This is a genomic window from Ureibacillus galli, from assembly GCF_014836845.1.
Lineage (GTDB): Bacteria > Bacillota > Bacilli > Bacillales_A > Planococcaceae > Ureibacillus > Ureibacillus galli.
The window spans coordinates 288,358-341,053 of record NZ_JACSQA010000001.1 but is presented as its reverse complement, the minus strand read 5'-3'; the positions used below and the strand labels follow the sequence as shown (position 1 = coordinate 341,053).

General features: G+C 34.3%; 54 protein-coding genes, 2 pseudogenes and 1 other annotated feature (1 of these 57 cut by a window edge). Of the genes and pseudogenes, 45 read left to right on the top strand and 11 right to left on the bottom strand.

Annotation, left to right across the window (positions count from 1 at the left end; translation table 11 throughout):
- The first annotated feature begins 622 nt into the window (after positions 1 to 622).
- The 14 genes and pseudogenes from H9636_RS01735 (at position 623) to H9636_RS01670 (ending at position 18,295) form a co-directional block, all read left to right on the top strand.
- Positions 623 to 2,812, top strand: a complete 2,190-nt coding sequence (locus H9636_RS01735; RefSeq protein WP_191705912.1) for a bifunctional glycosyltransferase/CDP-glycerol:glycerophosphate glycerophosphotransferase — start codon at positions 623 to 625, stop codon at positions 2,810 to 2,812.
- A gap of 288 nt (positions 2,813 to 3,100) precedes the next feature.
- Positions 3,101 to 4,276: a CDP-glycerol glycerophosphotransferase family protein gene (locus H9636_RS01730; protein ID WP_191705911.1), complete on the top strand. Its 1,176-nt coding sequence runs from the start codon at positions 3,101 to 3,103 to the stop codon at positions 4,274 to 4,276.
- An 11-nt stretch (positions 4,277 to 4,287) separates the two neighbouring features.
- Positions 4,288 to 5,472 (top strand): annotated as a pseudogene (locus H9636_RS01725) (CDP-glycerol glycerophosphotransferase family protein); the annotation flags it as partial.
- Positions 5,473 to 5,604: 132 nt separating this feature from the next.
- On the top strand, positions 5,605 to 5,961 hold the full coding sequence (locus H9636_RS01720; protein WP_191705909.1) for a hypothetical protein: 357 nt from the start codon (positions 5,605 to 5,607) through the stop codon (positions 5,959 to 5,961).
- A gap of 177 nt (positions 5,962 to 6,138) precedes the next feature.
- Positions 6,139 to 7,686 (top strand): tRNA (N6-isopentenyl adenosine(37)-C2)-methylthiotransferase MiaB, encoded by a 1,548-nt coding sequence (gene miaB, locus H9636_RS01715; protein WP_191705908.1) that lies wholly within the window; start codon positions 6,139 to 6,141, stop codon positions 7,684 to 7,686.
- Complete coding sequence (locus H9636_RS01710; RefSeq protein ID WP_122970476.1) at positions 7,686 to 8,123, top strand: RicAFT regulatory complex protein RicA family protein; 438 nt, start codon at positions 7,686 to 7,688, stop codon at positions 8,121 to 8,123. The genes miaB and H9636_RS01710 overlap by 1 nt, the downstream gene beginning before the upstream one ends.
- A gap of 392 nt (positions 8,124 to 8,515) precedes the next feature.
- Entirely contained in the window at positions 8,516 to 9,112 is a 597-nt protein-coding gene (cotE, locus tag H9636_RS01705; RefSeq protein ID WP_191705907.1) for an outer spore coat protein CotE, read from the top strand.
- A gap of 257 nt (positions 9,113 to 9,369) precedes the next feature.
- Positions 9,370 to 11,979 carry a DNA mismatch repair protein MutS gene (gene mutS / locus H9636_RS01700; protein WP_191705906.1) on the top strand — a complete coding sequence of 870 codons (2,610 nt, stop codon included), beginning with the start codon at positions 9,370 to 9,372 and terminating at the stop codon, positions 11,977 to 11,979.
- A gap of 62 nt (positions 11,980 to 12,041) precedes the next feature.
- Complete coding sequence (gene mutL / locus H9636_RS01695) at positions 12,042 to 13,919, top strand: DNA mismatch repair endonuclease MutL (protein ID WP_191705905.1); 1,878 nt, start codon at positions 12,042 to 12,044, stop codon at positions 13,917 to 13,919.
- Positions 13,920 to 14,052: 133 nt separating this feature from the next.
- Positions 14,053 to 15,690: a glycerol-3-phosphate dehydrogenase/oxidase gene (locus H9636_RS01690; protein WP_225230013.1), complete on the top strand. Its 1,638-nt coding sequence runs from the start codon at positions 14,053 to 14,055 to the stop codon at positions 15,688 to 15,690.
- Positions 15,691 to 15,702: 12 nt separating this feature from the next.
- Positions 15,703 to 16,617: an alpha/beta fold hydrolase gene (locus H9636_RS01685; RefSeq protein WP_225230012.1), complete on the top strand. Its 915-nt coding sequence runs from the start codon at positions 15,703 to 15,705 to the stop codon at positions 16,615 to 16,617.
- On the top strand, positions 16,614 to 17,543 hold the full coding sequence (gene miaA, locus H9636_RS01680) for a tRNA (adenosine(37)-N6)-dimethylallyltransferase MiaA (RefSeq protein ID WP_191705904.1): 930 nt from the start codon (positions 16,614 to 16,616) through the stop codon (positions 17,541 to 17,543). Before H9636_RS01685 ends, miaA begins: the two co-directional genes overlap by 4 nt.
- A 65-nt stretch (positions 17,544 to 17,608) precedes the next feature.
- The gene (gene hfq, locus H9636_RS01675) at positions 17,609 to 17,845 is read left to right on the top strand and encodes an RNA chaperone Hfq (RefSeq protein WP_122970482.1); all 237 of its coding nucleotides are present in this window, start codon (positions 17,609 to 17,611) and stop codon (positions 17,843 to 17,845) included.
- A gap of 147 nt (positions 17,846 to 17,992) precedes the next feature.
- Positions 17,993 to 18,295 (top strand): rhodanese-like domain-containing protein, encoded by a 303-nt coding sequence (locus H9636_RS01670; RefSeq protein ID WP_191705903.1) that lies wholly within the window; start codon positions 17,993 to 17,995, stop codon positions 18,293 to 18,295.
- 88 nt (positions 18,296 to 18,383) lie between these two features.
- Here the strand turns inward: H9636_RS01670 and H9636_RS01665 are convergent, their stop codons facing one another.
- Positions 18,384 to 19,034 carry a trimeric intracellular cation channel family protein gene (locus H9636_RS01665; RefSeq protein ID WP_191705902.1) on the bottom strand — a complete coding sequence of 217 codons (651 nt, stop codon included), beginning with the start codon at positions 19,032 to 19,034 and terminating at the stop codon, positions 18,384 to 18,386.
- A 235-nt stretch (positions 19,035 to 19,269) separates the two neighbouring features.
- Here H9636_RS01665 and H9636_RS01660 point away from each other — a divergent pair, with 235 nt between their 5' ends.
- The 5 genes from H9636_RS01660 to glnA all read left to right on the top strand — a co-directional run bounded on the left by H9636_RS01660 (position 19,270) and on the right by glnA (position 23,768).
- A complete protein-coding gene (locus tag H9636_RS01660; RefSeq protein ID WP_191705901.1) occupies positions 19,270 to 19,473 on the top strand; it encodes a zinc ribbon domain-containing protein in 204 nt (67 codons plus the stop codon).
- Positions 19,474 to 19,617: 144 nt separating this feature from the next.
- Positions 19,618 to 20,865: a methionine gamma-lyase family protein gene (locus H9636_RS01655; RefSeq protein ID WP_191705900.1), complete on the top strand. Its 1,248-nt coding sequence runs from the start codon at positions 19,618 to 19,620 to the stop codon at positions 20,863 to 20,865.
- Positions 20,866 to 21,003: 138 nt separating this feature from the next.
- A complete protein-coding gene (locus H9636_RS01650; RefSeq protein WP_191705899.1) occupies positions 21,004 to 21,621 on the top strand; it encodes a Bax inhibitor-1 family protein in 618 nt (205 codons plus the stop codon).
- Between the two features lie 350 nt (positions 21,622 to 21,971).
- Positions 21,972 to 22,373 (top strand): MerR family transcriptional regulator, encoded by a 402-nt coding sequence (locus tag H9636_RS01645; protein WP_191705898.1) that lies wholly within the window; start codon positions 21,972 to 21,974, stop codon positions 22,371 to 22,373.
- 60 nt (positions 22,374 to 22,433) lie between these two features.
- The gene (gene glnA, locus H9636_RS01640) at positions 22,434 to 23,768 is read left to right on the top strand and encodes a type I glutamate--ammonia ligase (protein ID WP_191705897.1); all 1,335 of its coding nucleotides are present in this window, start codon (positions 22,434 to 22,436) and stop codon (positions 23,766 to 23,768) included.
- Between the two features lie 119 nt (positions 23,769 to 23,887).
- On the opposite strand, the gene H9636_RS01635 is transcribed toward glnA, so the two are convergent.
- A complete protein-coding gene (locus tag H9636_RS01635; protein ID WP_191705896.1) occupies positions 23,888 to 24,214 on the bottom strand; it encodes a hypothetical protein in 327 nt (108 codons plus the stop codon).
- A 91-nt stretch (positions 24,215 to 24,305) separates the two neighbouring features.
- On the opposite strand from H9636_RS01635, the gene H9636_RS01630 reads away from it, so the two are divergent.
- A complete protein-coding gene (locus H9636_RS01630) occupies positions 24,306 to 25,058 on the top strand; it encodes a prepilin peptidase (protein ID WP_191705895.1) in 753 nt (250 codons plus the stop codon).
- 191 nt (positions 25,059 to 25,249) lie between these two features.
- On the opposite strand, the gene H9636_RS01625 is transcribed toward H9636_RS01630, so the two are convergent.
- Both H9636_RS01625 and H9636_RS18960 read right to left on the bottom strand, forming a co-directional pair.
- Positions 25,250 to 25,705: a hypothetical protein gene (locus tag H9636_RS01625; protein ID WP_191705894.1), complete on the bottom strand. Its 456-nt coding sequence runs from the start codon at positions 25,703 to 25,705 to the stop codon at positions 25,250 to 25,252.
- A gap of 32 nt (positions 25,706 to 25,737) precedes the next feature.
- Positions 25,738 to 26,088: a hypothetical protein gene (locus H9636_RS18960; protein ID WP_225230011.1), complete on the bottom strand. Its 351-nt coding sequence runs from the start codon at positions 26,086 to 26,088 to the stop codon at positions 25,738 to 25,740.
- Positions 26,089 to 26,185: 97 nt separating this feature from the next.
- Here H9636_RS18960 and H9636_RS01615 point away from each other — a divergent pair, with 97 nt between their 5' ends.
- From H9636_RS01615 to H9636_RS01600, 4 genes and pseudogenes are all read left to right on the top strand, one after another.
- Positions 26,186 to 26,767, top strand: coding sequence for a TetR/AcrR family transcriptional regulator (locus H9636_RS01615; protein ID WP_191705893.1), 582 nt, complete (start codon positions 26,186 to 26,188; stop codon positions 26,765 to 26,767).
- Positions 26,768 to 26,914: 147 nt separating this feature from the next.
- Positions 26,915 to 28,339 carry an MFS transporter gene (locus H9636_RS01610; protein WP_191705892.1) on the top strand — a complete coding sequence of 475 codons (1,425 nt, stop codon included), beginning with the start codon at positions 26,915 to 26,917 and terminating at the stop codon, positions 28,337 to 28,339.
- A gap of 301 nt (positions 28,340 to 28,640) precedes the next feature.
- Positions 28,641 to 29,113: pseudogene (locus H9636_RS01605) on the top strand (NUDIX domain-containing protein).
- 157 nt (positions 29,114 to 29,270) lie between these two features.
- Positions 29,271 to 29,978: a gamma-glutamyl-gamma-aminobutyrate hydrolase family protein gene (locus H9636_RS01600; RefSeq protein ID WP_191705891.1), complete on the top strand. Its 708-nt coding sequence runs from the start codon at positions 29,271 to 29,273 to the stop codon at positions 29,976 to 29,978.
- An 80-nt stretch (positions 29,979 to 30,058) separates the two neighbouring features.
- Here H9636_RS01600 and lexA read toward each other — a convergent pair whose 3' ends face one another.
- A complete protein-coding gene (gene lexA, locus H9636_RS01595) occupies positions 30,059 to 30,679 on the bottom strand; it encodes a transcriptional repressor LexA (RefSeq protein WP_191705890.1) in 621 nt (206 codons plus the stop codon).
- 169 nt (positions 30,680 to 30,848) lie between these two features.
- Here lexA and yneA point away from each other — a divergent pair, with 169 nt between their 5' ends.
- From yneA to H9636_RS01580, 3 genes are all read left to right on the top strand, one after another.
- Positions 30,849 to 31,187 (top strand): cell division suppressor protein YneA, encoded by a 339-nt coding sequence (gene yneA / locus H9636_RS01590; RefSeq protein ID WP_191705889.1) that lies wholly within the window; start codon positions 30,849 to 30,851, stop codon positions 31,185 to 31,187.
- Positions 31,184 to 31,843 carry a YneB family resolvase-like protein gene (locus H9636_RS01585; protein ID WP_191705888.1) on the top strand — a complete coding sequence of 220 codons (660 nt, stop codon included), beginning with the start codon at positions 31,184 to 31,186 and terminating at the stop codon, positions 31,841 to 31,843. Before yneA ends, H9636_RS01585 begins: the two co-directional genes overlap by 4 nt.
- 173 nt (positions 31,844 to 32,016) lie before the next feature.
- Positions 32,017 to 32,889, top strand: coding sequence for a M23 family metallopeptidase (locus H9636_RS01580; protein ID WP_191705887.1), 873 nt, complete (start codon positions 32,017 to 32,019; stop codon positions 32,887 to 32,889).
- A gap of 88 nt (positions 32,890 to 32,977) precedes the next feature.
- On the opposite strand, the gene H9636_RS01575 is transcribed toward H9636_RS01580, so the two are convergent.
- Positions 32,978 to 33,631 carry a GntR family transcriptional regulator gene (locus tag H9636_RS01575; protein WP_191705886.1) on the bottom strand — a complete coding sequence of 218 codons (654 nt, stop codon included), beginning with the start codon at positions 33,629 to 33,631 and terminating at the stop codon, positions 32,978 to 32,980.
- 183 nt (positions 33,632 to 33,814) lie between these two features.
- Here H9636_RS01575 and H9636_RS01570 point away from each other — a divergent pair, with 183 nt between their 5' ends.
- From H9636_RS01570 to H9636_RS01530, 9 genes are all read left to right on the top strand, one after another.
- On the top strand, positions 33,815 to 34,243 hold the full coding sequence (locus tag H9636_RS01570; protein ID WP_318240980.1) for a CoA transferase: 429 nt from the start codon (positions 33,815 to 33,817) through the stop codon (positions 34,241 to 34,243).
- Positions 34,206 to 34,547 carry an HpcH/HpaI aldolase/citrate lyase family protein gene (locus H9636_RS01565; RefSeq protein ID WP_225230010.1) on the top strand — a complete coding sequence of 114 codons (342 nt, stop codon included), beginning with the start codon at positions 34,206 to 34,208 and terminating at the stop codon, positions 34,545 to 34,547. The genes H9636_RS01570 and H9636_RS01565 overlap by 38 nt, the downstream gene beginning before the upstream one ends.
- A 199-nt stretch (positions 34,548 to 34,746) precedes the next feature.
- Positions 34,747 to 35,490 (top strand): sulfite exporter TauE/SafE family protein, encoded by a 744-nt coding sequence (locus H9636_RS01560; protein WP_191705884.1) that lies wholly within the window; start codon positions 34,747 to 34,749, stop codon positions 35,488 to 35,490.
- A 417-nt stretch (positions 35,491 to 35,907) separates the two neighbouring features.
- Positions 35,908 to 36,138, top strand: coding sequence for a DUF896 domain-containing protein (locus tag H9636_RS01555; RefSeq protein WP_191705883.1), 231 nt, complete (start codon positions 35,908 to 35,910; stop codon positions 36,136 to 36,138).
- 135 nt (positions 36,139 to 36,273) lie between these two features.
- A complete protein-coding gene (tkt, locus tag H9636_RS01550) occupies positions 36,274 to 38,268 on the top strand; it encodes a transketolase (RefSeq protein ID WP_191705882.1) in 1,995 nt (664 codons plus the stop codon).
- 123 nt (positions 38,269 to 38,391) lie between these two features.
- Positions 38,392 to 39,096, top strand: coding sequence for a CoA transferase subunit A (locus H9636_RS01545; protein ID WP_191705881.1), 705 nt, complete (start codon positions 38,392 to 38,394; stop codon positions 39,094 to 39,096).
- Positions 39,096 to 39,752: a 3-oxoacid CoA-transferase subunit B gene (locus H9636_RS01540; RefSeq protein WP_191705880.1), complete on the top strand. Its 657-nt coding sequence runs from the start codon at positions 39,096 to 39,098 to the stop codon at positions 39,750 to 39,752. Before H9636_RS01545 ends, H9636_RS01540 begins: the two co-directional genes overlap by 1 nt.
- Positions 39,753 to 39,831: 79 nt before the next feature.
- Positions 39,832 to 40,074, top strand: a complete 243-nt coding sequence (locus tag H9636_RS01535; RefSeq protein ID WP_191705879.1) for a helix-turn-helix domain-containing protein — start codon at positions 39,832 to 39,834, stop codon at positions 40,072 to 40,074.
- A gap of 491 nt (positions 40,075 to 40,565) precedes the next feature.
- Positions 40,566 to 41,555, top strand: a complete 990-nt coding sequence (locus H9636_RS01530; protein WP_191705878.1) for an HD domain-containing protein — start codon at positions 40,566 to 40,568, stop codon at positions 41,553 to 41,555.
- A gap of 194 nt (positions 41,556 to 41,749) precedes the next feature.
- Here the strand turns inward: H9636_RS01530 and H9636_RS01525 are convergent, their stop codons facing one another.
- From H9636_RS01525 to H9636_RS01505, 5 genes are all read right to left on the bottom strand, one after another.
- Positions 41,750 to 42,382 (bottom strand): response regulator transcription factor, encoded by a 633-nt coding sequence (locus H9636_RS01525; protein ID WP_191705877.1) that lies wholly within the window; start codon positions 42,380 to 42,382, stop codon positions 41,750 to 41,752.
- A 30-nt stretch (positions 42,383 to 42,412) separates the two neighbouring features.
- Positions 42,413 to 43,492, bottom strand: coding sequence for a sensor histidine kinase (locus H9636_RS01520; RefSeq protein WP_191705876.1), 1,080 nt, complete (start codon positions 43,490 to 43,492; stop codon positions 42,413 to 42,415).
- A complete protein-coding gene (gene liaF / locus H9636_RS01515; protein WP_191705875.1) occupies positions 43,489 to 44,166 on the bottom strand; it encodes a cell wall-active antibiotics response protein LiaF in 678 nt (225 codons plus the stop codon). Before liaF ends, H9636_RS01520 begins: the two co-directional genes overlap by 4 nt.
- Positions 44,167 to 44,283: 117 nt before the next feature.
- Positions 44,284 to 44,940 carry a PspA/IM30 family protein gene (locus H9636_RS01510; RefSeq protein WP_191705874.1) on the bottom strand — a complete coding sequence of 219 codons (657 nt, stop codon included), beginning with the start codon at positions 44,938 to 44,940 and terminating at the stop codon, positions 44,284 to 44,286.
- 14 nt (positions 44,941 to 44,954) lie between these two features.
- The gene (locus H9636_RS01505; RefSeq protein ID WP_191705873.1) at positions 44,955 to 45,308 is read right to left on the bottom strand and encodes a lmo0954 family membrane protein; all 354 of its coding nucleotides are present in this window, start codon (positions 45,306 to 45,308) and stop codon (positions 44,955 to 44,957) included.
- A gap of 230 nt (positions 45,309 to 45,538) precedes the next feature.
- Between H9636_RS01505 and sirA the strand changes: the two genes are divergently transcribed.
- The 9 genes from sirA to H9636_RS01460 form a co-directional block, all read left to right on the top strand.
- Positions 45,539 to 45,967 carry a sporulation inhibitor of replication protein SirA gene (gene sirA / locus H9636_RS01500; protein ID WP_191705872.1) on the top strand — a complete coding sequence of 143 codons (429 nt, stop codon included), beginning with the start codon at positions 45,539 to 45,541 and terminating at the stop codon, positions 45,965 to 45,967.
- A 217-nt stretch (positions 45,968 to 46,184) separates the two neighbouring features.
- Complete coding sequence (locus H9636_RS01495; RefSeq protein WP_122973135.1) at positions 46,185 to 46,406, top strand: YneF family protein; 222 nt, start codon at positions 46,185 to 46,187, stop codon at positions 46,404 to 46,406.
- Between the two features lie 309 nt (positions 46,407 to 46,715).
- Complete coding sequence (locus H9636_RS01490) at positions 46,716 to 47,699, top strand: permease (protein WP_191705871.1); 984 nt, start codon at positions 46,716 to 46,718, stop codon at positions 47,697 to 47,699.
- 10 nt (positions 47,700 to 47,709) lie between these two features.
- Entirely contained in the window at positions 47,710 to 48,621 is a 912-nt protein-coding gene (locus tag H9636_RS01485) for a TIGR03943 family putative permease subunit (protein WP_191705870.1), read from the top strand.
- 91 nt (positions 48,622 to 48,712) lie between these two features.
- Positions 48,713 to 48,929: a binding site (T-box leader), on the top strand.
- Positions 48,930 to 48,970: 41 nt separating this feature from the next.
- The gene (gene argS / locus H9636_RS01480) at positions 48,971 to 50,644 is read left to right on the top strand and encodes an arginine--tRNA ligase (RefSeq protein ID WP_191705869.1); all 1,674 of its coding nucleotides are present in this window, start codon (positions 48,971 to 48,973) and stop codon (positions 50,642 to 50,644) included.
- Between the two features lie 259 nt (positions 50,645 to 50,903).
- Positions 50,904 to 51,209, top strand: coding sequence for a hypothetical protein (locus H9636_RS01475; protein ID WP_191705868.1), 306 nt, complete (start codon positions 50,904 to 50,906; stop codon positions 51,207 to 51,209).
- Between the two features lie 430 nt (positions 51,210 to 51,639).
- Positions 51,640 to 51,960: a PadR family transcriptional regulator gene (locus tag H9636_RS01470; protein WP_191705867.1), complete on the top strand. Its 321-nt coding sequence runs from the start codon at positions 51,640 to 51,642 to the stop codon at positions 51,958 to 51,960.
- Positions 51,961 to 52,031: 71 nt separating this feature from the next.
- Positions 52,032 to 52,373 carry a DUF1048 domain-containing protein gene (locus tag H9636_RS01465; protein ID WP_191705866.1) on the top strand — a complete coding sequence of 114 codons (342 nt, stop codon included), beginning with the start codon at positions 52,032 to 52,034 and terminating at the stop codon, positions 52,371 to 52,373.
- Between the two features lie 162 nt (positions 52,374 to 52,535).
- Positions 52,536 to 52,696, top strand: the 5' end (the start) of a protein-coding gene (locus H9636_RS01460) for an ABC transporter ATP-binding protein (RefSeq protein WP_191705865.1). Its footprint extends 601 nt past the window's final position; the window shows 161 of its 762 coding nt (coding positions 1-161); the start codon lies at positions 52,536 to 52,538; its stop codon lies beyond the right edge, outside the window.

Sequence of the window (52,696 nt, the reverse complement as noted above, 5' to 3'; positions counted from 1 at the left end):
GATACTTTCAACTAGATGATGGATATGGAAAGCAATATCATTATTTTGTAATTTTACTTCTAAATCTAAAGGCAAAATGAGTTGATTCATGTTATAATCTTTAAACATAAGGATCCTTCTTTCGATATGGTTTTGTGTGGTAACTTAATTTTATCAGAAGAGGTCCTTATTTTATTGTAAAAAATTCAAAGCCGGTGAAATTTTACTTTTCGTAAAATTTCACCGGCTTTTTTTATTTAGAGGAGGGTTTTTGTCCCAGCCTCTTTTTATATTGAAGTATTTATTGAAACTTTTAGTTAAAATATATTTCTTTAAATAGAATACAAATAAAACAAATTAAGTCGTATATATTATTAAAAATGTTAAATAATATTAAAAAAAGTGGTCGTATAACTGTAATAAAATCGAAATATACAAAAAAACGGATTGCTTAATTTAAAAACTTATTATATCTCAAAGAAAAATATGACATTATGATAATATAATATTCAGCTTATATCTTTAATCGGGATAGCAAATAATTCTATGCTTATGTTAATATATACTATGTGTCTAAATTTATAATAAGAAAATAAAGTTAGTATAAATGATTTTAGAAATATATTTGAGTGAGGGAAAATTAATGAATTATGATTTGTCAGTAATAATACCAACATATAACGTTGAAAGATACATTTTAAAAACATTATCCTCAATCTCTACACAAACTTTTAAAGGGAACATAGAGATAATAGTTATTGATGATTGTTCTACTGATGGAACTGTTGAGATAGTTAAAGATTTTATAAAACAAAACCCTCAATTAGAGATAAATTTTATTCAACAAGAAAAAAATATGAGACAAGGTACTGCACGTAACTTAGGAGTTAGTGTCGCAAAGGGTAAATATGTATTTTTCCTTGATGGAGATGATTTTTTAGATCCTACCTCTTTTGAAAAGTTATTTAAAAAGGCAGAGGAGTTTGGTTGCGATTTTGTTATTTGTGACTGGACTTACTATTATGAGGAAAAGGGATTAGTTTACGTAAATAACGATGAATTTATGTTTAAAGATTTGTTAATAGGAAAAGAAACAGAATTACTTTATAATGCAGAAACATATTTTACTGTTAATAAACTTTACAATAAAGAATTCCTTTTAAAAAATAACATTAAATTTGGTGAAGGATATATATATGAAGATTTTGAATTCTATATAGAAGTGGCCCAATATGCTAATAAAGTTGGAGTAGTTCAAAATCCTTTATACCGAGTACGAGTTAATGAATATTCAACTACAAAAACAAATACTAACAGTACGCTACATGTCGATTCTTTACTAATAGCTGTAGAAAATACATTGAAAAAGTTTAACCCAAGGTCCGAAATGGCATATTACAATGTATATAAATATTTAATTAAAAAAACACTAACGTATTTGGATCGCAGAGCACCAAAAAAATATCGTAAAAGTACACTAAGAAAAGTTTTAGAACTGTTGAATGATAAGAAGAAGGACTATGAAGTTCCTAAAAATGTAGTACCACTATATCATTTTTTATTTAGAAGAAAATATATCCAAAATACAAAAGTTAACTTAATATTATTTGTTTGGTTTTTATATAAGAAAGGTAAACTTAATGCAATTCTAAATATTGCTAAAAAAATTAAATGGAAAGTTTTTAACTCTAAAATCGGGAAAAAAGTAATAAATAAAAGAAGACAGTCAAAAATAAATTCTTTCTATCAACAACCGATGAAAAATAAATCTATTTTATTTTTAGGATTTGATTATAGATATGCAGGTAATTCAAAGTACTTCTTTGACTATTTAAAAGAGCGAAAAGATTTAAATATATATTTTGTCACTACTGATGAAAATGTGCCTAAAAAATACCGAATTACTCCAAGAAGTATGAATTTTTACGAAAAATTAGCAACATCTAATATTGTTATTGCAGAAAGCTGGGTTCCATTAGCATTTAATAAAAGAGAAGGATCTACCTGGATACAGCTATGGCATGGGACACCATTTAAAAAGCTATTTTTTGATAGTCATGAATTTTATATTTCAAACTTTAATAAAAATCATAAAAGGAATAAACAAAGGGATATTAGTAAATGGGATTATCTTCTAGCGGATTCTACTAGTGGAGCAGAAAAGTTAGAGTTAGCTTTTGACTTTGACCGCGATTCTATAATGAATTATGGTTATCCTCGAGTCCAATGGCTAAAAGATAATGTTAACAACACAGAACTTAAGAATAGTATAAGAAAAACTTTAAATATCCCTGAAAATAAAAAAGTTCTATTATATGTCCCTACATGGAGAGATTACAATTACAAATCCAAAAATCTTGATTTATCGTACCTACTAAAAGTTGAGGATTTAGAGCAAAAGCTAGGCGATGAATATGTAATTATATATAAAGAACATAGTATGGGTTCTAAGAGCTATAAACATAATAAAAACATCATTATTCCAGATGATGAATTAGAGACACAAAGTTTAATATTAATTTCTGATGTGATTATAAGTGATTATTCTTCTATCATTTTTGATGGATTAGCTATTGATATTCCTTTTTATTTGTATATTACCGATTTCGAAAAATATGCAGATGCCAGAGGAGTATATGAAGATATGCACGAAAAACTTTCCGACTTCTATGTAAATAATGAAGATGAATTAAGCTTTAAATTACAAAACATAGAAAAACAATATCCTTTTGGAAGATATGAGGAAATAAAAGGAATATACTCCATGAATAAAAACGAAAAGAATGCTTATATTTTACTAGAAAATAAGATAAATGAGATTTTAGAAAAGTAACTATGAAGTAAACCTTATAATCTAAGTTCTTTAGGAATATTCTTCGTCCAAGAAGAGTATTCCCTTATTTTTGCATCCTATTTTAAAAGAATATTATTAAAACGAAATTTCTTTGAAATACTTAAAAACATATTAAACAAAAACTGAAAAAAATAAGAAATTATGCTATAGTTTTATTTAAATTCTACTTTGCCATAGGGTAGAAAGGAGAAAATGACTTTTAATTAAAGTTATCTTTTAGAGCTCATGAGTTCTACAAATGAAAATACTGAAGAGTCAAAATGAAAAATGATTAGAGAATTATTTATTTCAATTTATTTGTTTTTTTATAAGTGTTGTTTTGCTATTTTTAAATTATTTCCTCTAAAAAATAAAGTAGTTGTAGTAGCAAGTTTTTTAGATAATAATCAATACCTTTATGCTGAAATGAAGAAAAGACAATTTCCAGGTGAAATTGTTTTTCTATGTAAAAAAAGTTGTGCTTCTAGTATAAAAAAAGTGGTTTCTGAACCAATTTATCAAATTGAAAGTGGTATTATATGGGCGGAATTAATGGCTGCATACCATATGATGACTGCCAAAACTATTATTGTTGATAATTACTATGGTTTTTTAGCTGCTGCTAATTTCCGAGATGAGGTAGAGTGTATTCAAATATGGCATGCTGCTGGTGCCATTAAAAATTTTGGTTTACTCGATCAAACAGTGGAAAAACGAAGTGATAGGGAAAAGAAACGTTTATTATCTGTCTATGGAAATTTTCATAAGGTAGTGGTTAATTCTAGAACTTTTGCACAAATTTTTGAAAAAGCTTTTCACATTAAGGGTCACCAATTTTTACCTTTTGGTTATCCAAGAACTGATTTTTTCTTCGATATGGAATCCAAAGAAAGCTTGAGATTATTTTTCTATGAAAAGTATCCTCAATTTAAAGGAAAAAAAATTATTCTATATGCCCCAACGTATCGGGCAAAAGAGGAAAACAATCGTTTAATGTTAGATATTCCACTACTTTCAGAGAGATTAAAAGATAAATATATTTTTATTATTAAAATGCATCCTTCCATTTCTATGCAATTAGAATTGGAAGAGGCCGAATTTATTACTGATTTCTCTAAAGAAGCTTCCATTAATGAATTGTTAGTAGTTTCTGATTTTTTAATAACAGATTATTCTTCAATTCCATTCGAATATGTATTAATGAATAAGCCCATGATTTTTTATCCATATGATCTAAGCGAATACGAAAAAAATCCTGGATTATGGGAACGTTATGAAAATATTGTTCCCGGCCCAATCGCAAAAAATACAGAGGAAGTTATGAATTATATTGAATCTTTTCCATACGAATCGGTTGATTATGAAGCTTTCAATGTAAAGTGGAATGAGTATTCGAATGGTTTATCATCTCAAAAACTAGTGCAGTATATTATAAATAGGCATTTGACAGAGAATAATAATTAAGAAGGTTTTCTATGAAAAAATTTAGAACGATGTTAAAAAAGTTATTTGTAATAATATATAAATTAATATTTCAGCTTGTAGGACTATTTCCAGCGGATAAAAGATTAATTATGTTTGAAAGCTTTTTAGGCAAACAATTTAGTGATAATCCTAGAGCACTTTACGAGTATATAAAAGAAAATCATCCTCAATTCAAACTATATTGGAGTGTTGACTCTAAATTAATACAAAATTTTAAAGAGAAAGATATTCAAGTTGTTCCACGGTTTTCAATAAAATGGTTATTTTTAATGGCAACAGCGAAATATTGGATATCAAATAGCCGTATGCCGATTTGGATACCTAAACCCAATCACACAACTTATATACAAACATGGCATGGAACTCCATTAAAAAAACTAGCAATGGATATACAAGAAGTTTATATGCAAGGAACCGACACTGAGCACTATAAAAATGAATTTTTGAAAGAAGCTGCTAATTGGGATTATTTAGTCTCACCAAATGCTTATTCAACAGAAATTTTTCGCAGAGCATTTGCTTATAAAAATGCGATTTTAGAAACTGGGTACCCTAGAAATGATTATTTATACGAAGCAAATAATGAAGAAAGTATTTCTAATTTCAAAAAAAATCACGATTTACCGTTAGATAAAAAAATTATATTATATGCTCCTACATGGAGAGATGATCAATACGATGAAATTGGAAAATATAAATTCGATCTCGAATTAGATTTAGCTCGCTTTAAAGAAACGTTAGGTGAGGAGTACATTATTGTACTTCGTCTTCATTATTTAGTTGCATCGAAATTAGAACTATCAGGTTTTGAAGGATTCGTTTATGATTTTTCACAACATGAAGATATTCGAGAGCTTTATATGATTTCGGATTTATTAATTACCGACTATTCTTCGGTTTTCTTTGATTTTGCGAACTTGAAACGTCCGATGATTTTCTTTGTTTATGATATAGAAGATTATCGTGATCGTTTGCGCGGCTTCTATTTTGATTTTGAGGAGAAAGCGCCAGGTCCATTAGTAAAAACGACTGAAGAAGTGATTTCTGAAATTCAAAAATTCGAAGCCAATGGATTTGCGGTACCACCGAACTTTGATGAATTTTATAATCGATTTTGTGCATGGGAAGATGGGAATGCTTCCAAACGGGTTGTAGATGAAGTAATGAAACCTTAAATATTAAAAAAGATGACGAGACTGATGGCTAGTAATCAGTCTCTTTTTTGTGCTTTCATTATGTATAGAACATGAAATTGAGTTATTATTACTATTATGAAGGTTATCGAATAAGGAAAGAGGGTCTTTCCATTGCATGATATTATAGATTTTATTTCTATTAAACAGAAGAAGGATAACGAGAAATTACATAGGATGTTCCGCAAGGCCAACTCCTTGCAAAATGCTGAGGATATTGACAAATTAGTTCATGACAAAACGCTAGTTTTACAAGACCATAAACTGTTTTTAGCGTTTCTAAAATATTTAGAGGGAAAAGAAATGGACCCTGAGACTGTTTTTAAAGACGTTTTACAATTACCGAAACATCAATTTGAAGAACGTTATCGGATGAATTGGCAGTCTGTTGTTCAATTGTGTTTTACTTTCCTTGCAATCTTAAAGGAAAATGATCTCGAGCAATACAATGCTTTTATTCAAGGGGGCTAAAATCAGTATGACGTTATTGATTTTATCCTAAAGAAGTATTCCTTTTTGATGATTTCTTCATCAAAATATTTCTAAACTTTTAATACCCCATATTGTTCTTTCTAGTTATAATTCGTTATAATATTAAAATGGGATTCGAATGTACGAAACCAATCTTGAAAGGAGTTTCTAGATTCAATGAATGAGGAACAACGACTAGCTAGTCAGCAAGTTAATCAACCAAAACCTACAAATGCTAAGCCCGAAAAGGATTATAGTAAATATTTTGAACGTGTCATTACGGCACCTTCATTAAAAGATGCGAAAAAACGTGGGAAGGAAGAAGTAAAATACCATAAGGATTTCGCAATCGATGAAGAGTTCTTAAAAATGGGCGAAGGTCGTAAATTTTTTATTCGTACTTACGGATGCCAAATGAACGAGCACGATTCAGAAGTTATGGCTGGAATCTTCATGCAGCTAGGGTACGATCCTACTGACAAAATTGAAGAAGCAGATGTCGTGTTATTAAACACTTGTGCTATCCGTGAAAATGCTGAAAATAAAGTGTTTGGAGAACTAGGGTTCTTAGTAAAATATAAACGACAAAATCCAGAAATGTTAATCGGCGTATGTGGTTGTATGTCACAAGAAGAGTCGGTTGTAAATAAAATTTTAACAACTTATCAACATGTCGATATGGTATTCGGAACACATAATATTCACCGTTTACCTCACATTTTAAAAGAAGCGTACATGTCGAAGGAAATGGTCATTGAAGTTTGGTCAAAAGAAGGGGACGTAATTGAAAACCTTCCGAAACAACGTAATGGTGCCATTAAAGCTTGGGTGAATATTATGTACGGTTGTGATAAGTTCTGTACATACTGTATCGTTCCTTACACACGCGGGAAAGAGCGTAGTCGTCGTCCCGAAGAAATTATCCAAGAAGTACGGGAGTTAGCTGCCCAAGGCTATCAAGAAATTATGCTGCTAGGTCAAAATGTGAATGCTTATGGTAAAGACTTTACAGATTTAGATTACGGTCTTGGAGATTTAATGGACGAGTTACGTAAAATTGATATTCCACGTATCCGTTTCACAACGAGTCATCCACGTGACTTCGATGATCATTTAATCGAAGTATTAGCGAAAAAAGGCAATTTAGTAGAACATATTCATTTACCGGTTCAATCGGGTTCCAATGAAATTTTAAAAATTATGGCTCGTAAATATACTCGTGAACATTTCTTACAATTGGTTCGTAAAATTAAAGCGGCCATTCCAGATGTTGCTCTAACAACGGACATAATTGTCGGTTATCCAAATGAAACAGAAGAACAATTCCAAGAAACAATCGATTTATATCGTGAAGTTGGATTTGAAACAGCCTTTACGTATATTTACTCACCACGGGAAGGTACACCAGCTGCAAAAATGAACGATAACGTTCCACAAGAAGTGAAAAAGGAACGTTTACAACGGTTAAATGCAGTCGTTGCAGAATTTTCCGCGGCAGCCTTGAAAAAATACGAAGGTCAAATGGTCGAAGTGTTAGTTGAAGGAAGCAGTAAAAAACGAGATGACGTGTTAGCGGGTTACACAAGAAGAAATAAATTAGTAAACTTCGCAGGTCCAAAAGAATTAGTTGGCCATATTGTGAAAGTCAAAATAATCGAGGCGAAATCTTACTCCCTACGTGGTGAGTTTGTAGAAGTAGTTAATCGACATGAGGTGGAAGTATAATGACAACAAAGCTTTACACAAAAGATGAAATCGTAGAAAAAGCAAAAGAAATTGCTCATATGATTGCCAACACAGAAGAAGTGGAATTTTTCAAAAAAGCTGAGGAGCAAATTAACGAAAATCAACATGTTCGTGAAAAAATTGCCAGCTTAAAAACGTTACAAAAACAAGCGGTTAATTTCCAACACTTAGGGAAAGAAAAAGCGTTAAAATTAATCGAAGAGAAAATTGCAAAAATCGAAGAAGAAATCGATGAGCTTCCAATTGTTCAACAATTTAAGCAATCTCAAATGGATGTAAACGGCTTATTACAATTAGTATCAAATGCGATTGCTAACAACGTCACAAATGAAATTATCGAATCAACAGGTGGCGATCTATTACGTGGCGAAACAGGTTCAAAAGTTCGTAATAGTACGCCTGGTAGCTGTTCATAATTCTATTAAAAACCGTCTCATTCTGAGACGGTTTTTCTTTTATACAGTTTCATTTTCGCATTAAAACACCTCTTTACATCCTCCATTAAAACTTTTCTAGGCAACCCAAATTTTTAGGAACACTATTTGCCCATCTTTAATACTATAAGTTGTCAGTAGCAAATGATTCGAATTTCAAAGTACAATAACACTTACGTTTTCTCCCTTAAACAAGATATCCCACAATCTTTCGAAAAAATTAAAGGTCATGTTTTTTTCGACATCAAAGGGTAGTCAAATGTGACAAGAAAACGTTATTTAAAAAATAATCGTAAAACGAATCCGTGACATTTCACCAATTAGGCAGAAGCCGCATACTATAGTTCGACAAGATGTAAAGGAGGAAAAATGCGTTGAAACGTTTGCGTCAAATTGTGACAAAAGCGGTTGTCGCTAAAGGTAAAAAACGAGTTGAAAGTAGTGAAGTGTTACGTCCTTCACATACTCCAACGAGCATTTTAGGTTGCTGGGTTATTAACCATCACTATAATGCAAAGAAAGTTGGGAAATATGTTGAGGTTTCAGGTAAGTTCGATGTAAACGTGTGGTACGCGTACAATAATCATTCTAAAACAGCTGTACACACTGAGACAGTTCAATACAAAGATCGCATCAAACTTCATTACCGCGATGAAGAAGTAATCGATTCTAACGACTGTCATGTACGGGTATTACAACAACCTAACTGTATTGAAGCAGTGATTACACCAAATGGTGATTGCTTCAATGTAGTCATCGAACGTGAATTCCTAGTAGAAGTGATTGGAGAAACGAAAGTTGTTGTCTCTGTTCATACTACTGAAGTAGAAGAAGATTGGACATATGAAGACGAAAGCTCTTCTTCAAGCTCAAGCTCAAGTTCTAGCTCAAGCTCAAGTAGTTCATCTTCATCCTCTTCCTCTTCCAGCAGCGGCTACAAAATTAGTGACGACTCGTCATCATTTCATTAATAAAGTAAGAGCGCCATCTACTAGAAAATAGTAGAACCCACCGGCGCTCTTCTTTATATTTCAAATAAACCGTAATGTTTCAAATATAAAGTTTCCTTTAATTAGAATAGGGAAACATCAATTATTATAGATTTTTGTTATACTAGAAGGGAAAATAAAATTATTGAGTAAACTGAAATATGGAAATACCCCGTTTCTAGAAAAAACGGTGTTTGTCCAATCATATAGAGTAATTCGTAGTATAGAGAGGTAACAAAATGACGACATACACGCCAATGATTCAACAATATTTATTAATTAAATCAGAATATGAAGATGCTTTTCTATTTTATAGACTAGGTGACTTTTATGAAATGTTTTTTGATGATGCCGTTAAAGCATCACAAATTTTAGAAATTACGTTAACGAGTAGAGATGCGGGGACGAAAGAACGGATTCCGATGTGTGGTGTACCCCATCACTCGGCAAAAGGGTATATTGAAACACTAGTATCAAAAGGTTATAAAGTAGCGATTTGTGAGCAAACTGAGGATCCAAAGCAGGCGAAGGGTGTAGTGAAGCGTGAAGTTGTTCAACTGATTACGCCGGGTACGTTAATGGAAGGGAAAACAATTGACGGGAAATCCAATCACTTCATAGCAAGTGCGGAACAGTTGGGGGAAAACCAATTTGCCTTTGCATACTTAGATATTTCCACCGGGGAAGCAGCCACATCGATTATTGAAGGTGGTTCAAAAGCGTTACTTCAACAGTTAATGGCCTTACATATTCGTGAACTTGTTGTGACAGAGCAATTACAAATTTTATTAGCTGAACAGGCGAGTAACTTAGGAATTGTTCTATCACTAGAAAAACAAGAAATGCCGGAGGAAAAATCGGGAAAATATATTCAAAACTTACCGAACGATTTACACGGTGTAGCCAAATATTTACTGCAATATGTAGAACGTACTCAAATGCGTTCTCTATCACATATTCAGCCATTTACATATACCGAAACAAAACAGCATTTACGAATTGATACAAACTCTCAACGGAATTTAGAGCTTCTTCAATCAATCCGTGGAGGCGATGAAAAGGGAACGCTACTTTGGTTATTAGATGAAACGGTCACTGCAATGGGTGGACGTAAATTAAAACAATGGCTCCATCAACCTTTAGCTAACCGAAACGCTATTGAACAACGACTAGCTATTGTAACGGATTTCTTAGATGAATTTTTTATTCGCAATGAACTTCGCGAACTATTGAAAAAAGTCTATGATTTAGAACGTTTAGCAGGACGGGTTGCCTTTGGAAATGTAGGAGGTCGTGATTTAGCCCAACTCCGGGAATCGTTGCGTCAAGTGCCGTTCATTAAGGAACAACTTCTTCAGTCTGGGAAAGAGACGTTGAGTAGGTTAGGTGAAAAGCTTGATGAATGCACCGATGTGGAACAGCTTTTATCAAAAGCGATTACTGATCACCCGCCGATTACAATAAAAGAAGGAGATGTCATACGGGAAGGCTATGATGCTAAGCTCGATGAACTGCGTTTTGCTGCTCGAAACGGAAAAGATTGGATTGCCCAATTAGAGCAAAAAGAACGGGAATTAACAGGTATTAAAAACTTGAAAATCGGCTACAATCGAGTATTTGGATATTATATCGAAATTACAAAATCGAATATTGCCAATGCAGATTTATCTCGTTATGAAAGAAAACAGACGTTAGCTAATGCTGAACGCTATATTACGGAGGAACTAAAGGAAAAAGAAGCAATCATTTTAAATGCAGAAGAGCAAAGTTTAGCATTAGAATATGATTTATTCGTAGCGTTACGTGAACAGTTAAAAGCCTTTATTCCACGTGTACAAGCCCTAGCTTCTAACATTAGTGAATTAGATGTTTATATTAGTTTTGCAGTTGTTTCCGAAAAGTATCGATTTGTAAAACCTGCTTTCCATGAAGGACGTGCTTTAAAAATTGTTGGTGGTCGTCACCCTGTCGTAGAAAAAATGTTAAATAAACAAATGTATGTACCGAACGATTGCATTTTAACTGACGATAAAAATATGATGTTAATTACTGGACCGAATATGTCCGGTAAAAGTACCTTTATGCGCCAAGTGGCCCTAATCGTCGTATTAGCCCAAATGGGTTGTTACGTCCCAGCAGATGAAGCTTACTTGCCAATTACGGATCAAATTTTCACACGCATCGGTGCAGCCGATGATTTAGTTGCAGGTCAATCAACGTTTATGGTGGAGATGCTAGAATCACAACATGCGATCACGAATGCAACAGCGAACAGTTTATTGTTATTTGATGAAATTGGCCGTGGAACATCTACCTATGATGGAATGGCGTTAGCCCAATCGATGATGGAATATATTCACGATAAAATTGGTGCCAATACATTATTTTCTACCCATTATCATGAATTGACAGCTCTTGAGCAGCAATTGCAACGACTTCAAAATGTCCATGTTAGTGCGACAGAAAAAGATGGGAAAGTAGTCTTTTTACATAAAGTGCGACAAGGGGCAGCGGATAAAAGTTATGGGGTTCACGTAGCCCAACTTGCTGAAATGCCTGAAGATATTATTGATAGAGCAAGAGTGTTACTGGAACAGTTTGAATCGAAGGACTCAGCGTCAGAAGTAGTGTCCCCACTAGAGCGAGTACGTGCAGATGATGGACTTCAGTTATCATTATTTGAAGAAGAGAAGGGGAACACAGGCAATAACGAAGAAGGTAGCGCCTTAACGGAAGCAGAACAAGAAGTTCTAGCCCGTCTTGAGAAAATGAATATTATGGGAACATCACCCATCCAAGCAATGAATGTTCTTTATGAATTACAACAAACTTTATTAAATAAAAAATAAAAAAATGTAATCAATTCACACTTTTGCCCATTAAAAATCAAACAAAAAGGAGGTTTTTCAACATGGGAAAAATTCAAATTATGGATGAATGGTTATCGAATAAAATAGCAGCAGGCGAAGTAGTAGAACGGCCGTCGTCTGTTGTAAAGGAATTAGTCGAGAATGCCATTGATGCAGGAAGTACATCAATTGAAGTTTTTCTCGAAGAAGCAGGATTAACCTCCATTCAAGTTACGGATAATGGGAGTGGAATGGATGAGGAGGATGCATTAAAATCCTTCTCACGCCATGCGACTTCGAAAATTTCAAAGGAACAAGATTTATTTCGTATTCGTACGTTAGGCTTTCGTGGAGAAGCATTGGCATCGATTGCCTCCGTGTCGAAGGTAACTTTGAAAACGTCCGATGGAGAAAACAACGGGTTAGAAGTTCAACTAGAAGGTGGACATGTCGTTTCAAAAAAACCAACCGCTTTCCGTAGAGGGACAGATATAACAATCGCCCAACTATTTTATAATACCCCTGCTCGATTAAAGTACTTAAAAACAATTCAAACAGAGCTAGGTCATTCCATTGATTTCATGAACCGATTAGCCCTCGCTTATCCGGAAATTGCCTTTAAACTTGTACATAACGGTGGAACGCTCCTTCAAACAAATGGTAGAGGAAATGTTCAACAAGTCATCGCGGCAATTTATGGTGTTCAAAATGCGAAAAAAATGATTCCCTTTAGCGCGGAATCAAAAGACTATAAAGTACATGGGTATGCCAGTTTACCAGAAATCACACGGGCAAATAAAAACTATATGTCCATCTTTGTGAACGGCAGATGGGTTAAGCATTATTTAATACAAAAAACAATTGTTGATGCCTACCATACGTATTTACCGATTGAACGTTATCCCCTAGTTGTCCTATACATTGAAGGGGATCCGTATTTAACGGACGTCAATGTTCATCCGGCGAAATTACAAATCCGCTTAAGTAAAGAGCAGGAATTATTACCACTTATTCAAGAAGCGATTAATAATGCGATTCGTTCAGCTATTCATGTACCGGTTGCGGAAAAGAAAGAAAAACCAAACCGTGTTCCAACTGAACAAATGAATTTTTGGAAACCTGCCCAAGCTCCTACTTTTGACGAGGCTAAAATCAATGCGATTGTGAACAAGCTGAATGGGGAACAATCTGTAGTAAAGGAAACTGCGGAACCTCTCCAGAACGAAGCAGTTCAAGAAGAGGAAGTGTTGTTTGAGACACCAACAGAGCCAGTGGAACAATGGGATGTACCAACGATTCAACAAGATGAACAACATTCTGCCCAGAGCGTTGAGGAAGTTGTAGAGAAGAGGGAACCATTCCCAGAGCTAGAAATCGTCGGACAAATACATGGTACTTATATCGTTGCCCAAATGGAAGACGGTTTTTATTTAATTGATCAGCATGCTGCGCAAGAACGAATCAAATATGAATATTTCCGTGAAAAAGTAGGGGAAGTGAATCCGAACGAACGTCAATCCTTACTACTTCCTTTAACTTTCCATTATTCAGCAGATGAAGCGATCATTTTAAAAGAAAATTTACATGCTTTACAAGAAGTTGGTGTCTTTTTAGAAGATTTTGGTCAATCTTCCTTTGTCGTACGGGAGCATCCAACTTGGTTCCCTAAGGGCTTTGAACAGGAAATTATTGAAGAGTTAATCGAACAAGTATTAAAAACGCGAAAAGCCGATGTGAAAAAACTTCGTGAAGAAGCAGCTATTATGATGAGCTGTAAAAAGTCGATTAAAGCAAATTACTATTTGACGAAAGAGCAAATGGTCGTATTACTAAATGATTTACGGAAAGCCGATAACCCTTTCACATGCCCCCACGGCCGGCCGGTTATGATCCATTTTTCTACCTATGAGGTGGAGAAAATGTTTAAACGGGTGATGTAGAAACGGATTATTAAAAGTAATGAATAGGCGTTATTTTACAATGGTTACTATTTCGTTATAATCGAATAAAATACTATTTTATAAATAAAAAATATGTTTCATCAACAAATCTTTTTGTAAAGGGGAATTCATCATGTTTTCATTTAAAGAGCGTTCGAACATATTAAACACATTAAATCGTTATTCTTTTGATGTACTAGTTATTGGAGGTGGTATTACAGGAGCAGGTATTGCTTTAGACGCTGCTTCCCGTGGGCTCTCAGTTGCCCTTGTTGAAATGCAAGATTTTGCAGCAGGTACATCTAGTCGTTCTACAAAGCTTGTCCATGGAGGATTAAGATATTTAAAACAATTAGAAGTGGGACTTGTCGCAGAAGTGGGACGTGAGCGGGAAATCGTTTATGAAAATGGTGTCCATGTTACACGACCTGAATGGATGTTGCTTCCACTATATAAAGAAGGAACGTTAGGGAAAATGACGACGAGAGCTGCCCTTACCCTTTACGATCGGTTAGCCCAAGTACGTAAAGAAGAACGCCGTAAAATGCTGTCATCAAAAGAAGCCCTTGCAAAAGTACCTTTATTGAAAACGGAAGGATTACTCGGTGCAGGCTATTATGTTGAATATAAAACAGATGACGCCCGCCTAACGTTAGAAGTATTGAAAAAAGCGGTAGAATATCAATGTGTATGCTTGAATTACGCTCGAGTGACCGACTTTGAATATAAAAAGAAAAAAATCGTTGGTGCAAATGTTCGCGATGAAATAACGGGCGAGCGAATTACAATCCATGCTCATCAAATTGTGAACGCGACAGGTCCGTGGGTGGACGAAGTAAGAAAAATGGATAAAATCCATAATAAGAAAAATATTCGTCATACAAAAGGCGTTCATATTGTAATCGATCAATCAAAACTACCTTTACAACAAGCCGTTTATTTTGATACGGAAGATGGCCGTATGGTATTTGCCATTCCTCGAGATGGTAAAACATACGTAGGGACAACGGATACATTTTTCGAAGAAGATCTTGTACAGCCAGTGGCAACGAAAGAAGATATTGAGTATTTATTAAAATCTATCCATTATATATTCCCAAAAGTAACAATTGACACGAGTGATATTGAATCCACGTGGGCAGGAGTACGTCCATTAATATCACAAGAAGGAAAGGATCCATCTGAAATTTCTCGAAAAGATGAAATTTGGGTTGCTCCAAGTGGCCTTCTAACAGTTGCAGGAGGAAAATTAACAGGCTATCGACAAATGGCCGAAACGATTGTCGATAAAATTGTAAAAATTCATAAGTTTAAACATGCAACCCAATGTGTTACGAAGGAAATGTCAATATCAGGAGCAAAAGGCTTAAATTCGTTTAATTTTAAAGATTATGTTGCCAATAAATCAAGAGCAGGAATTGATTTAGGTATCCCTTATGATGAGGCGAAAAAGTTAGTTGAAAGATACGGTACAAATGTCGATGAAGTTTTCCAATATGCGAAATCAGTTAACACAAGCGAAATAACAATTCCCTTATCCTTATATGCAGAACTGCTTTATTCTATATACTATGAAATGGCGATGACTCCAAGTGATTTCTTTATTCGAAGAACAGGCTATATGTTCTTTAATATTGGATTAGTTGAGCAATATCGTGAACAAATTATCGAAATTATGAGCAACATTATAGGATATTCGGACAGTGAAAAAACCTTCTATAAAATGCAGTTAGAACAATATATTGAAGATGCGAAAAATCCAATGAAATAAGGTGGAATTCGATTGGAAAAGCTAACAGAAGTTCTACAAATGGAAGATGGACATAAAATATTTGTCCGTATTTTTGAACCGAAGGATAAACCGAAAGGACATTTTCATATTTTGCATGGAATGGCGGAGCACGGAGGACGATATGAATCTTTTGCATTAGCATTGGCAAAACAAGGTTATTTCGTAACAGCTCATGATCATCGTGGTCATGGGCAAACGTCTGAGCTAAATGGGCAACTGGGCTATTTTGGCGATGATAATGGATTTAATCGTGTTGTCGAAGATGTATTTGAAATTGTACAGCATTATAGCGCTGGTCATCAGGTTCAAGAAACAATACTCTTTGGTCATAGTATGGGATCTTTTATTGCCCGTCGCTTCATTCAACTATACAGTGACATGATTGATAAATGTATTTTATGTGGTACGGGTATGACAACTACGGTGCATAAACTTGGCAATGCCCTTGCGAAATCTCTTTGTATTGTGAAGGGAAAAAATATGCCAAGCCAAATAATGAATGACTTAAGCTTTGGAAGTTTTAATCGGAATGTATTAAATGCTAAAACCCTTTATGATTGGCTTTGTAACAATGACGAGGAAGTAGAAAAATATATTCAAGATCCATATTGCGGTTTTGTACCAACGAATCAATTTTTTGTTGATTTAACAGATGGACTGCTATTAATCCATCGAAAAAAGGAGCTAATGAATATTCGTAAAGATATACCGATTCTTTTAATTAGCGGTAGTGAAGATCCAGTCGGTAGCAGTGGTTCCGGTGTATTTAAAGTGGCAAAGGAATTTAAAAATGCTGGTTTAACGGATGTTGTCGTCTATCTCTTTGAAGGGATGCGACATGAAATTTTAAAAGAAAAAAATAATGAGCATGTGTTTCATGTGATAACACGGTGGTTAAGTAGATGAAGGAAGACGCAATTGAAGTTGTTGCCATTGTTGGCCCGACAGCTTCAGGAAAAACAGCTTTAAGTATTAAAATGGCAAAAGCATTTAATGGTGAAATTATTAATGGCGATTCAATGCAAATTTATAAAGGACTCGATATTGGAACGGCCAAAATTACGAAAGAAAAAATGGAAGGCGTTCCCCATCATTTATTGAGCTTTAAAGAGCCAACCGAAAGTTTCTCTGTTGCGGAATATCAGTCATTAGTTCGTGAAAAGATTGCTGAAATACAAGGTCGTGGAAAGTTACCGATTATTGTCGGTGGAACAGGCCTTTATGTTCAAGCAGTTCTTTACGATTTCCAATTTACAAAAGAAGAAGTCGATGAAGAAGCGCGGAAAAAGTATTATGATCAGTTGATGCAAATTGGACCAGATGCCATGCATGCAAAGCTAGCAACTTTAGATCCGGAAACAGCTAAAACAATCCACCCGAATAATACCCGTCGTGTTATTCGAGCTTTAGAAATGATTGAACTTCATGGTGTTTCAAAGGCTAGCGAAGAACATAACCGGGGAACAATCCCTTTATATCATCATTTAATTATCGGATTAGATATGGATCGGGAAAAATTATATGAACGTATTAATTTAAGGGTCGACATCATGATGGAAAATGGACTTCTTGAAGAAGTTCGCGGATTATGGGAGAGAGGAATTCGTGGTGTACAATCAGTTCAAGCAATAGGATATAAAGAACTTTATGATTATTTTGACGGGCGAATAACGTTGGAAGAGGCAATCGATCAATTAAAACAAAATTCGAGACGCTACGCCAAACGTCAGTTAACCTACTTCCGTAATAAGATGGATGTCAAATGGATTGGAACAGATTGGAACGCTATTGAAAAATATTCTAAATTTTTCAATAATAAAGAAGGAAAATAATGTCGAGTTGCCGAATACATTACAATATAACTATCTAAAATAGAAATAGATGAGGTGTATTGGGCTTGAAATCGATCAATTTACAAGATACTTTTCTAAACAATTTACGGAAAAATAACACATTTGTCACAGTATTTTTATTAAACGGCTTCCAATTAAAAGGATTAGTGAAGTCCTACGATAATTTTACTGTGTTATTAGAAGTGGACGGTAAACAACATTTAATTTATAAACATGCAATTTCAACTTTCACACCTTCTAAGCATGTTTCGCTGACGCCAGAAGGAGAAGGTCAATCGTAAACAAAATCGGCAGTTTATTACTTGCCGATTTTTCTTTTGTTTTTCTTAAACTAGTCGAAATGTTTAATTTCGAAACAATCCCTTAAATTGCGAGTGAACTAGTTTTTCATTATAATGACTATAGTTTTAAATTTGGAGGTTTGGATGATGAAAACAATGACAACAGATGAGTTAATCGATTTATTAGATGCGAATGAAGATTTAAATATTATCGATGTACGCGAAGATTTTGAGGTAGAGCAAGGAATGATTCCAGGGGCAATTCATATTCCGCTAGGTTCCATCCCAGAACGTGCTTCTGAATTAGATAAATCAAAAGAATATATTATGGTTTGTAAAGGTGGCGTACGCAGTGCGAACGCTGGGGAGTATCTTGAATCCCAAGGTTTTCAAGTTGTGAATTTAGAAGGCGGCATGATGGCGTACGATGGTGAATTAGAATTTAAATAATCATCCATAAAATAACTATGACATTTCAAAGTTACCGAAAAACGCCCCGTAAACGAAAGTTTACGGGGCGTTTATTTGATTGGACTTATCAATGTGCTCTGTTATGAGTTGAGAATTTAAAAGTTGGGCTTTCCTCAGTCTTTTTTAACGTTCTTACCGGTAATCTCCAATGTTTCATATAAGAGAGGATACGTAAAGTTGTAATGACTACAAATAAAGCGTAAAGGAAAAGATCCCCCTTTATAATATCTAACCCAATCATTAAACCTGCACCTGCTGCCCATACAGCATATATTTCATCACGGAGTACTAAAGGCTTTCTCCGTGCTAATAAATCACGAATGATTCCTCCACCAGAACCAGTTAAAACGGCTGCGACAATGACGGCACTAATGGGAAGCTCTAATGATACGGCATAAATTGCTCCTTGAATGGCAAAAGCAGATAAACCGATTGCATCAGTAAAATTCCCCCAACGATTCCAATGTTTAATTAAATGATGTGGTACAAGGAAAAAAATCGTGATAGCTGCAATGGCTATTTGAAACATCATTTCTTGGCTCCATAATGTGGATACGGGTAAACCAATTAATAAATTTCGAATAGCACCACCGCCAAATGCGGTAACAATTCCTAGTAAGTACACACCAAAAAGATCATATTCCTCTTCCATGGCTACAATCGCACCAGATATTGCAAAGGCAATGGTCCCAATGATACTAAATACTTCCCATGCCATAAAATTGCCTCCTTCATTTAACATGCAACATTGAGAATAGCAGTTTCATCGAGGATAGTAAAGAGAATTTTTTTAATTTAATGAAAATCCTTTAACCCTAAAGAAACACAACGATAATTGCAAATATCGAAAGGTAAAATTGTTCCTTTTGTCCTTAAAAAATAGTCAAACGTGTGAATGAAACTATTCATATTTATGGTCGTATATAAATTAAATGTAAAGGGGGAATTGTTACATGGCAAACAATGGTTGTATAAAATGTGGTAGTCAAAATGCAGCGAAAAAAGAAGTGGCAATGACAGGTACAGGGTTATCAAAAATGTTTGATGTCCAAAAGAATGAATTTATCGTAGTTTACTGTAAGAACTGTGGTTATTCGGAATTTTATAATAAACAAGCTTCTACAGCTTCGAATATACTCGACTTATTCTTTGGTTAATGAATAAATGTTTTTTACCTTTGAATCGGGTGTCGGAACGTTTCTTTCTACTTTCTGTTCTAAAATAGTTGAAATGCTTCTCAGAATTGATAAGATGATATAGGATATTTAGTTACTGTAGTAAAAAGAAACGGAGTTTTAAACATGGCATTTATTTCAACTCTGCAGCCTGAGACGTTGCAATTAGCAAAAGAAGTGGAAGAAAAAATAATGCCATTTCATAAAAAAATTGATGAAATGGCATTTTTCAATCAACAAAAAGTATTGGCCGCTTTTCGAAAACATCAAGTTAGTGATTTTCATTTACATCCATCTACTGGTTACGGTTATGATGATGAAGGTCGGGATAATTTAGAACGGGTTTACGCGGAAACTTTTGGAGCAGAGGCTGCCATCGTTCGTAGTCAAATTATTTCAGGTACTCATGCGATTACGTTAAGTTTATTTGGTGTGTTAAGACCTGGAGATGAATTAGTATACATTACAGGAAAACCGTATGATACTCTTCAATCGATTGTTGATGGGGGAGACAAGGATACAGGTTCTCTTAAAGATTTCGGAATTGGTTATTCCCATGTTGATTTAATCGAAGATCAATATATTGACTGGGAAGGGGTAAACGCTGCGATTGGTGACCGTACAAAAATGGTTGCAATTCAACGTTCGAAAGGATATGCTACACGCCCCTCCTTTACAATAGAAGAAATTCAAGAAATGTGTAAAAAAATTCGAGAAATCAAGTCCGATGTGGTCATCTTTGTTGACAATTGCTACGGCGAATTTGTTGAAAAAAAGGAACCAACTGAAGTAGGAGCCGACTTGATAGCAGGCTCGTTAATTAAAAATCCGGGTGGTGGACTTGCGAAAATAGGTGGGTATATTGCAGGTCGTATGGATTTAGTAGAGAAATGCGCTTATCGTATGACTTCACCAGGTATTGGAGCGGAAGCAGGTGCTTCTTTAAATACGTTAGCAGACTTTTATCAAGGATTCTTTTTAGCACCCCATGTAGTAGCACAAAGTTTGAAAGGTGCTGTCTTTACTTCGGCCATGTTAGAGGAAATTGGTATGACAACATATCCTCACTATTCAGCGAAACGTACAGATTTAATTCAATCGGTTTCTTTCCAAACTGCTGATCAAATGGTTGCGTTTTGCCAAGAAATCCAAGCCGCATCACCGATTAATGCTCATTTTGCCCCAGTACCAGCATATATGCCTGGTTATGAAGATGATGTAATTATGGCAGCGGGTACATTTGTACAAGGTTCTAGTATTGAGCTAACGGCAGATGGTCCAATTCGTCCCCCATATACCGCTTATATTCAAGGTGGACTTACTTACGAACATGTGAGATATGCTGTTTGTAGTGCAGTGCAAAAATTAAAATAAGATAGGAAGGCGACTTAAGTGTGTAAGTCGTCTTTTTTGATTTTCCAGTAAAATAAAGGAATCTTTATGAAATTTATTAATATACTTTCCCTTTAAAAAATATAGTAATAATAAAACTTTCCATGATTGGGGTTGTGTATGGGGCAAATTAGTAGAAATCGGAACTACGACCTCATTTTAAAACATTTCATATTGATGTGGGTTCTTACCGTTATTGGCGTATTGTTTGCTCTTTTATTACCTATTTCAGTCGTTATCCTACTATCGATTATTTGTATCGGGATGATTGTTATCACGTTTTTAATGAGATTAGGAAGTGCCATCATTTTTATTATTCCTTTTTTAATGGGAATTCTCCACTTCCTATTACTTGTCATTTTGATTGAATGGCTTGGCGCGGCACTCGTCGTCTCAGTGTTTATTGGTACAATTATTGTTTTTTTATTACTAGCTTTTATTGGAATGCGATATATTATCGTTGTTGCTGATGTGCTAATTTACTTTTTTACTGTTTTAATTGTTTTTGTTGTCTTTGGATTTATTTATATTTTCATACCAGTAAGTAGTACGTTCTTCCTTGTAGTAGCAGGAATCATTGTATTAGCCTTTGCCCTCTATACAGTCTATGAAATCGATTTGATGCGAAATTATTATATTCGAGAAAGTGAAATTCTTTTCTTCGCACTTAGGTTATATTTAAATTTAATTTACCTTGTGATTGAATTAGGCATTTCATCTAAAAAGTTTCGATTTTAGTTAATGAAATTATAAATCAAAAGATACCTCACATTTTTATGTAGAATGTTTAATATATTGGGTTATACTGCAGAAACCGTTGGTAAATCCATGGTTTTTGCAGTTTTTTATTCAATTTTTTTAATATATGACTAACATCCATAGGAAATTTTTTCGGTATATCTACTGTTTTTTAATCCCTTTTTAACAGTACATGTCACAATAAAGAAACTAAAAATATTCAATTGTGAGCAAATTCTGACTAAAATAAAAGAATATTTGTCAGTTTTTTTATTAATGTTAGTTTTTCTAACGTAGAATTGACAAGCAACCTTACTGGAGGTATGATATGAACAAGGGAGGTGAATTAAATGGGAAGTGAAAGAAGATCAAGTGAATTACGAAGATCGATGCCGCTATTACCGATTGGTACGGTTATGCAATTAACCGAACTTTCTGCGCGTCAAATTCGCTATTATGAAGAACACGATTTAATTCAGCCACACCGTACGGAAGGGAATCGAAGAATGTTTTCTTTAAATGATGTCGATACACTTCTGGATATAAAAGATATGTTAGAGCAAGGCGTGAACATGGCAGGTATTAAGAAAGTGTTTGAAATGAAAAACAATCCTGCGGTTCAAGCTGTAAAAGAAAAAGAAGAGATTTCAGATTCAGAGTTGCGTCGTATATTACGTGAAGAAATGCGGATGACTGGACGCCATCAAAAAACTTCTTTACGACAAGGGGATTTATCGCGCTTCTATCAATAAAGCGCGTGAATTATAAATTGAAGTTTGCTAAATAAGGGAAAAGTAGGAGTGTGGAATACTGTGGCAAAATATACAAAAGATGATATTAAACGTCTTGTAGAAGAAAAAGAAGTAAAATATATCCGTCTACAATTTACTGACATTCTAGGAACAATTAAAAACGTTGAAATTCCTGTAAGTCAATTAGACAAAGCATTAGATAACAAAATGATGTTTGATGGTTCTTCTATCGAAGGTTTTGTTCGAATTGAAGAATCTGATATGTACTTATATCCTGATCTTGACACATTCATGGTATTCCCATGGACTACTGAAAACGGTAAAGTAGCACGTTTTATTTGTGATATTTATACTGCTACTGGTGAACCGTTTGCAGGGGATCCACGTAACAACTTAAAACGCGTATTAAAAGGAATGGAAGAGTTAGGTTTCACGCATTTCAACCTTGGACCAGAACCAGAATTCTTCTTATTTAAATTGGATGCAAAAGGTGAACCAACATTAGAAGTAAATGACAATGGTGGTTACTTCGATTTAGCGCCAGTTGATTTAGGAGAAAACTGTCGTCGTGATATCGTGCTAGAGCTTGAAGAGATGGGCTTTGAAATTGAAGCATCTCACCATGAAGTAGCTCCAGGACAACATGAAATTGACTTCAAATATGCAAATGCTATCGAAGCATGTGATAACATTCAAACATTCAAATTAGTTGTAAAAACAATTGCACGTAAACACGGATTACATGCGACATTTATGCCAAAACCTCTATTTGGTGAAGCAGGTTCCGGAATGCACTGTAACGTTTCTTTATTCAAAGGGAAAGAAAATGCATTCTACGATGAAAAAGCTGAAATCGGTTTATCTGAAACGGCAATGCAATTCATGGCAGGTGTATTAGCTCACGTTCAAGGATTTACAGCGATTACAAATCCAACAGTAAACTCTTATAAACGTTTAGTGCCTGGTTATGAAGCGCCATGTTATGTAGCTTGGTCAGCTCAAAACCGTTCACCTTTAATTCGTGTGCCAGCTTCCCGTGGTTTATCGACTCGTATCGAATTACGTTCAGTAGACCCATCTGCGAACCCTTATTTAGCATTAGCTGTTATTTTAGAGTCTGGTTTAGAAGGTGTTCGTGAAAAAATGACACCACCAGCTGCAATTAACCGTAACATCTATATCATGAGTGAAGAAGAGCGTAAAGCGAACGGTATTGACAACCTACCAGCTTCATTAAATGATGCACTTGTTGCATTAGAAAAAGATGAAGTGGTAAAACGTGCACTAGGTGAACATATCTATGCGAACTTTAAAGAAGCAAAAGAAATTGAATTTGATATGTTCCGTACAACAGTTCACCCTTGGGAACGCGAACAATATATGAAAATGTACTAATCGTCATTTTCACTACCCGGTATACATTGATGTGTACCGGGTTTTTTTGATTATGAAGGAATAAGTATAAAATGCCTTCGTAAAAGGTAGTCATAGATAGGGAAAGTAGTTACTTTCAATTAACGATTCTTCGTATATGTCGTAAATTGAAAGATGGCGATTAATAGACTAATCATACTGATCGCCCAAAAGAAACTTGCCATACCGAGTTGAGCAGAGTTTTCTTCTGAAGCCATTGGATGATATTGATCGATTTCTAAATTAAAGGCATTCATAAAGAAATAAAAACTAATTGATAATAGCAATAAGTGTAATAAAATAAAAGCATAGGCTACACCATTTCTTCTATTTTTAACCCACAAAATGATAGTAGATAATGCAAAAATGAATAGGACAATGGTAAAACCAATAGTTAATAAGCTTGGAAATTCCACTTCTACCAGCATTATAATATCACCCCCAATATATCTCTATATTAACAAAAATTTCTAATAACTTTAAAATATTTTAATTTAACAAGTTTTAGAGGTGTTGTAAATGGAAATTAGTTTTGTAGTATTCCCATTCATCATCGGGCTTGTATTTGGTTCCTTTTTTAACGTAGTAGGGTTAAGAGTTCCGAAAAATGAATCAATCGTCGCACCACCTTCCCATTGTTCAAAATGTAAACGGCGGTTAACATCCCTCGACTTAATACCTGTAGTTTCATATTTATGTTTAAGGGGGAAATGTCGAACATGTGGAATGAAAATTTCTCCGCTCTATTTATGGATTGAGCTTTTGACTGGTATGCTCTATGCGATGGCTACATACAAAATCGGTTTTACTCCGGAATTAGCAGTAGTTCTCTTATTTATCTCTCTATTAATCATTATTGTTGTTTCCGACATTGTTTACATGATTATCCCCGATAAAATACTACTTTTCTTCTTACCTTTTTTAATTTTAGGTAGAATATTAGAGCCTCTTGATCCTTGGTGGGATAGTGTTTTAGGTGCTATGATTGGATTTGGGATGCTTTACTTCATTGCAGTTATGTCAAAAGGAGGAGTTGGGGGAGGAGATATTAAGCTCCTCTTTTTAATAGGGCTTGTTTTAGGATGGATGAATACGATATTGACCTTGTTTTTAGCTTCAGTAATTGGACTACTTACGGGGATCATAGTGTTAAAAATAAGAGGTGAAGGCAAAAAGACTCCATTTCCTTTTGGTCCGGCAATTGCTATTTCTGCTATTTTCGTTTATTTCTATGGGGAAAAAATTATTTATTGGTATATAGGTAACTTATAGTAGTTTAATGTGTGGATTGTAAAAAATTAATAATTATTCTACAGCTCATGCAAGAATTAACCCCGTTCTAATTTAGGAGGGGGTTAATTTATAAATAGTTCCACCTTTGGTTGTTCTTCAATATAGGTAATTTGACAAATTCTTTGCCAATTTGGAAACTCTTATTTTTCTAATGTATAGTTACTTTTGGTTTAGGCTTCCTCGTATGCATTTTTCATTTGATGATATAAATCAAAATTACTAAAATCTTGAACTTGAATGTTAAGCTGTTTACTTACTTCGAATAAAAAATATAACCACTCTAGATCCTTTTCTTCAACAGCTTTGGAACAAGCATTTTCTAAGTGTTTACTATTTATAGAACGCTCTAAGCTTTTGAGATACTCTAACGATTTTAATGCCCCAGGCCAATTCATATCTTTAAATAATTCATATAACTTTGGCAAAGCTAGTTCATTTTCTGGATATCCAATGGAGATTACGATGTCAACTGCATTTTCCCAACATTCTTTTGCATATTTTTGAAAAATAAGTGGTAATTTTCCATTTGGAATTTGGTAAAGAAACTCCTTCGCTTCATTTTGGATTTCCTTTGGCAAAATCCAATTTAGATTATATGAATAATAAACAACTAAATCATCTTCCATAAAGAATACACACCCTTCATTACACCATCAACTTATTTAACCTTTACAGAAATACCTTGAAGAATCTTGGTGAATTTATGTGGTTTGCTATTAGCGTTACCTCTACTGTTAATCCAACCTTGCATTTCTGAAGCTTTAACTGTTTTTACAGAAGCATGATTACTACCATCCTTAACTGCTTTTAATGATCCTGTCTTATTAACAGCTTGAATAGTAGTAGCCGTGAACTGTCCGCTAGGCATTTTTAGATAATATGAAAGCCCACCAGTATCATGAGGTCTAGGAGTCAAGTTAGTTCCGTTTCCACTACCACTACGATAAATGATTGTTAGATTTTTGTCTTTAAATCGTGTTACAAATTCAGATTTTACTTCATCTCTCACTAAACTATAACAGAAAATACGCAGTTTTTAGCATTCTATTATTGACTATTCAGTCTAAAATGAATAAAATAATAATCGGAAAGGAGGTAGTTGAAAAATGGCAAGAAGTAAAGAATTCGACCCGTCTATTGTACTGCGTAAATCTATGGAAATATTCGGTCATTATGGTTATGAAGGCACATCTCTACAAAACTTATTAGAAGGTTTAGGAATAGCACGTCAAAGTTTGTATGACACTTATGGGACAAAAAGGGACCTATTTATTTCTGCAGTGAAACATTATATAAATGAAAAAACTGCTACTGTAATAGCACGTTTGGAGAGTCCTGGGTCAGCAAAAATGGCTATTAGTGAAATATTCTTTGAGGCAATAAGTGTCCTAAAAGATGATGCAAAACGTAAAGAATGTTTTATTATGGATAGTGCAATCGCTCAAGTACCCCATGACTCGGAAATTGCAGAGTTTTTTAACCAAGATTTAAAGCGGTTAGAAGAGGCTTTTTATAAAGCATTAGTGCGTGCTCAAGAACAGGGAGAACTAGGGGAACAAAAAGATAAAGCCGCACTAGCTAAGTATTTGAATCACTCTCGATATTCTTTAACGCAAGTAGCTAAATTATCATCGGATCCTAAAGTATTAGATGATTTTGTTTCTGTTATTCTTACGACATTGGAGTAAAAGTGAAGCTTAATTAAAGGCTTCATTCTATTTTTAATCATTCCGGACTATTCGGTCTGTTATGGTTATTATTTTTATATTCTTATCCAATTCTATTTTTTATTCAAATTATAGACTGATTGGTCTATAAAGGAAGGGGTTCAATTAATGGAAAAGAGACAATTTAAGGGGTTAGCTCTAACGCTTTTAGCTGTATCACAATTAATTTTAGCACTTGATTACACGATAATTTTTGTTGGTTTACCTTCTATTGCTACAGAATTAGGGTTTTCGGCAAATTCATTACAATGGGTAGTAAGTGCATTTTCTTTAGTCTATGGTGGATTATTACTAATCGGAGGAAGATTATCAGATTTATTAGGAAGAAGAAGAATGTTTATGATAGCAACTGCACTATTCGGTTTTGGTTCTTTACTTGGAGGTTTAGTAAACTCGGATATAATGCTTATTGTTGCTAGAGGAATTCAAGGACTAGGTGGAGCATTATTATCTCCTGCAACCTTATCGTTGATTATGTCAAATTTTGAGGAAGGTAAAGAACGAAATAATGCGATGTCAGTTTGGGCAGCCATGGGAGGAGTCGGATTATCCTTAGGGTTATTGCTAGGTGGCTTCTTGACGAATTATTTTGGATGGGAAGCAATTTTCTTAGTGAATGTGCCAATTACAATTTTAGTTCTTTTACTAGCACCAGTTGCTCTTCAAGAGAGTAAAGTAAAACAAACTACAAGGCATTATGACTTAGCAGGAACGATTACAGTAACTGTAGGAATGATTTTAGTTGTTTATTATCTTATCCAATCCCCACTTGAGGGCTGGACAAATTATGCAACTATTATTCCAGGAATGATAGGTTTATGTTTGCTACTATTGTTTGTATTTATTGAAAAACGAACGAAAGAACCATTAATTCCATCCAGTCTGATTCGTATCCGTAGTTTAATTAGTGCGACTATCTGTGCAGCTTTGTTTTCTGCATCTTTCGGAACACTTTATTATTTTTTGACGCTTTACACTCAAGAAGTACTTCATTACTCTGCGATTCAATCAGGAGTGAGCTTCCTCCCTTTAACTCTCAGTGCTTTAGTAGGATCTAAGTTTATTAATCGAATGATTAACCTAATAGGAATTGCTGGCACAATGGGGACTGGAATGGTTCTTGGGGCGATAGGTTTCATCATTGTTACCCAATTAACTGTACATGGCTCTATTTTGGCAATGATAATAGGTACGATTATTATAGGATTAGGTCAGGCTTTTGTTTTTACAACAATGTTTATTGCTGCTAGTCTCGGTATTGAAATGAAACAACAAGGGGTTGCATCTGCTATTATAAACACAGGTCAACAAATTGGCTCCGCAGTTGGGTTGGCTGTCATTATGGCAATCGTTTCGGCTACATTGAATACGAGTGGGTCTTTGGAACATATGGGGAATGATCTTTTGACTGAGGCAGTGCAGATGGCATTAATTATTGAAGCTATAATTGCTCTAATAGGGCTATTAGTAGCATTTACTTTAAAACAAAAGAAATCTAATGCATTGGTAACAAATAAAACAGCTCATAAATAATTGCGAGAAAAAAGGAGAAAAGGCTGCTGATTGCTTTCATTTAATTTCCATACATCGATAAAATTGAGCAAGCATTTTCTTTAATTGACTTAGTAGAGTTAATTTATTTATTGGTATACTTATCTGAAAGTGATACTTCATTGACGAAGTATCACTTTTTTCATCATTGATTTTTATCTAGACCACCCCCAAAAGGAAGAGCCGTGGGCAATAATAAAACTAGCAATCCATTGTTCTCGAAAGGTATTTTGAAATATTAGTAGAGTATTACATTGTAATAAAGAGGTTAGGAGAGAAGTTCATGGAAAGTAGTGTAAAATATAAATTTTGGACTGTTGTCATGATACAACATGAAAATAAAGTTCTGCTTTTGAATCGACAACACGACGATTTTAAAGGATTTATTCCACCTGGTGGAAAAGTCGAATTCCCGGAAAGTTTTGTGGAAGGGGCTATTCGGGAAGTGAAGAAGAAACGGGACTTGAAGTAAGTAACCTTGTTTTTAAAGGAATATCAGAATTCGTCAACAAAAAGACAAAAGCGCGTTATATTATATTAAATTATTGGACAAAGGATTTTAAAGGAATATTACTTACTGATCCTCCAGAAGGAGAGCTAATGTGGGTCAATATGAGTGAAGTAAAATATTTACCGATGCAGGAAGATATACGAATACGATTTGATTTATTTTTCAAAGAAGGTACTTTTGAAATTCAAACGGTTTGGGATGAATCGACCAATAAGGCAGAAAAAATCCATATTATTAATACATAAAACAATTTTGTTATTAAAAAGCGTAATTCATATCGTCCAACAGTCTTTTTTAAACATCAAACAGAAAAGATAAATCCTTTTAAAGGAGATAATTAACCCAATCTAGAATATTCTATAACAGTTTTATTTGTTATAGATTGATTCTGGAGGTGTTTAGATGAAACCGATTATTGGTGTGACAATGACGGAGAGCAATGGACAGTATTGTATAAACGAAGCCTATGTAAAATCTATTTTAAATGCAGGCGGTATTCCATTTGTACTACCTTTTGGTGTAGAAAAAGATGCTATGCAATTGGTCACAAAAATGGATGGCTTATTACTAACAGGTGGGGTAGATGTTCACCCTCATTATTTTCATGAAGAGCCTCATTTAAACTTAGGGCATGTGATGTTAGAAAGAGACCAAATGGAAATTACACTTACTAAAGTGGCGTTAGAAAAGAAAATACCTATTTTCGGTATTTGTCGTGGAATCCAATTGTTGAATATTACGATGGGGGGAAATCTTTATCAAGATATTAATTCCCAATATGAAAGTACACCGATTCTTCACCAACAAAAAGCGAGTAGAGTAGAAGCTTCCCATTATATAGAAATTAAGTCAAATAGTCATTTGCACCAAATTATTGGTAAAGAAAAAATTGCCGTAAACTCTTTCCATCACCAGTCAGTTAAAAACGTTCCAAATTCTTTTTCGATTTCCGCAAAGGCAACGGATGGAATAATCGAAGCGATCGAATTAAAAGATTATCCGTTTTGTATTGGGGTTCAGTGGCACCCTGAAGAAATGGCAGTTGCCCAAGAAGAACATTCTCAAAAATTATTTAAAGCCTTTATTAATGCATGTAGTAATGAAATTTAAAATTGTTCGTTTAACAAAGCAGTAATCCCTAAACGAAGCAAGGTTGTCCCTCAGTCCTTTAGACTACGAGACAACCTTTTTTAATGAATTTGACGGTATAAGCCTACTACTTTACCTAAAATGCTCACTTGGTTCACTAGAATTGGGTCCATGCTGGAATTTTCAGGTTGTAAGCGGAAATGAGTTTTTTCTTTAAAGAAACGCTTTACTGTTGCTTCATCATCTTCTGTCATAGCCACAACAATATCGCCATTATTCGCAGTAGAAGTTTGTTTTACGACAACGTAATCGCCATCTAGAATCCCTGCTTCAATCATGGATTCTCCCATTACTTCCAACATAAATAAGTTTTCTTCGCTCGCACCATAAGTATCTGGTAGCGGGAAATATTCTTCAATATTTTCAATTGCAGTTATAGGTAAACCAGCTGTTACTTTCCCTACAAGGGGAACATGTACAACGGACTGTTTTTGAACTGTATCATTTTCACCATCTAAAATTTCAATAGCGCGCGGTTTTGTAGGGTCGCGTCGGATAAGTCCTTTACTTTCTAAACGGGCTAAATGTCCATGTACAGTGGAACTGGAAGCTAGACCTACCGCTTCGCCGATTTCACGAACAGAAGGTGGATATCCTTTCGTCCGAACTTCTTCTTTTATGAATGCTAAAATATCTTCTTGCCTTTTTGATATTTTTTTCAATTCTCTCACCTCTTTAAGTGAATATGTATCTCTATTAATTACATATAGTATATCAGTGATAAAACAAAAAAGCAAACATAGGTTCGAAAATAGTGTTGACAAAAACATGTGTTCGTATTAAATTAAGAACATATATTCCGAACAAACATTCGAAAAGAGGTTGAGAGTTATGAAATGGTTACAAAAAAACAGCTATATTGCCGTATTATTCGTCGCTTTCTTCATTATGGGAGCAATTTTATTGATTACAGACAATGGTGATATAACATACGAACAAATTGAGGTTCAACATGGTGATACACTATGGACGTTAGCAGAACAATATCGTGGTAAAATGACTAAACAAGAGTGGATCCAAAAAGTTAAAAATGAAAATAATCTTATTGGAGAGAACATTGTTGCAGGCCATGATATAACAGTATTAGTTAATGAAGATAGTGTTTATATGGCAAAATTAGAAAATGAAGACAATCTTCATTCAGTAGAGGTAGCGATGAAAAATAAATGAGTAAAAATAACAAAGCCGTCATTTATACGCGGGTAAGTACAGAAAAAAATACGCAAGAAACGTCCTTAGTTCGCCAAGAAGAAGAATTACGAAACTATGCTGAAAAAATGAATTATGAGATCCTTCAAGCATTTCAAGATCAACATAGTGGTTATGAAGTAGAACGTGAAGGTCTTCTTGAAATGCTAGATTATATTAAAGAAAATAATGTACCTGCCTTATTTGTACAAGACGAAACACGTTTAGGACGTGGTAATGCACGAATGGCAGTATTACATTTGCTTCAAAAAAATGGGACAATCGTATATTCCTTAAATAACGCAGGGCCCCTTACTCTAAATGAAATGGATACGATGTTGTTAGAAATTTTAGCAATCGTAGAGGAATATCAACGGAAAATACATAATGCTAAAATAAAGAGGGGTATGAAGCGCGCAGTTGAAAATGGTTACCGGCCAGAAAAAAATATTAAAAATCGCCATTTACATGAAGGTAGAGAACGGATCGATGTACCGATAGAAGAAATTGTTAATTTAAGAGATAAGGGACTAACTTTCCATGAAATTGCATCGACGTTAAGAGGATTAGGTTTCCAAGTTAGTAAAGCAACCGTACATCGACGATATACTGAATATATGGAAGAAATCGAAGAATAAACAACGAATTGATGGGACTTGTTCATACGGAACATGTCCCATTTTTTATACATAAATGAAAGAATTCATAGTTGGTTGATGATAGTTACAATTAGAGTGAATTGAAACATATTTACAAAATAATCGTATCTATTAATATAAATCGCCCTTTATCAAAAATGGAGGTGTTAGTAATGGGAATATTTAAAGTAATTACTCCCGAAGAGTTTGGTGCGTATTTTCTTTCAGGAGAATATGAAACGATCTATCGACAAACGACTGAAGAATTTCAAAACTTCATTTCCCTAGAGCAGTTTATAGAATTAGCCCGTTCTTTTAACGCAAATGTAACGAGTTACCACATTAAGTTTCGTACCAATATGTTATATTCCATTCATTATGTTTGGTTAGACGATCGAGAAGAAAAAGCGATTTCCGTCTCCTTCGATGAAAAGGGGATTATTCAAAGACTTTTATTGAAACCATATATGACCTATCCAGAAACGGATAAACGATTAACGAAGAATATTTACACGATGCCCATTAAAGGGGAATGGTTTGTTTTTTGGGGTGGTTGCAATGAATTTATCAATTATCACTATTTGTATGAGAGTCAACGTTATGCTTATGATTTAGTTCAAGTTCAGAATAACAAGACTTATAAAGACAACCCATCGAAAAATGAAAATTACTACGCTTTTAAACAAGAAATACTTGCCCCAGCTGATGGAAAAGTTGTGAAAATTATAAAGGATATAGAAGATAATGTCCCAGGGGAGATGAATCCAAATATTCCGGAAGGTAATTGTGTCATTATTGAACATAAGCATAAAGAATACAGTATGCTTGCTCACTTAAAACAACACTCCATTCAAGTACATGAAGGAGAAACTGTTACTGCTGGGCAACTTATCGGTTTATGCGGAAATTCAGGGAATTCTTCTGAACCCCATGTACACTTCCAAGTAATGGATGCTGTAGATTTTACAAAAGGGAACTCGATTCGAATTCGTTTTAATGATGGAAAAGAACCGATACAAGGGGATAGCGTCTCTAGTATTTTTTAGCAAGATAAAAATATTATTTTTATTAAATAATAATAGGCTAAAGCGTTTTGATGCTTCAGCCTATTTCTTAATCCCACTTCTTTAAAAATTATTTATTGATGGATTTTTTGATTTCTATAAAACTTCGATTTATGTGATGATTCATCAATTCATAAGCGTCCTCAGCATCTCCACTTTTAATGGCTAAAAAGATTTTTTCATGGTCAGCTACATAATCTTGATAATCTGTAATATGTGCTTGTAAAACATGGTTACGAATAAAAAGAGTTTTATTTTTGATTAAACCACAAATTTGGATTAAATGTTCGTTATGCGATGCTTCATCAATAAGATCGTGGAACTGTTGATTTAATTTAGTTAGCGTTTTATATTCTTTTTTTTCATTTGCCTCTTTCGACTTTTCAATAATTTCTCCAAGTAAAGCCAACTGTTCTTTTGTTATATTTTCTGCAGCTAATTTCGCTGCTAGTGATTCTAAACTTTTTCTACATTCGTATAAATCGAAAATATCCTTTTTTTCTGGATTATAAATATACATATTTTTGTCTTCTTTATAGATTAATCCGTCTTTTAAAATCATTTGTAATGCTTCTCTTAAAGTTCCCCGACTTACCTCTAATTCTTTTGCAATTTTAGTTTCAACTAATTTATCCCCTGGTTGAAATTCGCCTTTCATAATCATTTCGATCAACACAGAATATACCTGATTATGTAAAAGGTCATGTTTAATAATCCTAGTCATTACAACATCATCTCTCTCTTTAAAGTAATTATTTACTATATTTTACATGAATCAGTTTATGTTGAAAAGCAAAAAAGTTGACCGTCGACCGTTGACAATGATGGACGCATCTTTTATATTTAAATTATGTTGTAGAAAAAAATGGATTAAAAGAGCAAAAAATGTAATGAAGGAGTGGGTGTTGTGGGGGAATCATCTATTGGCCCGTTAGAAGGGGTTAAAGTATTGGAATTAGGTTCATTAATCGCTGGTCCCTTTGCAGGAAGATTATTCGCAGATTTTGGTGCAGAGGTATTAAAAATTGAACCTCCGAAGAAAGGTGATCCAATTCGAAAATGGAGATTATTACATAATGGTAATTCCCTTTGGTGGTATGTACAGTCTCGAAATAAAAAAAGTATCACGTTAGATTTAAAGAATGCAGAGGCACAAGCTGTTGTTAAGGAATTAGTGAAAGAAGTAGATATTATTATTGAAAATTTTAGACCGGGAACGCTTGAAAAATGGGGATTAGGCTATGAAGATTTAAACAGATCATCGTTTAGAGCTCCTATTTGCAAGATCACAACTAGTTTTGGCATCAAGACTAGCGCAATTGGAGGGACCAATTGATACTGTGTATGCGGATATTTATAATGAATCTGGTTTAAGAAAGGAAACAACTTTAAGTAAAGAATTAGGTTTTAAGGGGAAATTAATTGTCCATCCGGCTCAAATTAAAATTGTCAATGAAGTTTTTACTCCTTCAAAGTCTGAGGTTGAACAAGCAAGGAAAATAATTGATGCTGCGCACAAGGCTGAAAAGCAAGGAAAAGGTGTTGTAAACTTAGATGGTAAAATGATTGATTTGCCCGTTATTAAACAAGCAGAAGCAATTCTAGAATACTATAATCGGTTAGTTATCAACAACCAATAATTGTTTATTGTTCCCCCATTGGGTTTTGTATCGCCCTCAACAAGTAGTAGCCTGTCTTTAAACTGTAACTTTAAACGATAACCTATCCCCGTACTATGTTATGTCGTGTAGTACGGGGATCATTAAATACTTCAAAAAGTAATTATACGATTATAACACTTATGTAATAAGGTATCAGCACAATAATGGGGGAAATCACATGCTCATTGTTTTAGTTATGTTAATACTAGGTATACTGTTCGGTTTTATTGGTGGTGGAGGAGCTGGTTTTGTCATTGCTGTTTTAACTACCATTTTTAATATTCCCATTCATATGGCTTTAGCTACTTCCCTTACGGCCATGGCGTTTACAAGTATGTCGGGAGCGTTTAGCCATTATAGAGAAGGAAATACACATGTCAAAATCGGTTTGATTGTAGGAGTCTTTGCCGCGTTTGGCTCTTTTTTTGGAGCTAAAATAGCTGCTTTCATCCCCGCTCAATCTTTACTTTTGATGACAGCGGGTATGTTATTTTTATCGGCTCTTTTACTGTTGTTAAAATTGCTTATTTTTAATGAAAAAACTAGTCCAGTTTTGGAAATAAACAGTCCTTTAACATGGCTAAAAGCGATATTGTTAGGAATTATTTGCGGTATATTATCGGGTACGTTTGGAATCGGTTCAGCCCCATTTATTCAAGTTGGGTTACTCGTTTTGTTAAAACTAACTGTTCAGCAGGCAGTAGGAACTACTATGCTCGTGACAATTCCTCTCGCTATTGGTGGTGGAATTGGTTTTTATTTTGAAGGTATTATTAATTATTTATTACTAATTCAAGTTTTAATTGGTACAGTATGCGGTGCTTATATTGGAGCAAAGTTTACGGGCATTGTACCTAAGAAAATATTAAAAACTACCGTTATTTTAACCCCTACTATTGCAGGTATTATTTTATTAATTTAAAAATGGAATTAGTGTAAATGGGGGTAATACTAATTTAACTATTACCTCCTTCTGGACAGGCCTTTAGTTCTAAGTAAAAAACAGAAATATTCTATACGGAGAAAAATTAAGCAGTCAAATGTCAAAAATACACAAGGCAACTATTTTCATTCTTCCTATCCTCTCTAAAAGAACCTCGACCCCATCATTTTTATTCCCTAGTTGAGTTACAAAGTAGAATTTTATTATAAATTGAAAAAACGTTCATGATTGTAACGTGCTTATTATCAATTTTAATTTCTACTTTTTAAAGGTGTTTTACTTGCGCTTCTTCTCTTTTTTTCTTACCTTTGAAGTATTGAATATCTTCATTTAGTATTTAAAAGAATGATAAGAATTTATTATGCTAAATGGTTGAGATAGAAAGGTGAGAAAAGGATGTTATCAAAAGAAAAAATTGCTCGTATTAATGAGCTATCAAAAAAGGCAAAAGAGGGTAAATTAACGGAAGCAGAGGCAAAAGAGCGTACTTCACTTAGAAAAGAGTATTTAGAATCTTTCCGTTCTTCATTCCGTAATACAATTGAAAATGTACAAGTTTATGATGCCAATGGAAACGACGTTACACCAGATAAAATTAAAAAAATTCAACGAAATAAACTCAATTAATAGTTGATAGAAATGTGATATATTTCAAACAAGTATGACATAATTCTAAAATGTCTTTGAATAGGATTGTTTTATTAGAAAATCTTGTCTAAACTGTATAAGAACAATAATTAGCACGAGAAAGGATGTCAAATAATGGCACAAAACGCGGATCTTTTAGCAATTAATGCTATCCGAACTTTATCTATTGATGCAATCGAAAAAGCAAACTCTGGTCATCCAGGTTTACCAATGGGTGCGGCTCCAATGGCTTACGCACTTTGGACAAAACAATTGCGTCATAATCCTCAAAATCCAAAATGGTATAATCGCGACCGTTTTGTTTTATCAGCTGGTCACGGTTCAATGTTACTATATAGCTTATTACACCTTGGTGGATATGGTTTAGACATGGAGGAAATTAAAAATTTCCGTCAATGGGGTTCTAAAACTCCAGGACATCCTGAGTATGGACATACAGTAGGTGTAGAGGCAACAACAGGTCCGCTTGGACAAGGGATTGCCATGTCAGTAGGGATGGCTATGGCTGAACGTCATTTAGCTGCTACATATAATAAACCAGGTCATGAAATCGTTGATCATTATACGTTTGCATTATGTGGCGATGGCGATTTAATGGAAGGTGTTGCTGCTGAGGCGATTTCTTTAGCTGGACACTTACAATTAGATAAATTAATCGTTTTATATGATTCGAATGATATATCTTTAGATGGTGATTTAGCGAAATCATTCTCTGAAAATGTACAAAAACGCTTCGAATCTTATGGTTGGAACTATATTCATGTCGCTGAAGGTACGGATGTAGATGCAGTCAATGAAGCTATTGAGAAAGCGAAACAATCAAAAGGAAAACCAACGTTAATCGAAGTGAAAACGGTGATTGGTTATGGTTCGCCAAACAAATCAGGTAAGGCGGATTCCCATGGTGCACCTCTTGGTACAGATGAAGTCGTTTTAACAAAAGCTACTTATGGTTGGGAACATGAACCATTCCAAATTCCTGAAGAAGTGTATTCCATCTTCAAAGAAGCTGCTGACAAACAAGGGGTTCAACCAGAAGCAGAATGGAACGCAAAATTTGAAAGCTACAAAGCGGAATACCCAGAGTTAGCTGAGCAATTCATTAAAGCAATGAACAATGAACTACCTAAAGACTATGATGCTGAAGTTCCTGTTTATGAAGCAGGGAAATCAATCGCTACTCGTTCATCGTCAGGGGAAGTAATTAATGCGTTAGCGAAAAAAGTTCCTTCCTTCTTCGGTGGTAGTGCAGACCTTGCGGGCTCTAACAAAACAACGATTAAAGGTGCAGGCGATTTCTTCCCTGATACACCAGAAGGTCGCAATATTTGGTTTGGTGTTCGTGAATTTGCAATGGGTGCGGCCTTAAACGGTATGGCATTACATGGCGGATTAAATGTATTTGGAGGAACATTCTTTGTATTCTCTGACTATGTTCGTCCAGCTGTACGTTTATCTGCATTAATGGGATTACCTGTTACTTATGTATTTACTCACGATTCAATTGCAGTTGGAGAAGATGGACCAACTCATGAACCAGTAGAACATTTAGCTTCCTTACGAGCTATGCCAAATCTTTCTGTCATTCGTCCAGCTGATGCAAATGAATCTGCTGAAGCTTGGAAATTAGCTGTGTCATCTAAAAATGTACCGACAGTGCTTGTTCTTTCTCGTCAAAACTTACCGGTATTAGAAACGACAGCTAAGCTAGCAAAAGATGGAGTTGCTAAAGGGGCGTATGTTGTTTCACCAGCAACAAAAGAAACGCCAGATGCTATTTTAATTGCTACTGGATCAGAAGTTTCTTTAGCGGTAGAGGCTCAAAAACAATTGTTAGCTGAAGGGATGGACGTATCCGTTGTTTCGATGCCATCTATGGATCGTTTTGAACAACAATCAGCTGAATATAAAGAGTCTGTATTACCGAAAGCTGTAACAAAACGTTTAGCAATCGAAATGGGTTCTTCTTTTGGTTGGCATAAATATACAGGTTTCGAAGGAGATATTCTTGCGATTGATCAATTTGGTGCAAGTGCTCCTGGGGAAATCGTTATGGAGAAATATGGCTTTACAGTTGACAATGTTGTCGCAAAAGTAAAAGCATTATAATCACAAATTCGACCTATGAACTTAGTTCATAGGTCCTTTTTTATAAAAAAATTAAAAAACTATTCGGCATAGTGGAATGATAGCTTTGTTTCTATCATATATAGATAAAGGAGGTGTGGAAAAATGTCAAAAATAATTGAATCAATGGAAGAAGTATTAGAAGGATTAAAAGATAACGATACGATTTTAGTAGGTGGCTTTGGTTTGTGTGGTATCCCTGAAAATGCAATCCAAACAATTGCCAAGATGGGAGTTAAAAACCTAACCGTGGTCAGTAACAATTGTGGCATCGATGATTGGGGGTTAGGTTTGCTATTAAAAAATAAACAAATTAAAAAAATGATTGGCTCCTACGTAGGAGAAAATAAAATTTTTGAACAACAACTATTAAATGGAGAACTGGAAGTAGAATTAACACCACAAGGAACTTTAGCAGAAAGGATTCGTGCAGGTGGTGCTGGTATACCTGCTTTCTATACTGCTACGGGGGTAGGGACCCTCGTAGCGGAAGGCAAAGAGACAAAGGTTTTTGACGGAAAAACTTATATAGAAGAACGAGCGATAGTAGGAGATTTTGCCTTTGTGAAAGCATGGAAAGCCGATACTTTAGGAAATCTTGTCTATCGGAAAACAGCACGGAATTTTAATCCAATTGTTGCAACAGCAGGGAAAGTTACAATCGCTGAAGTAGAGGAAATTGTAGAAGCAGGTAGTCTTGATCCTGATCATATTCATACACCTGCTGTTTACGTTCAACATGTATTCCTCGGTTCGAACTTTGAAAAGCGAATTGAACGAAAAATCACTCGTAAAGAGGTGAATGTATAATGTCTAATCGATTATTAATCGTACAAAGAGCAGTAAAAGAGATTGAAAATGGAATGGTCGTTAACCTTGGTATTGGCATGCCAACCCTCGTAGCGAATGAGATTCCATCTGATTATCAAGTGCTATTACAATCCGAAAATGGATTATTAGGAATTGGTGCTTACCCGACAGAGGAAGAGGTAGATCCAGATTTAATTAATGCAGGAAAAGAAACCGTTACGACTGTAAAAGGTGCTTCCTTTTTTGATTCTGCCGAAAGCTTTGCGATGATTCGCGGCGGACATGTTGATATTGCGATTTTAGGTGGAATGGAAGTATCAGAAACAGGCGATTTAGCAAACTGGATGATTCCAGGGAAAATGGTAAAAGGCATGGGGGGTGCAATGGATTTAGTACATGGTGCAAAACGAGTCGTTGTCATAATGGAACATGTTTCAAAAAACGGGGAATCGAAAGTGAAGAAGGAATGTACTTTACCATTAACTGGTCAAGGAGTTGTGGATCGTTTAATTACCGATTTAGGCGTGTTTGATTTTACGAATGAAGGTATGATTCTAGTAGAAACCGCACCTGGAGTAACGGTAGAAGAAATAAAAAATAAAACAGAAGCGTCCTTTTCAATCGCCAAAGATTTAGCAGAGATGGAAGTCCGTTAAAACTTTTAGTATTTAAAGAATAATATTTCAAAATCTTTGACCTGTTTTTGCTGTTACTTTTTCACTTGAGGAGTAATCTATGAATAATAATTCAATTTCGAAAGCCTTTGCTGTTTTGCGTGCCTTCATCGATGAACAACCTCAGTGGGGAGTCAATGAGTTAGCTCGATATTTACGTTTACCACCTAGTACATTACATCGCATCTTAACTATATTACGAGATGAAAATCTATTAACTGTCGATGAACAGACAAAACGATATAAAATTGGAACAGAGATGATAAGATTATCGACCAACTATAAAAAAAATATAGATCGTTAGCATGATTTCAATCCTATTCTCATAAACTATATTACTTTTCAGGAAGGATTTCTTGGGGAGTTAGGCAAACCTTATATTTTTAACTACTACAACGAATCTTTTGTAGTAGTTTTTTTGTGCTTAGTAATAATGAAAGGCTACTAATTCGAGTTTTCCTACTTATAATTATAAAAAATGCTTAGTTAAATCATTCTATTGATAATTGAAGTGAACAAACGAATGTTCTACAATTAAATAGAGAACATTCGTTTGAAAGGATTGTTTTTAGTAGAATTGCTAGAGGAGATTAAAAAGTCGAATAGTTTCAACATCGTTAAAAAACTTTTTACAAGGGAACCTGTATTGCAAGAAGTAACTCAACGAAATACAAAGACAGTTAAACTTATGCCCTTTAAAAAAGTAGTACGGTTTGGTAAATGTTTTTCACCAACAGTAACATGAAAGGCATAGGCGATCAATTTTCTGCAATCGTGCATAAAGGGGTAAGTAAAATGAAGATAATAGATCCTATTTACGGAGACTATGTAATTGATGGAATTCTTGAAGAACTTATTTATAGTAATCCAGTTCAAAGATTGAAAGGTGTTTACCAGGGAGGAGCAAGTTATTTTGTTAATGAAAAGTGGGATGTAACAAGATATGAACATTCCGTAGGCGTAATGCTCCTAATAAAAAAACTTGGTGGCTCTTTAGAAGAACAAATTGCTGGATTATTACACGATATATCGCATACTGCATTTTCACATGTTATAGATTTTGTGTTTGAAAATAGAGACGAGGATTACCACGAAAAAATTTATGATCAAATCATCACTAATTCAGAAATCCCTTATATTCTTAGTAAATACGGATACGATTATAGAAGTCTTCTATTAGATAACAGTAAATGGAGTTTGCTCGAACAGCCTGCTCCTGAGTTATGCGTTGACAGGATAGATTATACTTTGAGAGATATGTATCACTACGAGAACATCACAATAGAAGAAATTGAAATCTTCTTACATAATCTAATTATTATAGAAGGAAAAATATATCTAAAGGATATAAATACTGCTGAATGGTTTGTAAAAATTTATTACAAAGAGGTTATTGATTTTTTTATGAATCCACTAAATATTTATGGTTATGATTTATTGGCTAAGACTTTAAAAATTGCTTTGGATAAAAAAATAATCACTATGAATACATTGCTGGGAACTGACGAAGAAGTGTTGAACCTCTTACGATTATCCAACGATAAAGATGTTGAAAATCTTTTAAATCAAATACATCAAAGCGTAAAAGTTGAAGAAGATACAGTAGAATATCATTTACATCGTAAAAATAAATTAAGGCTAATTGATCCATCAGTATTCTATAATGCTCAACTTATACCTTCTTCTGAAATATCAACTGAAATTAAAAAAATGAACGAAAACGCTAAAAGAAAAGCTGAGGAAGGAACGTATGTAAAAATAATTTCAAATGAATTTATTTCTTGAATTTTCGATATAACAAGTACTAAAGGACTTCAAATAAGAAGTCCCGAAAATTTTTATGAAAAAACATAATAGAGTTTAACAAAGCCAAAAAAGATGAAAAAGAGGGTTGTGTATACAATGTTCCTTTTCATCAACAATACTATTTTTAATTTGAATGGCTTTAAAATGGAAAGATAATAGTGATGTTAGGATTATTATTTTACTAACCCATTTTGAAATGCATAGACAACAGCTTGCGTACGGTCCTGTACATCTAATTTGGCTAAAATGTTGCTAACATGAGTTTTGACCGTCTTTAAGGCGATAAATAATTCATCGGCAATATCTTGGTTTGTTTTGCCTTGGGCTACGAGTAGAAGTACTTCCATTTCCCGTTCCGTCAGTTGTTCGTAAAGAGGGGAGGAGGAGTTACTTCGCATTCGTGACATCATTTTCGTTGTAACTTCTGGTTCTAAAACCGTTTCACCATTCATTGTTTTACGAATCGCTTCTGCAATTTGTTTTGCATTGGATGTTTTTAATATGTAACTGACTGCACCAGCTTCTAAGGCAGGATAAACTTTGTCATCATCTAAGAAACTAGTTACCATCATAATTTTTGCAGTCGGCCACTTTTGTAAAATTTGCGCGGTTGCCTCCGCACCAGTTAAAACGGGCATAACATTATCCATTAAAATAATATCAGGCTTCAATTCGAGGGCTTTTTCAATCGCTTCTGCACCATTTGTCGCCTCGCCAACAACGGTCATATCCTGTTGTGCTGAAAGGTAGGCCGATACACCGATCCGTACCATTTCATGATCATCGACTATTAACACTCTTATCATATTTCCATCTCCCATTTCAAACTTTCAATTTTAATGATTTCCACCATCTTCTTTTTTCTCAATTATAGAAGCACTTTTTTTCGATGGTTCAATGTGGTCAGTGTGTTTAATTGGCACTTTTACTTCCACAATCGTTCCTTCCCCTGGAACAGAAACAATTTTATAAGTACAACCGATTTCCACTGCCCGTTCTGCTATATTTTTCAATCCATAGGAAGTGTTTTTATCTTCTTCCATATGAAAACCTTGGCCATTATCTTGAATACGTAAAATGCCAACATTGTCTCTCGCAATCAATAGTAGTTCTACTTCAGATGCTTTTGCATGCCGTAATGTATTGGATAATGCCTCTTGTGCAATACGGAATAAATGATCTTCTTCCGCTTTTGAAAGGACAATTTCTTCGATTTGGTATTCAATATTGAAATAGACTTTTTGTTGTAGTTCTTGAATGAGCTCGGTTAATCCTTGAGCAAGCGTATTGTTTCTAAGGGCAATTGGACGTAAATGAAGTAATAAAGCTCTCATTTCTAATTGGGCTTGCTGAACAATTTTCTCCACTTGAGTTAAAGTCGTTTTTGAAGATCCGAGATCCTCATCTCGCTCGGTAATAGAAGATAATAACATAGATGCAGCAAACAGTTGTTGTGATACAGAGTCATGTAGTTCTCTAGCTAACCGCTGCCTTTCCGCAATAATTTGTTCTTGGATAATTTTATCATTTGCTTCCGCTTTCTCATTGGATAAACGCTGTAAGCTTTTTCTTTGCGTTTCAATTAATTCATTTGCTTGGGTTAAAGCCTTTTTTAATGTATATGAAATATTTCTCTTTTTCTTCAATGAAAAATCAGGCTCTACTAACTGTTTTACGTAACGAGTAGCAGATACTTCCCTCGATTTAGCCACAGCACTCATCCATATACTAATAATAAAACTAATCATAAAGAGAGCAATCAGGATAATCGTAAGAATAGGGAAATTTTCAACATCTTGCTCCCATAAAAAACTCCAATCTTCATCTGGGGTTCCTTCAAATAAATAGATAAAACCAAACGTCATGCTACTTAATAATAGGAATAGTGTGATGATACGAAAAACAAAGGATATCATTTTCGAATCACCTCCACATCTCCTAACCAAGTTGCTACATGGATAATTAGTTTGCGCTTAGCGTCCTCAGGATGACCATCTTCGAAAACAAGCTTTTCATTTATCAGTCTTTTGGATTTCCCTAAAAGTCTCGCTTCCCCTAATATCGTGGAATATTGGATGCGGAAAGGGATTTCATATGGTAAAACGATAGTTACTTTGCCGATGGATTGACGGATTGAGATGACAGAAGTTCCTGCCGGTAAAATTGTTTCCGTCGCATCGATTGTTATATCGCCAATTAATTTTTGAATATGCACATCTTCCCATTTATATTGTTCAAGGGGGGAAGTAGTACTACCAAAAAGGTCATTTTTCTTTAAAGTTGTTGGAACTAATTGGGTATCGATCATAATGGTTTTTTGTTCCTTTGTAAGATGCTTATAAAGGAGATAAATTAAAATACCAACGATTAGAAGTCGTAAACTCCAAACCGATAAAATAGCGAAAAAGATAAATAAACTACCAACCCAGAAAAACATTCTTTTATTTTTTGAAAAGCTATAATAGAGTAGGAGAGCACCAATAATAAGTAAAAAGGCGCCACCATTATTAAAAATCGTAAGCTCAACGAACACAATTAATAACACGGTGATTGTGATGAATGTTAATAGGTCCGTACTCAATCTGTTCAAGATGGTTCCTCCTTTTTACGATTTAAGTTGCTGTTCCTTTAAAAATGAGTCTTTTATACAGAATCTAAGGAGAAGACTCGTAAAAGCCTTCTCCTAATATTGGTTATTATAACATGTTTAGTCGTTTGTACTAGATGTGTTCTGTTCTATTTCTTTTACATTGCTACTATGATGAGTTTTTTCAAGTCCAGCTAAACGTGCCTCTAATTGAGTCCGTTCATAATCTTTTTCAATTTTATTCGCAAGATTATCAATGTAAGAAGATAAATCATCGAAATTCGATTCCTGATTTGATTCAATAACGGCGTTCATTTTATGATGGGCGCGTGTAACATTCTCTTTTCCCATTAATTGAAGCTGACGTACCTTCATATCTTTAATTTTGTGCTTCATTGTTTCAAATTTTTGTTCAAGTGCGATAAATTCCTTATTTGTTGTTTCAAGACTTTCTAATAACGTAATTTGACGCGTTTTATATGTTTCAACTTCAGAACGGGCAAATGTTATTAAATCTTCTTCCATTGCTTGTTCAGCTAGTTGTAGCTGTGCAGTGCGTTTTTCTAGCATGTCATTTGCTTCTTTTAATTCACTTTCTAGTTGTTCCTTTAATTTTTCCTGTCTTTGTAGTAATTTCCCTGTTTGTTCCGTTTGTTTTTCCGCTTCTCGTATATACTGATTTAACATTGCAACTGGATTTTTTCTTTCCTTTTTATCGAAAAGTTCGTGTAAATCTGCCTCTACCGTATATTTAAATCTTTTTAATAAACCTACCATTTCTTATCTCTCCTTTATTTTGTTAATTTTGCCCATTCTTTTTCAAAGTTTGTGAATGGATCACTCGAATCTTCTTTTATTTGTTTCAAAGAAACTTCTTCGTTGTTCCATTTTTTATAAATGATATATAGAACAACTAATGCAGCTAAACCGATAATCGCTGGTACATTTGAAATGGCTGAAAATATACCCACAAGACCAATTGCAACCCAAACTACTTTCATCATTGTTGATGTTGCCTTTACGTAATAATGCATACCTAAGAAGACTAGTAATGCAGAAAAAGCAAAGCCAAGTAGTGGCCCAACTAAACAAAGGGCGACGATTGCAGTGATACCTCCAACTAATAATAGAAATAATTTTTTCATTTCTCTTGCTCCTTTCTGTTGTACCTTTATGTTATCTCTTAAAGATATTTCTTAAAACGGACTCGAATTGCATTTTTCACTAGGTCTTGGGGCTGAGAGAATCTAGGAAAAGTGAACGAAATTAGTCATTCATGCTATTTTGACAAAAATAGAAGAAAAGTCATGACACCCTTTGACAAAATATTCAGAATCTATTCTTTATAATGTTAGTAATGAGAGGAGGACGTAACATGAGAACATATTCAATATTTCATATAAAAAAACAGTACCAGTCTTTTGTATTTGGAAGGGAAAGAATGCTTCTTGAAATGGTATCGACTAAAGAGCAAGCTCTCGAGTCCTCTGCGGATAAGCAGCTAAGCTATCTCTGTGAACCAATCGAAGGAAGAATGGTACATGGTGTAATTTACGAGCATTTAAAAAAGAGTTTCCCGACAATTCAATGGGTAGATGATTATTTAAAATTTGAACACCGACTTAAAGGTGGTTTAAAAATAAAAGTATGTAATTATCATATAGAGGCCATTTGTGAGGGATCCCGCATGTTAGATTTGGATTTATTCCATAGTTTGAGCCAAATGAATGATTCGTTTATAGCTTTCAACACGGAAGAATCGGAATGTGGCTGGTTAAAACCGATTAAACATGCATCTTACTAGAAATGAATAGTTTTTACGGCGGATGGGTTTGAGATAACGTTTATAGAAAAAACAGTTGAAAAGCTAGTATCTAAGCAGTTTATAGTGTATAATCCTTCATGGAGAGTTTATCTTTGTTCTCTTTATATGAATGTAAAACTTGATTTTCCATGCATATAAAGCGGTTGAACAAAGTTTGATTCATGGTATCAACGGCAGTGGAGGAGGTAGGCACAAAATGGCTACATGGGCTTGGATTCTTATCGTAATTATCGCTCTAGTAGGGGGCGTTGCACTAGGTTTCTTTTTAGCACGTCAGTATATGATGAAATATTTAAAAGAAAACCCACCAATCAATGAACAAATGATTCGTGTCATGATGGCTCAAATGGGACGTAAACCATCTGAAAAGCAAGTTCGTCAAATGATGGCACAAATGAACAAATTACAAAGTAAATAATTGTAATCTCAACAACAGTTTGCATAAGTTAAACTGTTGTTTTACTTTCTATGGTTAAGTAAAATTTTTCGAAAGTGTAATTTTAGCTTTAAGCTGAAATTGCACTTTTTCATTTTTTAAGTAATTTATTTTGTCATTTGAAAAATAATCATTTTTTTAGCATGTTTTAATGTTTCCATACTAAAATTACTATAGGAGATTTGAAAAATAGTATGTTGTAATTTTGATAATAGAAAATTTAGAACAAGGTAGATATAAATGTTAACGAACAACTAGTCCTATGAAAATATGTAGAAGGAGTGAGTTTCAATGCCCTATAGCAAAAAATCCTCTTTTAATCTATCTACGATCATTTTCCTCCTTTTAGTCCTTGGTTTCGTTTTTTTTAGTCCATTTTTCGTTACGGAAAAAATGACTTCTTTACCCCAGTTAAATACAATTTTTCTTAGCATTTTAATCGAAGCCATTCCATTTGTTTTAATAGGTGTTCTGATTGCCGGTTTTATTCAAATATTTATAACGGAAGAACATATCAAGTCATGGATACCAAAAAGTAAAGTAAAGGCAGTGTTGACGAGTTGTATTGTTGGTGCATTATTCCCTGCTTGTGAATGTGGGATCGTTCCGATTGTTCGAAAATTAATCGATAAAGGTGTCCCATTGTATGCAGGTGTTGGATTTTTATTAACTGGTCCTTTAATTAATCCGATTGTTATTCTTTCAACGTACATGGCATTTGGGAATGATATGAGAATGGCTTTGTTACGTATGGGGGTTGGCTTCATCGCAGCGTTAGCCATTGCCTTAGTAATTAGTTTTTTATTTAAGTCCAATCAATTAAAACAAAAGGAACGTAGTGTCTCAAATTCAATAGCAAAACGACCACCTTTATATCAGAGAGTAAAAGGGATGTTCCAACATTCGATTGATGAATTTTTTGACATGAGTAAGTATTTAATTATTGGTGCCTTTGTGGCAGCTTCTTTACAAACCTTCGTCCCCGCCCAATCATTGTTAGCATTTGGCGATAGTGTTTATCATTCAACGATTGTGATGATGGGATTAGCATTCTTTTTATCGTTATGCTCAGAGGCGGATGCCTTTATCGGAGCTTCCTTTCGAAATTTGTTTCCTTCCACTTCGATTCTAGCCTTTTTAGTGTATGGTCCAATGATTGATTTGAAAAATATGATTATGTTATTAAGTGTCTTTAAAGCGAGATTTGTTTTCGTACTATTTCTACTGATTACGTCTATTGTCTATTTATTTGTAACGCTCACTAGTTTCCTATAGGGGTGATTCTATGCAGTTTCACTTGCAACATTTTATCAAGGCTATTGTATTAGGCGTTTTTGTTTTGTTTTTCCTTGATTTACATTTGTCTGGTGACATTATGAAATATATTAACCCGAAATATCAAAATATTAGTAAATTAGCAGCTGGGATATTTATCGTTTTGTTTTTTGTACAGCTTTTCCGTATTTTTCAAAGAAAAGGAAAAGGACATCATCATGGATGTGGTCCTGGGTGTCATCACGGTCATGACCATGGTAATGAACAATTTAATTTATCAAGATTATTCAGTTACAGTGTGATGATTTTTCCTATTATTACGGGATTTGCATTTGAACCAGCTACTTTAAATTCTACCATTGCATCAAATAAAGGATCGATTTTTTCCCAAGTAAATCAAAAGGAAACTTCCCCTTTGAATGAAACAACTCTTACAGATAAAGAAAATATTGATATTTACTCTAGTGACCATGTCCCATTAGTTAATAACAATTATTTATCAAATGAAGAATATGAGAAAAAGTTATTGTTACTTGAGAATAGTGAGACGATCCAAATGCAAGAAGATATATTTGGTACTTATTATGAAGAATTAAATGAACAACCAAAAGATTATGTAGGAAGAACAATTAAAATGAGCGGCTTTGTTTTTAAAGAAGATGGGGTTAATTCAAATCAATTAGTAGTATCCCGCTTTATGATCACCCATTGTATAGCGGATGCTAGTATTTTAGGACTTTTAGCGGAATTTAAAGAGGCAAATTCCTTTAAAGAAGATACTTGGCTTGAAATTGAAGGCGTGTTAGATGTTACAAAATACGGGGAATATGAAATACCGGTTATAAAAGCGACTAGCTGGAAAGTAATTGATGAGCCGACGGAACCATATGTTTATCCGGTATTAACGTTAGCTGACTCGTAACGATGGATGAAATGCTCAAATCACTGTATTATTAAAATTTTCTTGCATTTTATTTCACGATTCTGTAGAATCAATTTAAATTTAATGAATGAAAAATTCGATGAAAAAGACAGTAGCTAATATGGAAGGGAAAGCGAATTAGGGATGGTGGGAGCCTAATACTGAAAATATTAGTGAAACGCACTTTGGAGAAACTTCTTGAAACTTAGTAGAGAAGATCGGGGGAGTCACCCCGTTATGAACGGAAAAGCGGTCACGTTTGTGGCAACTAGAGTGGTACCACGGGAATTTATGCTCTCGTCTCTTTTATAGAGACGGGAGCTTTTTTATTTAGAGGAGGATGAAAAAAATGAAAACGAAATTAGCATTCGTTATCTCGAAGGCATTAAATGAAAGTCTATCGGCACAGGAAATCGAATTAATGTTAGAAAAACCTAAATATGCCCATTTAGGGGATGTTTCTTTTCCTTGTTTTACATTAGCGAAAAAGTTGAAGAAATCGCCCCAACTGATAGCAAACGAAATCGCCGCAAAAATTCAAGGGGATTTTATAAAAGAAGTGCGTGCGGAACAGGCCTATGTCAATGTATTTTTTCATCAACTACAAGTGGGTAAAAATGTAATTGAAAAGGTGCTATTGGAAAAACAGCAATTTGGAACAAAAGGGAAAAATGGTCAGAAAGTCGTTTTAGATTTTTCATCCCCCAATATTGCGAAGCCCTTTTCGATGGGACATCTCCGTTCCACGGTAATTGGTAATGCGTTAGCAAACATTTCTGAGAAGTTAGGTTATGAAGCTATCCGCATTAATCATCTAGGAGATTGGGGTACCCAATTTGGGAAATTGATCGTTGCCTATCAATTGTGGGGCAATCAACAGGCTATTGAACAAAATCCTATTGAAGAGTTATTAAAAATTTATGTAAAGTTTCATGAAGAAGCAGAAAAAGATGCGTCGTTAAATGACAAAGCAAGAGAAGCTTTTAAAGCGCTTGAAGATGACAATGAGGAAGCCCATTCATTATGGAAATGGTTCCGAGATGCTTCGTTAAAGGAGTTTGAAGACATTTATCAAATGTTAGGTGTTTCCTTTGATTCCTACCATGGTGAAGCCTTTTATAACGATAAAATGGGTCCCGTTGTAGAAGAATTAACAAATAAAGGATTACTTGAAGAATCCGATGGGGCGATGGTTGTTCCATTAAAAGAAATGCCACCTTGTTTAATAATGAAAAAGGATGGGGCCACTTTATATGCGACCCGCGATTTAGCAGCGGCCATTTACCGTTACAAGTCATATGAACCAGCTAAAATTTTTTATGTGGTTGGTCATGAACAGTCCCTCCATTTTAAACAATTGTTTGCAGTGTTAAAGAAAATGGGATATCAATGGTCCGAAAATTTAATGCATGTTCCGTTCGGAATGATGTTAAAGGACGGTAAAAAAATGTCTACTCGTAAAGGGAAGGTTGTTTTACTAGCCGATGTGTTAGCGGAAACGATACAAGCTGCGAGAGAAAATATTGAAGAAAAAAACCCCCACCTTAAAAACAAAGAAACGGTAGCAAATGAGGTCGGAATTGGAGCGGTTATTTTCAATGACTTAAAAAATGAACGTATGAATGATATCGAATTTTCTATTGAAAAGATGGTTACTTTTGAAGGAGAAACGGGACCGTATGTTCAATATACGAATGCGAGGATCCATACTTTACTAAGCAAAGGAGAATTTTCATTTACGGATACTCATCTAACCTATTTAGATGGGGAAGCGTGGGAAGTGATAAAACTTATTGAATCTTTTCCTCATGTAATCGAAACTGCTTTTGTTCAAGCAAATCCTTCAACTATCGCAAAATTTAGTTTGCAACTTGCAAGAAGCTTTAATAAATATTATGCAAATACGAAGTTTTTAACGAACGATGAATTACAAAATGAGCGTTTGAAAGTTGCTTATGCGGTTTCGCTCCTTTTACAAGAATCTTTACGATTATTAGGTATTAAAGCACCAAATGAGATGTAAAAATGAACCCTCTCTAATCTTGAGAGGGGAAGTTTTATTATGTAAATGAATAGAATATATGTTTTTTTATGACAAAAATAAGGCTATACGTATTCTTATTTTGTTCTTTTTATTATAAAATTCTAGTTGTAAAGCCCGAGTAAATGTTTATACCGAATTCATCTTCAAGTTCCAAATTACGTTTGACCCTTATTTAAATACGGTAAAAACATAAAGAGTTTAATTCGTCACTTATGTCAATAGTGGGGAGGTTATTGTGATGGAGTATTTATTGATTACTATATCTATTGTAATCATCATTTACCGGATTATTAAAAATAGAATAACGTTAAAGGAGCTGACAAAAAGCCAAATTTTAGGGATCGGGTTATCCTATCTTTTAGCAACATTAATTGGCTTTATTTTAATATACTATGGAGGAAATTGGATTGTAGGATTAATTTCGAATAATATCCTTAAATATATTGTTTTTCTTATCATCGTCTTGATTGTCCTCGATATAAGTGTAATGATTTTAAACAAATTGTTACTGAAAATTACTAAAGGAATATTACCGAAGGAATAAATGTAAACAGTTGTTATTGAAAAGGGCTCAATAAAATTTTATATTTCCACAATCGAGCGCAATTCAAAGTAGAATTTGTGCTCTTTCTTCATGTATAGTTCAAGGGATAAATTGTTGGCAATGAATCATCCCAGAAATAATGAACAGAATAGATAAAAGAACTTTAAAATTTTTTATAAATCCAGTTGACAGTCAATCTACTTAGTGTTACGATGTACCTGTAGTAAGTATTACTTGATATCTGTAGTGCTTATTAGTGGAATTAAAAAATTGCTAAATTTAAAATTGACACCTACACTACTCAGTGTTACAATGTAGTTGTAGTTAGTATTACTTAATAGCCTTTTTCCAAAAAGCTATTAAGTAAAATTTTTCTCTGGTACTAAGTAATACTGAATATAAGTCAGACAGAATAGAGGAGGCTCTGAACATGGAAAATTTAACTGAAATGCTAAAAGGTTCACTTGAAGGTTGTGTGTTGGAAATTATTAGCCGTCATGAAACTTATGGCTATGAAATAACTCGCCGCTTAAATCAGCTTGGGTTTACTGAAGTGGTGGAAGGGACTGTCTACACCATTCTTATGCGTTTAGAAAAGAAAAAATTGGTGAACGTAGTAAAAAAACCGTCAGATATGGGGCCACCCCGTAAGTTTTACTCCCTTAATGAGGCTGGCCGTCAAGAGCTTGAATTATTTTGGAAAAAATGGGATTTTGTATCATCGAAAATTAACGTTCTGAAGTCAACATAGCGGCATAAGATATTTTATTCAATATTTTTAGAAAATCTTATTCAGCTTTATAAAAAAGGAGGATAAATAAAATGATGGAAATGTTCAAAAAAATGATTGGTGATAAAAAAGAGTACAAAATGATGATGGCACGGGTTGAAGCTTTGCCAGAGGACTATCAGTTTGTATTTAAAAAAATTCAAAATTACATGTGGAATTTCGCTTCGGGTAACGGCATGGATATGCTGAAAATTCAATACGAATTAATCGAGTTGTTTGAAGCGGGTGCTGCAGATGGCAGAGAAGTACTGGATATTACAGGGGAAGACGTGGCATCCTTCGCAGACGAACTAGTGACAAACGCTAAAACCTATGTTGCCAAATATCGTGAAAATTTAAATGAGAGTATCAAGAACCGATTCGGAAAAAAATAAATTCTATAGATCATACCGACTGAATAGATAGTTACAAAAATGAATGGTACCTAAACTATTCAGTTATTTTTTAAGGTGGTAGTAAGTGATACTGAATATCTGTGAAACTAAGTAGTTGGTGAATAAATCTGTAAGATGTTTACTTAAAAAGGAGGAAAAAATATGAGCAATGTAGCCATATCAGTAAAAGGGTTAAAGAAGTCTTTTAAAGACAAGGAAGTATTAAAGGGTGTAGATTTTGATGTGAAACGGGGTGAAATTTTTGCGCTATTAGGTTCTAATGGGGCAGGTAAAACGACGACGGTTCATATTCTCTCCACGTT

Coding starts and splice junctions, on each gene's coding strand:
- argS (WP_191705869.1), top strand. CDS start 48,971: ATGAAAACGAAATTAGCATTCGTTATCTCGAAGGCATTAAATGAAAGT.
- yneA (WP_191705889.1), top strand. CDS start 30,849: ATGAAATGGTTACAAAAAAACAGCTATATTGCCGTATTATTCGTCGCT.
- H9636_RS01690 (WP_225230013.1), top strand. CDS start 14,053: ATGTTTTCATTTAAAGAGCGTTCGAACATATTAAACACATTAAATCGT.
- H9636_RS01615 (WP_191705893.1), top strand. CDS start 26,186: ATGGCAAGAAGTAAAGAATTCGACCCGTCTATTGTACTGCGTAAATCT.
- H9636_RS01710 (WP_122970476.1), top strand. CDS start 7,686: ATGACAACAAAGCTTTACACAAAAGATGAAATCGTAGAAAAAGCAAAA.
- miaA (WP_191705904.1), top strand. CDS start 16,614: ATGAAGGAAGACGCAATTGAAGTTGTTGCCATTGTTGGCCCGACAGCT.
- miaB (WP_191705908.1), top strand. CDS start 6,139: ATGAATGAGGAACAACGACTAGCTAGTCAGCAAGTTAATCAACCAAAA.
- H9636_RS01730 (WP_191705911.1), top strand. CDS start 3,101: ATGATTAGAGAATTATTTATTTCAATTTATTTGTTTTTTTATAAGTGT.
- H9636_RS01555 (WP_191705883.1), top strand. CDS start 35,908: ATGTTATCAAAAGAAAAAATTGCTCGTATTAATGAGCTATCAAAAAAG.
- H9636_RS01560 (WP_191705884.1), top strand. CDS start 34,747: ATGCTCATTGTTTTAGTTATGTTAATACTAGGTATACTGTTCGGTTTT.
- mutL (WP_191705905.1), top strand. CDS start 12,042: ATGGGAAAAATTCAAATTATGGATGAATGGTTATCGAATAAAATAGCA.
- H9636_RS01600 (WP_191705891.1), top strand. CDS start 29,271: ATGAAACCGATTATTGGTGTGACAATGACGGAGAGCAATGGACAGTAT.
- H9636_RS01495 (WP_122973135.1), top strand. CDS start 46,185: ATGGCTACATGGGCTTGGATTCTTATCGTAATTATCGCTCTAGTAGGG.
- H9636_RS01490 (WP_191705871.1), top strand. CDS start 46,716: ATGCCCTATAGCAAAAAATCCTCTTTTAATCTATCTACGATCATTTTC.
- H9636_RS01580 (WP_191705887.1), top strand. CDS start 32,017: ATGGGAATATTTAAAGTAATTACTCCCGAAGAGTTTGGTGCGTATTTT.
- H9636_RS01510 (WP_191705874.1), bottom strand. CDS start 44,940: ATGGTAGGTTTATTAAAAAGATTTAAATATACGGTAGAGGCAGATTTA.
- H9636_RS01520 (WP_191705876.1), bottom strand. CDS start 43,492: ATGATATCCTTTGTTTTTCGTATCATCACACTATTCCTATTATTAAGT.
- H9636_RS01465 (WP_191705866.1), top strand. CDS start 52,032: ATGATGGAAATGTTCAAAAAAATGATTGGTGATAAAAAAGAGTACAAA.
- H9636_RS01475 (WP_191705868.1), top strand. CDS start 50,904: ATGGAGTATTTATTGATTACTATATCTATTGTAATCATCATTTACCGG.
- H9636_RS01655 (WP_191705900.1), top strand. CDS start 19,618: ATGGCATTTATTTCAACTCTGCAGCCTGAGACGTTGCAATTAGCAAAA.
- H9636_RS01585 (WP_191705888.1), top strand. CDS start 31,184: ATGAGTAAAAATAACAAAGCCGTCATTTATACGCGGGTAAGTACAGAA.
- H9636_RS01660 (WP_191705901.1), top strand. CDS start 19,270: ATGGCAAACAATGGTTGTATAAAATGTGGTAGTCAAAATGCAGCGAAA.
- sirA (WP_191705872.1), top strand. CDS start 45,539: ATGAGAACATATTCAATATTTCATATAAAAAAACAGTACCAGTCTTTT.
- H9636_RS01625 (WP_191705894.1), bottom strand. CDS start 25,705: ATGGAAGATGATTTAGTTGTTTATTATTCATATAATCTAAATTGGATT.
- H9636_RS01635 (WP_191705896.1), bottom strand. CDS start 24,214: ATGCTGGTAGAAGTGGAATTTCCAAGCTTATTAACTATTGGTTTTACC.
- H9636_RS01545 (WP_191705881.1), top strand. CDS start 38,392: ATGTCAAAAATAATTGAATCAATGGAAGAAGTATTAGAAGGATTAAAA.
- H9636_RS01630 (WP_191705895.1), top strand. CDS start 24,306: ATGGAAATTAGTTTTGTAGTATTCCCATTCATCATCGGGCTTGTATTT.
- H9636_RS01610 (WP_191705892.1), top strand. CDS start 26,915: ATGGAAAAGAGACAATTTAAGGGGTTAGCTCTAACGCTTTTAGCTGTA.
- H9636_RS01525 (WP_191705877.1), bottom strand. CDS start 42,382: ATGATAAGAGTGTTAATAGTCGATGATCATGAAATGGTACGGATCGGT.
- H9636_RS01535 (WP_191705879.1), top strand. CDS start 39,832: ATGAATAATAATTCAATTTCGAAAGCCTTTGCTGTTTTGCGTGCCTTC.
- H9636_RS01645 (WP_191705898.1), top strand. CDS start 21,972: ATGGGAAGTGAAAGAAGATCAAGTGAATTACGAAGATCGATGCCGCTA.
- tkt (WP_191705882.1), top strand. CDS start 36,274: ATGGCACAAAACGCGGATCTTTTAGCAATTAATGCTATCCGAACTTTA.
- mutS (WP_191705906.1), top strand. CDS start 9,370: ATGACGACATACACGCCAATGATTCAACAATATTTATTAATTAAATCA.
- H9636_RS01485 (WP_191705870.1), top strand. CDS start 47,710: ATGCAGTTTCACTTGCAACATTTTATCAAGGCTATTGTATTAGGCGTT.
- H9636_RS01650 (WP_191705899.1), top strand. CDS start 21,004: ATGGGGCAAATTAGTAGAAATCGGAACTACGACCTCATTTTAAAACAT.
- H9636_RS01665 (WP_191705902.1), bottom strand. CDS start 19,034: ATGGCATGGGAAGTATTTAGTATCATTGGGACCATTGCCTTTGCAATA.
- H9636_RS01470 (WP_191705867.1), top strand. CDS start 51,640: ATGGAAAATTTAACTGAAATGCTAAAAGGTTCACTTGAAGGTTGTGTG.
- H9636_RS01540 (WP_191705880.1), top strand. CDS start 39,096: ATGTCTAATCGATTATTAATCGTACAAAGAGCAGTAAAAGAGATTGAA.
- H9636_RS01530 (WP_191705878.1), top strand. CDS start 40,566: ATGAAGATAATAGATCCTATTTACGGAGACTATGTAATTGATGGAATT.
- H9636_RS01670 (WP_191705903.1), top strand. CDS start 17,993: ATGAAAACAATGACAACAGATGAGTTAATCGATTTATTAGATGCGAAT.
- H9636_RS01735 (WP_191705912.1), top strand. CDS start 623: ATGAATTATGATTTGTCAGTAATAATACCAACATATAACGTTGAAAGA.
- H9636_RS01505 (WP_191705873.1), bottom strand. CDS start 45,308: ATGAAAAAATTATTTCTATTATTAGTTGGAGGTATCACTGCAATCGTC.
- H9636_RS01575 (WP_191705886.1), bottom strand. CDS start 33,631: ATGACTAGGATTATTAAACATGACCTTTTACATAATCAGGTATATTCT.